Source organism: Roseibium sp. (assembly GCF_048260565.1).
In the GTDB taxonomy this organism is placed as follows: Bacteria; Pseudomonadota; Alphaproteobacteria; order Rhizobiales; family Stappiaceae; genus Roseibium.
Window position 1 is genome coordinate 114,166 of the sequence record NZ_JBLXGP010000007.1, and the last position, 54,864, is coordinate 169,029.

At 61.7% G+C, this 54,864-nt stretch carries 56 protein-coding genes and 1 pseudogene (2 of these 57 cut by a window edge); 30 read left to right on the plus strand and 27 right to left on the minus strand.

What is annotated here, in order from left to right; genetic code table 11:
- The 4 genes from ACN0SO_RS16235 to ACN0SO_RS16250 form a co-directional block, all read left to right on the plus strand.
- Nucleotides 1-102, plus strand: the final stretch of a protein-coding gene (locus ACN0SO_RS16235; protein WP_417679578.1) for an AraC family transcriptional regulator. Its footprint begins 783 nt before the window's first position; 102 of the gene's 885 nt are visible here — the last part of the coding sequence; the start codon falls outside the window, past its left edge; its stop codon occupies nt 100-102.
- A 140-nt stretch (nt 103-242) separates the two neighbouring features.
- The gene (locus tag ACN0SO_RS16240; RefSeq protein WP_417679580.1) at nt 243-1,772 is read left to right on the plus strand and encodes a hypothetical protein; all 1,530 of its coding nucleotides are present in this window, start codon (nt 243-245) and stop codon (nt 1,770-1,772) included.
- Nucleotides 1,773-1,795: 23 nt separating this feature from the next.
- Nucleotides 1,796-2,467 (plus strand): discoidin domain-containing protein, encoded by a 672-nt coding sequence (locus ACN0SO_RS16245; RefSeq protein WP_417679582.1) that lies wholly within the window; start codon nt 1,796-1,798, stop codon nt 2,465-2,467.
- A 168-nt stretch (nt 2,468-2,635) separates the two neighbouring features.
- Nucleotides 2,636-3,313 carry an SH3 domain-containing protein gene (locus ACN0SO_RS16250; RefSeq protein WP_417679584.1) on the plus strand — a complete coding sequence of 226 codons (678 nt, stop codon included), beginning with the start codon at nt 2,636-2,638 and terminating at the stop codon, nt 3,311-3,313.
- 125 nt (nt 3,314-3,438) lie between these two features.
- Here ACN0SO_RS16250 and ACN0SO_RS16255 read toward each other — a convergent pair whose 3' ends face one another.
- Nucleotides 3,439-4,005 carry a rhodanese-like domain-containing protein gene (locus tag ACN0SO_RS16255; protein ID WP_417679586.1) on the minus strand — a complete coding sequence of 189 codons (567 nt, stop codon included), beginning with the start codon at nt 4,003-4,005 and terminating at the stop codon, nt 3,439-3,441.
- A gap of 134 nt (nt 4,006-4,139) precedes the next feature.
- Complete coding sequence (locus ACN0SO_RS16260) at nt 4,140-4,793, minus strand: cupin domain-containing protein (protein ID WP_417679588.1); 654 nt, start codon at nt 4,791-4,793, stop codon at nt 4,140-4,142.
- Between the two features lie 247 nt (nt 4,794-5,040).
- Between ACN0SO_RS16260 and ACN0SO_RS16265 the strand changes: the two genes are divergently transcribed.
- Nucleotides 5,041-6,510, plus strand: coding sequence for a helicase HerA domain-containing protein (locus ACN0SO_RS16265; RefSeq protein WP_417679590.1), 1,470 nt, complete (start codon nt 5,041-5,043; stop codon nt 6,508-6,510).
- A gap of 330 nt (nt 6,511-6,840) precedes the next feature.
- Here the strand turns inward: ACN0SO_RS16265 and ACN0SO_RS16270 are convergent, their stop codons facing one another.
- Nucleotides 6,841-7,200 carry a hypothetical protein gene (locus ACN0SO_RS16270; protein ID WP_417679592.1) on the minus strand — a complete coding sequence of 120 codons (360 nt, stop codon included), beginning with the start codon at nt 7,198-7,200 and terminating at the stop codon, nt 6,841-6,843.
- A 296-nt stretch (nt 7,201-7,496) separates the two neighbouring features.
- Here ACN0SO_RS16270 and hmgA point away from each other — a divergent pair, with 296 nt between their 5' ends.
- The 4 genes from hmgA (at nt 7,497) to ACN0SO_RS16290 (ending at nt 11,487) form a co-directional block, all read left to right on the plus strand.
- On the plus strand, nt 7,497-8,798 hold the full coding sequence (gene hmgA / locus ACN0SO_RS16275) for a homogentisate 1,2-dioxygenase (protein ID WP_417679791.1): 1,302 nt from the start codon (nt 7,497-7,499) through the stop codon (nt 8,796-8,798).
- A 112-nt stretch (nt 8,799-8,910) separates the two neighbouring features.
- Entirely contained in the window at nt 8,911-10,179 is a 1,269-nt protein-coding gene (gene fahA / locus ACN0SO_RS16280; RefSeq protein ID WP_417679594.1) for a fumarylacetoacetase, read from the plus strand.
- Between the two features lie 133 nt (nt 10,180-10,312).
- Entirely contained in the window at nt 10,313-10,516 is a 204-nt protein-coding gene (locus ACN0SO_RS16285; protein WP_417679596.1) for a hypothetical protein, read from the plus strand.
- 11 nt (nt 10,517-10,527) lie between these two features.
- Nucleotides 10,528-11,487, plus strand: a complete 960-nt coding sequence (locus tag ACN0SO_RS16290) for an MBL fold metallo-hydrolase (RefSeq protein WP_417679598.1) — start codon at nt 10,528-10,530, stop codon at nt 11,485-11,487.
- Between the two features lie 6 nt (nt 11,488-11,493).
- On the opposite strand, the gene ACN0SO_RS16295 is transcribed toward ACN0SO_RS16290, so the two are convergent.
- A complete protein-coding gene (locus ACN0SO_RS16295; protein ID WP_417679600.1) occupies nt 11,494-11,736 on the minus strand; it encodes a hypothetical protein in 243 nt (80 codons plus the stop codon).
- 232 nt (nt 11,737-11,968) lie between these two features.
- Between ACN0SO_RS16295 and ACN0SO_RS16300 the strand changes: the two genes are divergently transcribed.
- From ACN0SO_RS16300 to ACN0SO_RS16315, 4 genes are all read left to right on the plus strand, one after another.
- A complete protein-coding gene (locus tag ACN0SO_RS16300; RefSeq protein ID WP_417679602.1) occupies nt 11,969-13,579 on the plus strand; it encodes an FAD-dependent oxidoreductase in 1,611 nt (536 codons plus the stop codon).
- Between the two features lie 11 nt (nt 13,580-13,590).
- Nucleotides 13,591-13,800: a DUF2783 domain-containing protein gene (locus ACN0SO_RS16305; RefSeq protein WP_417679604.1), complete on the plus strand. Its 210-nt coding sequence runs from the start codon at nt 13,591-13,593 to the stop codon at nt 13,798-13,800.
- A 39-nt stretch (nt 13,801-13,839) separates the two neighbouring features.
- Nucleotides 13,840-14,382, plus strand: a complete 543-nt coding sequence (locus tag ACN0SO_RS16310) for a VOC family protein (protein ID WP_417679606.1) — start codon at nt 13,840-13,842, stop codon at nt 14,380-14,382.
- A 237-nt stretch (nt 14,383-14,619) separates the two neighbouring features.
- Nucleotides 14,620-17,094: a methyl-accepting chemotaxis protein gene (locus ACN0SO_RS16315; protein ID WP_417679608.1), complete on the plus strand. Its 2,475-nt coding sequence runs from the start codon at nt 14,620-14,622 to the stop codon at nt 17,092-17,094.
- Between the two features lie 146 nt (nt 17,095-17,240).
- Here the strand turns inward: ACN0SO_RS16315 and ACN0SO_RS16320 are convergent, their stop codons facing one another.
- The 5 genes from ACN0SO_RS16320 to ACN0SO_RS16340 form a co-directional block, all read right to left on the minus strand.
- The gene (locus tag ACN0SO_RS16320; protein ID WP_417679610.1) at nt 17,241-17,726 is read right to left on the minus strand and encodes a GFA family protein; all 486 of its coding nucleotides are present in this window, start codon (nt 17,724-17,726) and stop codon (nt 17,241-17,243) included.
- Between the two features lie 149 nt (nt 17,727-17,875).
- Nucleotides 17,876-18,814 (minus strand): 3-keto-5-aminohexanoate cleavage protein, encoded by a 939-nt coding sequence (locus tag ACN0SO_RS16325; protein ID WP_417679612.1) that lies wholly within the window; start codon nt 18,812-18,814, stop codon nt 17,876-17,878.
- A complete protein-coding gene (locus ACN0SO_RS16330) occupies nt 18,811-19,758 on the minus strand; it encodes a 3-hydroxyacyl-CoA dehydrogenase (RefSeq protein ID WP_417679614.1) in 948 nt (315 codons plus the stop codon). Before ACN0SO_RS16330 ends, ACN0SO_RS16325 begins: the two co-directional genes overlap by 4 nt.
- Before the next feature lie 181 nt (nt 19,759-19,939).
- On the minus strand, nt 19,940-20,443 hold the full coding sequence (locus ACN0SO_RS16335) for a hypothetical protein (protein ID WP_417679616.1): 504 nt from the start codon (nt 20,441-20,443) through the stop codon (nt 19,940-19,942).
- 111 nt (nt 20,444-20,554) lie between these two features.
- The gene (locus ACN0SO_RS16340) at nt 20,555-20,941 is read right to left on the minus strand and encodes a DUF302 domain-containing protein (RefSeq protein ID WP_417679618.1); all 387 of its coding nucleotides are present in this window, start codon (nt 20,939-20,941) and stop codon (nt 20,555-20,557) included.
- 352 nt (nt 20,942-21,293) lie between these two features.
- Here ACN0SO_RS16340 and pdhA point away from each other — a divergent pair, with 352 nt between their 5' ends.
- Genes pdhA through ACN0SO_RS16360 form a run of 4 tightly spaced genes read left to right on the plus strand, consistent with a single transcriptional unit; the run spans nt 21,294 to nt 25,592 of the window.
- Nucleotides 21,294-22,379: a pyruvate dehydrogenase (acetyl-transferring) E1 component subunit alpha gene (gene pdhA, locus ACN0SO_RS16345; protein ID WP_417679620.1), complete on the plus strand. Its 1,086-nt coding sequence runs from the start codon at nt 21,294-21,296 to the stop codon at nt 22,377-22,379.
- A 1-nt stretch (nt 22,380) separates the two neighbouring features.
- Entirely contained in the window at nt 22,381-23,361 is a 981-nt protein-coding gene (locus ACN0SO_RS16350) for an alpha-ketoacid dehydrogenase subunit beta (RefSeq protein ID WP_417679622.1), read from the plus strand.
- On the plus strand, nt 23,352-24,476 hold the full coding sequence (locus ACN0SO_RS16355; protein ID WP_417679624.1) for a dihydrolipoamide acetyltransferase family protein: 1,125 nt from the start codon (nt 23,352-23,354) through the stop codon (nt 24,474-24,476). Before ACN0SO_RS16350 ends, ACN0SO_RS16355 begins: the two co-directional genes overlap by 10 nt.
- 15 nt (nt 24,477-24,491) lie before the next feature.
- On the plus strand, nt 24,492-25,592 hold the full coding sequence (locus ACN0SO_RS16360; RefSeq protein WP_417679626.1) for a Glu/Leu/Phe/Val family dehydrogenase: 1,101 nt from the start codon (nt 24,492-24,494) through the stop codon (nt 25,590-25,592).
- A 6-nt stretch (nt 25,593-25,598) separates the two neighbouring features.
- Here the strand turns inward: ACN0SO_RS16360 and ACN0SO_RS16365 are convergent, their stop codons facing one another.
- From ACN0SO_RS16365 to ACN0SO_RS16380, 4 genes are all read right to left on the minus strand, one after another.
- Nucleotides 25,599-26,834 carry a cytochrome P450 gene (locus ACN0SO_RS16365; RefSeq protein WP_417679628.1) on the minus strand — a complete coding sequence of 412 codons (1,236 nt, stop codon included), beginning with the start codon at nt 26,832-26,834 and terminating at the stop codon, nt 25,599-25,601.
- Nucleotides 26,831-28,105, minus strand: a complete 1,275-nt coding sequence (locus ACN0SO_RS16370) for a cytochrome P450 (protein WP_417679630.1) — start codon at nt 28,103-28,105, stop codon at nt 26,831-26,833. The genes ACN0SO_RS16365 and ACN0SO_RS16370 overlap by 4 nt, the downstream gene beginning before the upstream one ends.
- A gap of 75 nt (nt 28,106-28,180) precedes the next feature.
- Nucleotides 28,181-29,479: a cytochrome P450 gene (locus tag ACN0SO_RS16375; RefSeq protein WP_417679632.1), complete on the minus strand. Its 1,299-nt coding sequence runs from the start codon at nt 29,477-29,479 to the stop codon at nt 28,181-28,183.
- Nucleotides 29,480-29,666: 187 nt separating this feature from the next.
- Nucleotides 29,667-30,503, minus strand: a complete 837-nt coding sequence (locus ACN0SO_RS16380; protein WP_417679634.1) for an FkbM family methyltransferase — start codon at nt 30,501-30,503, stop codon at nt 29,667-29,669.
- Between the two features lie 221 nt (nt 30,504-30,724).
- Here ACN0SO_RS16380 and ACN0SO_RS16385 point away from each other — a divergent pair, with 221 nt between their 5' ends.
- Both ACN0SO_RS16385 and ACN0SO_RS16390 read left to right on the plus strand, forming a co-directional pair.
- Nucleotides 30,725-31,132 (plus strand): group II truncated hemoglobin, encoded by a 408-nt coding sequence (locus ACN0SO_RS16385; protein WP_417679636.1) that lies wholly within the window; start codon nt 30,725-30,727, stop codon nt 31,130-31,132.
- Nucleotides 31,133-31,138: 6 nt separating this feature from the next.
- On the plus strand, nt 31,139-31,450 hold the full coding sequence (locus tag ACN0SO_RS16390) for a hypothetical protein (protein ID WP_417679638.1): 312 nt from the start codon (nt 31,139-31,141) through the stop codon (nt 31,448-31,450).
- A gap of 46 nt (nt 31,451-31,496) precedes the next feature.
- Here ACN0SO_RS16390 and ACN0SO_RS16395 read toward each other — a convergent pair whose 3' ends face one another.
- Entirely contained in the window at nt 31,497-32,291 is a 795-nt protein-coding gene (locus tag ACN0SO_RS16395) for a YdcF family protein (RefSeq protein ID WP_417679640.1), read from the minus strand.
- A gap of 161 nt (nt 32,292-32,452) precedes the next feature.
- Nucleotides 32,453-33,733, minus strand: coding sequence for a Rieske 2Fe-2S domain-containing protein (locus tag ACN0SO_RS16400; protein WP_417679642.1), 1,281 nt, complete (start codon nt 33,731-33,733; stop codon nt 32,453-32,455).
- Between the two features lie 152 nt (nt 33,734-33,885).
- On the opposite strand from ACN0SO_RS16400, the gene ACN0SO_RS16405 reads away from it, so the two are divergent.
- Genes ACN0SO_RS16405 through ACN0SO_RS16420 form a run of 4 tightly spaced genes read left to right on the plus strand, consistent with a single transcriptional unit; the run spans nt 33,886 to nt 37,492 of the window.
- Nucleotides 33,886-34,836, plus strand: coding sequence for a PDR/VanB family oxidoreductase (locus ACN0SO_RS16405; RefSeq protein WP_417679644.1), 951 nt, complete (start codon nt 33,886-33,888; stop codon nt 34,834-34,836).
- Nucleotides 34,826-36,022, plus strand: a complete 1,197-nt coding sequence (locus ACN0SO_RS16410) for a Gfo/Idh/MocA family oxidoreductase (protein WP_417679646.1) — start codon at nt 34,826-34,828, stop codon at nt 36,020-36,022. The genes ACN0SO_RS16405 and ACN0SO_RS16410 overlap by 11 nt, the downstream gene beginning before the upstream one ends.
- Entirely contained in the window at nt 36,019-37,011 is a 993-nt protein-coding gene (locus ACN0SO_RS16415; RefSeq protein ID WP_417679648.1) for an ABC transporter substrate-binding protein, read from the plus strand. The genes ACN0SO_RS16410 and ACN0SO_RS16415 overlap by 4 nt, the downstream gene beginning before the upstream one ends.
- Before the next feature lie 52 nt (nt 37,012-37,063).
- Nucleotides 37,064-37,492 (plus strand): hypothetical protein, encoded by a 429-nt coding sequence (locus tag ACN0SO_RS16420; RefSeq protein ID WP_417679650.1) that lies wholly within the window; start codon nt 37,064-37,066, stop codon nt 37,490-37,492.
- On the opposite strand, the gene ACN0SO_RS16425 is transcribed toward ACN0SO_RS16420, so the two are convergent.
- The 3 genes from ACN0SO_RS16425 to ACN0SO_RS16435 form a co-directional block, all read right to left on the minus strand.
- Entirely contained in the window at nt 37,473-37,997 is a 525-nt protein-coding gene (locus ACN0SO_RS16425) for a MarR family winged helix-turn-helix transcriptional regulator (RefSeq protein WP_417679652.1), read from the minus strand. The genes ACN0SO_RS16420 and ACN0SO_RS16425 overlap by 20 nt on opposite strands.
- A gap of 154 nt (nt 37,998-38,151) precedes the next feature.
- The gene (locus ACN0SO_RS16430; RefSeq protein WP_417679654.1) at nt 38,152-40,101 is read right to left on the minus strand and encodes a TRAP transporter permease; all 1,950 of its coding nucleotides are present in this window, start codon (nt 40,099-40,101) and stop codon (nt 38,152-38,154) included.
- Between the two features lie 86 nt (nt 40,102-40,187).
- The gene (locus ACN0SO_RS16435) at nt 40,188-41,177 is read right to left on the minus strand and encodes a TAXI family TRAP transporter solute-binding subunit (protein ID WP_417679656.1); all 990 of its coding nucleotides are present in this window, start codon (nt 41,175-41,177) and stop codon (nt 40,188-40,190) included.
- A 283-nt stretch (nt 41,178-41,460) separates the two neighbouring features.
- On the opposite strand from ACN0SO_RS16435, the gene ACN0SO_RS16440 reads away from it, so the two are divergent.
- The gene (locus ACN0SO_RS16440) at nt 41,461-42,378 is read left to right on the plus strand and encodes an EamA family transporter (protein WP_417679658.1); all 918 of its coding nucleotides are present in this window, start codon (nt 41,461-41,463) and stop codon (nt 42,376-42,378) included.
- 29 nt (nt 42,379-42,407) lie between these two features.
- Nucleotides 42,408-43,133 (plus strand): class II aldolase/adducin family protein, encoded by a 726-nt coding sequence (locus ACN0SO_RS16445; RefSeq protein ID WP_417679660.1) that lies wholly within the window; start codon nt 42,408-42,410, stop codon nt 43,131-43,133.
- A gap of 69 nt (nt 43,134-43,202) precedes the next feature.
- On the opposite strand, the gene ACN0SO_RS16450 is transcribed toward ACN0SO_RS16445, so the two are convergent.
- From ACN0SO_RS16450 to ACN0SO_RS16490, 9 genes and pseudogenes are all read right to left on the minus strand, one after another.
- Nucleotides 43,203-43,943 (minus strand): ABC transporter ATP-binding protein, encoded by a 741-nt coding sequence (locus ACN0SO_RS16450; protein WP_417679662.1) that lies wholly within the window; start codon nt 43,941-43,943, stop codon nt 43,203-43,205.
- A complete protein-coding gene (locus ACN0SO_RS16455; RefSeq protein ID WP_417679793.1) occupies nt 43,936-45,630 on the minus strand; it encodes an ABC transporter permease subunit in 1,695 nt (564 codons plus the stop codon). The genes ACN0SO_RS16450 and ACN0SO_RS16455 overlap by 8 nt, the downstream gene beginning before the upstream one ends.
- Nucleotides 45,631-45,736: 106 nt before the next feature.
- Complete coding sequence (locus ACN0SO_RS16460; protein ID WP_417679664.1) at nt 45,737-46,567, minus strand: branched-chain amino acid ABC transporter permease; 831 nt, start codon at nt 46,565-46,567, stop codon at nt 45,737-45,739.
- 63 nt (nt 46,568-46,630) lie between these two features.
- Nucleotides 46,631-47,787: pseudogene (locus ACN0SO_RS16465) on the minus strand (substrate-binding protein).
- Between the two features lie 32 nt (nt 47,788-47,819).
- Nucleotides 47,820-48,674 carry a nitrilase family protein gene (locus ACN0SO_RS16470; protein WP_417679666.1) on the minus strand — a complete coding sequence of 285 codons (855 nt, stop codon included), beginning with the start codon at nt 48,672-48,674 and terminating at the stop codon, nt 47,820-47,822.
- Nucleotides 48,675-48,863: 189 nt separating this feature from the next.
- Nucleotides 48,864-49,493, minus strand: a complete 630-nt coding sequence (locus tag ACN0SO_RS16475; protein WP_417679668.1) for an ANTAR domain-containing response regulator — start codon at nt 49,491-49,493, stop codon at nt 48,864-48,866.
- Nucleotides 49,493-50,656, minus strand: coding sequence for a transporter substrate-binding domain-containing protein (locus ACN0SO_RS16480; protein WP_417679670.1), 1,164 nt, complete (start codon nt 50,654-50,656; stop codon nt 49,493-49,495). Before ACN0SO_RS16480 ends, ACN0SO_RS16475 begins: the two co-directional genes overlap by 1 nt.
- A 67-nt stretch (nt 50,657-50,723) precedes the next feature.
- A complete protein-coding gene (locus tag ACN0SO_RS16485; RefSeq protein WP_417679672.1) occupies nt 50,724-51,539 on the minus strand; it encodes a formate/nitrite transporter family protein in 816 nt (271 codons plus the stop codon).
- Nucleotides 51,540-51,591: 52 nt separating this feature from the next.
- Nucleotides 51,592-51,849 carry a hypothetical protein gene (locus tag ACN0SO_RS16490; protein WP_417679674.1) on the minus strand — a complete coding sequence of 86 codons (258 nt, stop codon included), beginning with the start codon at nt 51,847-51,849 and terminating at the stop codon, nt 51,592-51,594.
- A 181-nt stretch (nt 51,850-52,030) separates the two neighbouring features.
- On the opposite strand from ACN0SO_RS16490, the gene ACN0SO_RS16495 reads away from it, so the two are divergent.
- The 5 genes from ACN0SO_RS16495 to ACN0SO_RS16515 all read left to right on the plus strand — a co-directional run.
- The gene (locus ACN0SO_RS16495; protein ID WP_417679676.1) at nt 52,031-52,222 is read left to right on the plus strand and encodes a PLDc N-terminal domain-containing protein; all 192 of its coding nucleotides are present in this window, start codon (nt 52,031-52,033) and stop codon (nt 52,220-52,222) included.
- A gap of 46 nt (nt 52,223-52,268) precedes the next feature.
- Nucleotides 52,269-52,451 (plus strand): hypothetical protein, encoded by a 183-nt coding sequence (locus ACN0SO_RS16500; RefSeq protein WP_417679678.1) that lies wholly within the window; start codon nt 52,269-52,271, stop codon nt 52,449-52,451.
- A 129-nt stretch (nt 52,452-52,580) separates the two neighbouring features.
- Complete coding sequence (locus ACN0SO_RS16505) at nt 52,581-52,778, plus strand: NepR family anti-sigma factor (protein WP_417679680.1); 198 nt, start codon at nt 52,581-52,583, stop codon at nt 52,776-52,778.
- Nucleotides 52,778-53,356 (plus strand): sigma-70 family RNA polymerase sigma factor, encoded by a 579-nt coding sequence (locus ACN0SO_RS16510; protein ID WP_417679682.1) that lies wholly within the window; start codon nt 52,778-52,780, stop codon nt 53,354-53,356. The genes ACN0SO_RS16505 and ACN0SO_RS16510 overlap by 1 nt, the downstream gene beginning before the upstream one ends.
- A protein-coding gene (locus ACN0SO_RS16515) for a sensor histidine kinase (protein WP_417679684.1) crosses the window boundary here: on the plus strand, nt 53,343-54,864 show its 5' portion. The gene runs 80 nt beyond the window's last position; the window shows 1,522 of its 1,602 coding nt (coding positions 1-1,522); the start codon lies at nt 53,343-53,345; its stop codon lies beyond the right edge, outside the window. The genes ACN0SO_RS16510 and ACN0SO_RS16515 overlap by 14 nt, the downstream gene beginning before the upstream one ends.

The window sequence follows — 54,864 nt, forward strand, 5'->3', positions numbered from 1 at the left end:
GACAGCACGGCCGCCTTCACCACCATGTTCAAACGCATGACCGGCATCGTTCCGAGCCGGTATCTGCGCGCAGGCGCACCGGCCCTGCAGGCGGCGGAATAGCAGGCGCGGGGCACCAAAAAGCCTTTGACCCAGGTCATTTCGCATCTGTGAAACCATCGATACCCTCTTGGCATTGCGCAGTGAGGGGTGTCATGCATTACCGGGTTTTTTTGAGCGTTTTGGTCCTATTGGCAGGCTTGTTGCCAGTATCGGCCCAGTCGATCGACCAGGGTGAGATCGGAGGACGCTGTCTTTCCGAAGACCGTTGCCTGACCGGTGTATGTAACGACCGGGGAATGTGCGTTGCCTGCGGACAGGTTGGTCAGCCGGCCTGTCTTGACGCGAACCAGCGGCCGGTCTGCACGTCCCTGTCGACCGATCCCGCACCGCTCGCCCGCGGCGGGTCCGTCTGTGTCAGCGATAGTGGCCGCGACTGCGGTCACATCGGTGAGCCGGCGTGTGCCTATGAGACCGGCCCCTTTTGCTACTATGGCGTCGCCAGTTCCCTGCGCGGGGGCGGCAGCATCTGTCTCGATTGCGGCGACTACGGCCAGCCTTGCTGTCCGGGAACGGACAAGCCCTGCGACTACGGGACCTGCCAGAACGGCAGCTGCCTTCCGAAGGTCGTATCGCTGAAATCCGAGATCCTGAAGGCGATTGCCGATTGCCAGGGCAAGGACGCGCGCGCTCTGATCGCCCGGTTGCCTCAAGGCAGCGTCCTGCAACAGGAAATGCAGGCGGCCTATGACAGGGCCGACCGGCGGGAGGACGAGGTGCGCGCCCTGTTCGAACAGGCGCGTAGCCTGTCGCGGGAAGCGCGGGCCGCCTTCAATCGGGGCGATGTCACCGGCGCCCGCCCGAAGCTTCTGCAGGCACGGCAACTGCTGGAGCAAGCCAGGGCGAAGACGGCCTGCCCGAAGACGCATTCGACGCTTGATGAAGGCATCGCTCTGGTAAACTCCAATCTGGACAAGACGCGGGCGGGTGATGCCGTGCGGAAGGTGGCTGACGCCATCAAGGCCTGTGATTTTACTGCAGCCAAAGAAGCGTTGGCACAGGTCAGTAAACAGGATCCGAACTATGCGGCCATCCGTAAACGGTACGAGGAGGCCCGGTCCTGGGAGGAACGCCTGCGCAAAAGCTATGACGAGGGCTACGACCTCTATAAACGCGGCAACCAGCTCTTGAAGGCCAACAGGGATCAGGAGGCGTTACGGTCCTTCAAGCGGGCGCATGAGCTGTTTACGAGGGTGCGCAAGGAAACCGAGTGCCAACGCGCGCGCGACGTTGCGACCGCTGCCCTGCATGAGGTCAGTGCGCGCATCGAGATGGCGGAGGCATTCCTCAAGGCTGCCGGAAAGGGGAAGACGGGCCAGCCAAAGAACAGCGGTGCCATGCCCGGGCGCTACCAGCCGGTCGCAGGACCTCATCCGTGCCTCGATCCGTCCGTGAAGCCGACGCATACGGCGGCGGGTTATACCCCTTTGGGCGGTGGTCAGAGCACCATCTACATCAAGGGGAATTTCATCTGCGACTACGAAGGCAGTTTCAGCATTCTGAGCGGGTCCGAACTGATCAACTACTACTGCAAACGCGACGGCAACCGCTTCGTTGAGTGCAAGGAGACCGATCGGGATCGGCTGACCAAGACAATCCGGCATAAAGGTTTCACGACCTACGAGTTCGATAACAAGAAGTTCTGGCTGGATGTCTATCCGGCCAAGAAGTGACAGCAGGCGGGGAATGATTTGGTATGAAACGGAAACTCGCAGGAATTCTGGTCTCTGCAACATTCAGCCTGTCGGTCATGTTGGGAACCGGCATTGTATCCGCGGCGGAGGTCTGCGCCACGCTTGGCGCGACCCAATTCGTCGACGGAATGCGCTACTGCGTGACCTCCGCGCTTCGCGGGCAGGGCCGGAACAGCTACACACCGGACAACCTTTTCGACGGCGATCCGGCGACGGCTTGGTGCGAGGGCGTTCGCGGCGACGGCACGGGTGAGAGCGTGACCGTTACCATTCAGGGCGGCGGCCCGTTCCGCCGGATGATCGTTCGCAATGGATATGGAAAATCGGAAGCGGCCTACCTCGACAATTCCCGCCCCCGAACGGTGGAAATCGCCACCGATACCGGGGAGCGCTTCCAGGAGGTTCTGCCCGACAACCCGTCCGACCACTACCTGATACTGCCTGGACCGGCTACCTACGGGCAGGTTCGTGTGACCATCCTGGATGTCTATCCTGGCCGAAAATATGCCGACACCTGCATCGGTGACATCATCCCCGACTTTGAGTTCGAGGAACTCCTGCTGCAGCGGAAGCAGTTGAACCAACCCGAAACATCGGCGCAAGGGCCGAAGCCGGACACGGGCAATGGTGGCCTGGAAGAGCTACCGGAGTTTCCGTCACTGGACAGCTTCTAGAAAGGCCGCGGTTCAAGTTTCGAAATCCGGGACATTAAGGGCTGTCTCCGCCCTTCCTTTGCTGTGCCGTCCGTCACAGGTCGTCGGTGCTGATTTCTCCTATGCCACTGTGGTGCGCTTCTTTTGTTCGGGACGCGTCACGGTCAAACAGACGGAAGGAGAGAAATCATGAAACCTGTCTTCTCGAAAATGCGGACGATAGTAGCCGCCGCGGTCACCGCACTGCCGTTGGTCGGATTGTTCGGTCTGTCGTCGGCAAACGCGTCAACGATCGCTGAAACGGTCACGGACCTGAACATGAGGGCAGGCCCGGCCGCGTCCTATCCCATCGTCACGACACTGCCGGCCAATGCGGGCGTTACGCTTCACGGCTGCAATGCGGGCACGACCTGGTGCGATGTCAGCTGGGGCGCGGACCGCGGCTGGGTCTCGGCCAGCTATATCACCATTGCCTATAACGGCGGCTACACGGTGGTGAGCCCCTGGGTTGCACCGGCTGCCGGAGTGGCGGTTGTCGCCTACAGTCAGGTCTATTGGAACACCCATTATGCCGGCCGGTCCTGGTACAAGCAGTGGAATAGCTTTCATGCCGGACACAGCGGTCCGAAGGGCGCCTATGGCGTTGCAGGCGGCAAGGGTCCCAACGGCGGGGCAGTCGGCGCGGGAGGCGTGAAAGGCCCCAACGGCAACGGTGTCGCCGTCATCGGCGGCAAAGGTCCGAACGGTGGCAAAGCCGTTGGCGCGGTGGTGTGCGGTCCCGATAAGTGCGGGCATTTTGCCACCGGCGGCAAGCGACTGAGCGGAGGTGCGTTCGGCAAATCGGCTGGCGGCTTCCGTAACCGTTGAGATGAACTTGGAACCTGAACGGCCACTGCACGGCCGGAACTGACCGACCTTCCGTTACCGGCCCGCGCTCTTGCAGGCGCCGGCCGGTACGCGGATGCTACGGCTTCATCATTCGAAACAGAGGCTCAGAACATGTCTTCCGCCACGGTGAGCCCCAGGACGGCCCAGTCCTGCATGCCGCCGCGATAGTAGAAGATCTTTTCCACCGGATAGCCTTCACGGGCCATGGCCTTGATCGCGGTCGGGCTCTGCGGACAGGCCGGACCGTTGCAGAAGGCGATCATGTTGTCGGCATTGGCGCAGTCCCAGGACCCCTGGCCGCCCGTGCAGCCCAGTTCGTTCAGCCGCATGGCGACTTCCGTGTAAGGGATGTGGATGCTGCCGGGAATGGTGGACTTGGTACGCCATTCCAGCGTGCGCATATCGACCACCTTGGCGCTTTTGGTCTTCAGTGCGTCGAGGACTTCAAGTTCGCCGACCGGGGTGACGCCTGGAACCGGAACCATCGGCTGCAACACGCCCCCGATCAGGGCCGCCTCCGTTTTCTGGCGGGTGATGTCGACGGCGCCGTCATCGGTTTCGATGGTGATCACGGTCTCGTCGCCCGCGATCTTCAGGTCGCCGTCGGCGGCCACCGCCGGTATTGTCAGGGTCATCCCAAGAGCAAGAAGTCCGAAAAATCCGTATCGCATGAAGTCCTCCCTTTGCAGCCTTCATGGACGATTGCCCTGGCCGCATTCTTCGAATTCAAAGATTCATATCATTGAATATGACGCAGGCGGACAAGTCCGGCAAGATACGGATATCATGCGGGAAGGGGCGGCCGTTACGCCAGATGGCCCGTCTTTCGATAGACGCGGGCGCCGGTTTTGCTGGTGATCGTCTGCGTGGAACCGGCCGGTAGCCGCAGCCAGCTGCCCTCCCCATAGGTCCCGTTTTCATCGGAAAAGCTTCCAGAAAGGACGAAATACTCCGCGCCGCCGGGAAGGGGAACGGTGTCGAAGGCAGCCCCTTTCTCCCAGTCCAGCATTACGACGTCTTCATGGGCATCGGAAAAAAGCGGCAACAGTTTCTCGCCCTGGCGGCCTGCTTGCCAGGCGGACCCGTCATTTGTGTCGATGCGCACGAATCTGCGGTCCGCCGGATCCATCTGGCGGAGCTTGACGAGGATCGTGGCGCCGGGCGCACTGGAGGGCACGTGGCTGGAGCCGGGAGGATTGCGCACATACATGCCCTTGGCGAAATCGCCGGTTTCGTCGGAAAAGACCCCGTCGAGTACCAGGAATTCCTCGCCCAGATCATGCTTATGGGCGGAAAAGGACGACCCCGGCGCATAGCGCACCAGCGATGTCGCCCGTGCGACTTCCTCCCCGTCGCGCTCCAGCATGCGGCGCTCGACGCCCGCCATGGGCGAGGGTATCCAATCCAGTGAGTTGCTGTCGACGGCGGCGCGCTTTTTCAGATCGGCATGGACCTGCATGGTTCTCTCCCTCACCCTGTTATCGGTTTGAGATAGGACTGCCGGAAAAGGAGGAAAAGCCCGAAAGGGACATGAAGCTGTTGACTTGTTCGTGAGGATTGGGGAAATCGGCGTCAGGACGCCCCCACGGTTTTGCACGGCGCCGGGAATCATGCTGATTTCGGTCAGTGTCTGAAAAACAGGTTCCGGAGTTCCAGCGATTTGAGCGCCGTCAGGCCGGAGAAGCGGCTCGACGCCAGGAAGACGTATGACAGTTAGCATCGATATCGGGGAAATGACCAACGGCCAGCAGGCCGGAATGGATCTTGAGGAATTGCTGGCAACGCGCCTGCTGGTTCAGGGCAATTCCGGCTCGGGCAAGTCGCATCTGCTGCGACGGCTCCTGGAACAGTCCGCCGGCTGGGTGCAGCAGGCCATCATCGACCCGGAAGGCGATTTCGTCTCGCTGGCCGACAAATACGGTCATGTGGTCGTCGATGCGGTCGGAACCGAAAAAGACCTGCAGATGATCGCCGGCCGGGTGCGGGCGCACCGGGTGTCGGTCATCCTCAATCTGGAAGGGCTCGATGCCGATCGCCAGATGAAGGCCGCCGCCACCTTCCTGGACGGGCTGTTCGATGCGGACCGGGACCTCTGGTATCCGATGCTGGTGGTGGTCGACGAGGCGCAGCTGTTCGCGCCCGCCGCTGCCGGCGAAGTCTCCGAGGAAGCCCGCCGCCGCTCGCTCGGCGCCATGACCAACCTCATGTGCCGCGGCCGAAAGCGCGGGCTCGCCGGGGTCATCGCCACCCAGCGTCTTGCAAAGCTCGCCAAGAACGTGGCCGCGGAAGCCTCCAACTTCCTGATGGGACGGACTTTTCTCGATATCGATATGGCCCGTGCCGCCGATCTGCTCGGCATGGAGCGGCGCCAGGCGGAGACCTTCCGCAATCTCGACCGCGGCCACTTCGTTGCCCTCGGTCCGGCCCTGTCGCGCCGGCCCATTCCGGTGAAGATCGGTCCGGTGGAAACCGCCGGCCGAGGTGGTAGCCCGAAGCTGATGCCGCTGCCCGATCAGCCGCCGGAAGATGCCAAGGACCTGATCTTCACCCCGTCTCCCGGCGAGGCGGTGCCGGTACGCGTGCGCCAGCCGGAACCGGTCGCCACGACCTCCGATGTGCTCGATCAACTGACGAGCGCCGACAGGGCAGGGGAGGCGGAACCGGCGGCGAATCTTCTTGATTACGGTGCGCGGGAGGAGGGGATTGCCGAGATCATCGGCGAGATCCTGTCCGAACCGGATGCCGCCTTCCAGCCGATCGCGACCCTTTACCAGGATTTCCAGGTCCGCTGCCGGATCGCCAAGCTGCCGGGCGGCATTCCCGATCTGCAGGTGTTCCGCGAAAAGCTCTCGGTCGCACGAGCCGGCGTCGATAAAGGCGAGGTGGACGACAGCGCCTGGGCCCAGGCGGAACTGGTCGCAGCCGAATTGCCTGAAGACATGCGCGGGGTCTACCTGCTGCTCGCCAAGGCGGCCAACGCCAAGGCGCCGTGCCCCGGGAACATCGAGATCGCGACCGCCTACGGCACCCGCTCTCCGGGCCGGGCACGCTGGCTTTTGAGCCACATGGAAGAGCGCGGCTTTATCCTTTGCGCGACCGATCTCAGAGGCAACCGCATCGTCACGTTGACGGACCTCGGCTGGCAGACGGCGCCGGGCGACGAGGCCGCCGCTTAGCCTGCCATTCGCCTCGGCTTGATCAGCAGGACAAGTACAAGGGCCAATGGCCAGATACCGGCACAGCCAAGTGTTGCCAGGACGACCGCAGGCCTGAGACGGTGATGTCTGCCAAGTTCGTAAAGGCTTAAAAGAAAAAAGACGGTTGCCCCGATGGCATAACCCGTCAAAAGCGGGACCCCGACCGCTGACGTAAACATGTTTCTACCCCGATTTCTGCAGTTAATAACTGCTTGCCCTAGAATTAGGCTATCAAAGGTTGCGGGCTTCTGGTGGAAAACCTGACGATTAAGCTCCGGAAATTTAACTGTTGGTTAACCCTGCGGGGGGTCACATCGCCGGCTGCATGCGTCCGGCTGAGGCAGTGGATCCGGATACGAAAAGACCCGCGAGTCCCGGCGGCACGGGATAGTCCGGGTGGGCCAGGAGATAGCGAAGCTGCGCCATTTCCACCGCGATGCTTTCCATGGTCTTTGCCAGCACCTTGTCCAGATAGCTGCCTGCGGTCGTGCGCTCGCGGATCTGTTCCGCCTTGGACAGGGTCTTTTGAAGATAGGCCAGCATGGTTTCCACGTCTGTTGCCGTGACGTCGACAATGCGGACCTCTGCCGGCCCGGTTTCCGGCTTTCCGGCGTTGTGTGCCGCGTATCCGGTTGCAAAAACCTCTTCGGTGACGGGATCGGCCAACATGAGGATCTCCATTAATGTTCCTGTTTTGTTCTAATAGCAGATGAGTCCGGGGAAGACAAGATGCGGGAGGTTGCGGCGCTCATGCGAAACGGCCTCCGGGCGGCTTTGTGATCGGGTGCCAATGGAGACCGCTCGCATTCTCCCTTGACCCTCGAAATCAAAATGGTTACAAGTGAAACTAAATTATGTCAGCCCCATTCGGGGCCCCTTTCAGGGAGGATATCGACATGGACCAGATCGACAGCGACATCGTCGGAAAAGGTGCTGCGCAGCACGGCCAGAACGAGTTGCAGTACATGCCGGGCTTCGGCAATGACTTCGAGACCGAGGCGCTGCCCGGTGCTCTGCCCCAGGGCATGAACAGCCCGCAGAAATGTGCCTACGGCCTTTATGGCGAGCAGCTGTCCGGCACCGCCTTCACCGCGCCGTCCCATCAGAACGAGCGGACCTGGTGTTACCGCATCCGCCCGTCGGTGAAGCATTCCAGCCGCTACACGAAGATCGATCTGCCCTACTGGAAGTCGGCGCCCAATGTCGTCGACGACGTGGTGTCGCTCGGCCAGTACCGCTGGGATCCGGTGCCACACACGGATGAGAAGCTCACCTGGCTGACCGGCATGCGCACCATGACCACCGCCGGTGACGTCAACACCCAGGTCGGCATGGCAAGCCACATCTATCTCGTCACGCAATCCATGGTGGACGAATATTTCTACTCCGCCGATTCCGAACTCCTGATCGTGCCCCAGGAAGGCAAGCTGCGGTTTTCGACCGAACTCGGCATCATCGACCTGGAGCCGAAGGAAATTGCCATCATTCCGCGCGGCCTCGTCTACCGGGTCGAGCTGCTGGAAGGGCCAGCGCGCGGTTTCGTCTGTGAAAACTACGGCCAGAAATTCGAGCTGCCCGGACGCGGTCCGATCGGCGCCAACTGCATGGCCAACCGGCGCGACTTCAAGACGCCCGTCGCCGCTTACGAGGACCGCGAGGTCCCCTCGACCCTGACCATCAAGTGGTGCGGTCAGTTCCACACCTGCAAGATCGGCCATTCGCCGCTCGACGTGGTCGCCTGGCACGGCAACTACGCACCGGTGAAATACGACCTCAGGACCTATTGCCCGGTCGGCTCGATCCTGTTCGACCATCCGGATCCGTCGATCTTCACGGTGCTGACCGCGCCTTCCGGCGTGCCCGGTACGGCGAACATCGACTTCGTGCTCTTTCGTGAGCGCTGGATGGTGGCGGAAAACACCTTCCGTCCGCCGTGGTACCACAAGAACATCATGTCGGAGCTGATGGGCAACATCTACGGCCAGTACGATGCCAAGCCGAAGGGCTTCATCCCCGGCGGCATGAGCCTGCACAACATGATGCTGCCCCACGGGCCGGACAACAACGCCTTCGAAGGCGCGTCCAACGCCGATCTCAAGGCGGAAAAGCTCGACAACACCATGTCGTTCATGTTCGAGACCCGCTTCCCGCAGCACCTGACGGCGTTTGCCGGCAAGGAAGCCCCGTTGCAGGACGATTATGTCGACTGCTGGGACGGCATCGAGAAGAAGTTCGACGGCACCCCGGAAGGCACCTGGGACAAATAAGAACGCATGCCTGTGGTTCACCATGCCGGTCCGTTGATTTAAGACGGGCCGGCCTGATCCGGTTCGGGCCGGTTCGCACCGCAGAAGACGAAATGAATTTGAGAGGTCACACATGCCCCTGATGCGCAGCTGGGTCGCCAGCGCCAATTCCGCGGAGACCGAATTTCCGCTGAACAACCTGCCTTACGGCGTTTTCACCACCGGTGACGAGGCCCCCCGCTGCGGTGTAGCGCTCGGCGACCGGATCGTCGACGTGGCCGGCATGGAAGCAGCCGGTCTTATCAAGCCGGGCGGAGACGCCAGGGTGCTGAACGTTCCTTACTGGAACGACTTCATGGCGCTGGGCCAGTCGGTCTGGGCCACCTTCCGTGCGGAGCTGACCGCGCTTCTGGCCGAAGGCTCGGCCAGGCAGCCGGAAGTGGAACCGTTCCTGGTGGCGATGGCCGATGCCACGCTTTACCTGCCGTTCAAGGTTGCCGAATACACCGACTTCTATGCCGGCAGGAACCATGCCTTCAACGTCGGCACCATGTTCCGCGGCCCGGAAAATGCGCTGCCGCCGAACTGGCTGCATATTCCGATCGGCTATAACGGCCGCGCGTCCTCAGTCGTCGTCTCCGGCACCGACATCCGCCGCCCCTGGGGCCAGCTGAAGTCGCCGGACAAGGATATGCCTGCCTTCATGCCCTCGCGCCGGTTCGACATCGAACTGGAAATGGGCGCCATCGTCGGTCAGCGTTCCGAAGGCCCGGTCACCGTCCAGGAAGCCGACGACATGATCTTCGGCTATGTGCTCCTGAACGACTGGTCCGCGCGCGACATCCAGGCCTGGGAATACCAGCCACTCGGTCCGTTCCAGGCCAAGGCGACGGCCAACACCATCAGCCCCTGGATCATCACCAAGGCAGCACTCGAGCCGTTCCGCACCTCCACGCCGCCGCGCGAAAAGGAGCTTCTGCCCTATCTCGCCGAGCCGGGCCCGATGCTCTACGACATTCCGCTGTCGGTCTCCATCCAGCCGGAAGGGGCGAAAGAGGCTTACGTGCTTTCGCGGACGAACTACAAGGAAATGTACTATTCCGCGGCCCAGCAGCTGGCGCATCACACCACCGCCGGTTCGCCGATGAATGTTGGCGATCTGCTCGGCTCCGGCACCATTTCCGGTCCGACCAAGCCGGAGCGCGGCTCGCTTCTGGAGCTGAGCTGGGGCGGCAAGGAGCCGATTGAACTGCCGGACGGCTCGACCCGGACCTTTATCGAGGATGGCGACACGCTGACCCTGTCGGGCGCGGCCGAAGGCGACGGCTACCGCATCGGCTTCGGCGATTGCGCCGGCAAGCTTCTGCCGGCACTGGAAGACCCGTACGCCCGGAACAAGTAAGGTTTGAGCCGGTCATTCCATCTTCGGAGCTATCAAATAGGCGGTTGAAAAAGACGACCTACCTAAAAACCTTTCCCCGCAGACCGGTCTGACTAATCTGAGTGGTCTGCGTTCTTCAAAGGGGGTGGCGAAAATGGATACGAGCGAAAGGCTGCCTGATCAAATTGACATCGATGGCTTGGAAAACGTGACCCGCTTGGAGGTCATTGGAGAGTATCGGGAGCTGGTTCGCTACGGCATAAGCATCCGCTTTATGTTGCTCCAGGACGAGGGGCGGACGCTCAAGATCTTCATCGAGCAATCGAATTCCGGAACTGACGACACAGCAGACAGATAGAAAGTACCGAGATGAGCAAGAAATTCGCATCCCAGGGCGACATGGCGGAAAAGAAGATCTCCTTCACCGAGATCGGCAAGGACCTGTGGGCGTTCACCGCCGAGGGCGATCCGAACACGGGCGTCATCATCGGCGACGACAGCGTCATGATCGTCGAGGCGCAGGCAACCCCTGAACTCGCCAACAAGGTGATCGAGAAGGTACGCTCCGTCACCGACAAGCCGATCAGCCACCTGGTGCTGACCCATTACCATGCCGTGCGCGTGCTGGGGGCTGCCGCCTACCAGGCGCCGACCATCATCATGAGCCAGAAGGCCCGCTCCATGGTGGTCGAACGCGGCGCGGAAGACCGCGAGTCTGAATTCATGCGCTTCCCGCGTCTGTTCATGGGCTATGACGACATTGCCAAGGTGCCGCCGCTCACCTGGCCGACCACCACCTTCAACGACCGCATGACCGTCTATCTCGGCAAGCGCCGCGTCGACCTGCGCTTCCTCGGCCGGGCACATACGGCGGGTGACATCGTCATCCACGTGCCGGATGCGAACGTCATGTTCACCGGCGACATCGTCGAGTACCACTCCGCCTGCTACTGCGGCGACGGCCACTTCAACGACTGGCCGGGAACGCTGGAAGCGATCCGCTCCTTCGACGTTGAAGCAATCGCACCGGGCCGCGGCGACGCCCTCGTCGGCAAGGACATGGTCAACAAGGCGCTGACCGCCACCGCCGACTTCGTCAGCTCCACCTATCGTCCGGTGGCGCGTATCGCCCAGGGCGGCGGCTCGCTCAAGGAAGCCTGGGACGCCTGCCGTGCGGAATGCGATCCCAAGTTCGCCGATTACGCGATCTATGAGCACTGCCTGCCGTTCAATGTGGCACGCGCCTATGACGAAGCACTGGGCATCGACACGCCGCGCATCTGGACCGCGCAGCGCGATGCCGACATGTGGGCCGACCTGCAGGGCTGAAGCTGATCAGCGCCGCGCCTGACCGCGCGGCGCGATCGTCAGCATGGCAAGCCAGCCGAGACCGACGGCCAGAACCAGGAACTCGATGGCCACGACACTGATGCCGATCAGGCTGTGGTTGTCGTCCATCACGGTGACGGGGCCGAACAGCATGACGGCAAGGGTCAGAACAGACAGGCTGCCGGCCAGGATACGAAACGTCCACCGGCGGCCTGAGGTCAAAAGCGTGCGACGATTGAAGAAGGTCATGATGATGTCCTCTTGCAGTTGTCTCCGATTGATTAACGTTTGAGGATCGGTTTGGTTCGACCGGATCCGTTGAATTTTGGCTCCTCGTCTGTCCTTGGCCGATAGGCCACACCTGTGGCCAGGAGCAGTTACCGACAAAATTACGCAGTATTCCGGATCAGAAAACGCTTGCATCAAATTAGTTACGAACGTAACTAATTACCCGGAACACAGGGAGGCCACGGGAGGCCATATGTCAAAAATCTTCGAAACGCCGCTCTATCCCTATCAGCGGTCCGCCGACCAGGACACGAGCCAGCCTGTCCGTCATCCGGTCATTGTCATCGGTGCCGGTCCGATCGGCCTGGGGGCCGCGATCGACCTGGCCCAGCAGGACGTGCCGGTTCTCGTCCTCGACGACAACGACAAGGTGAGCTGGGGCTCGCGCGCCATCTGCTTTGCCAAGCGCCCGCTGGAAATCCTCGACCGCCTCGGCTGCGGCGATCCCATGGTCGACAAGGGCGTCGTCTGGAACACCGGCAAGGTCTTCTTCGACGAGCGCCAGGTCTACGGCTTCAACCTGCTGCCCGAAGAGGGCCACCGCCGCCCGGCCTTCATCAACCTGCAGCAGTATTATTTCGAGCTTTATCTCTACGAGCGCCTTAGGGAACTGGAAGCAGAGGGCAAGCCGGTCCAGATCCGCGGCGGCAACAAGGTCGTCAGCGTCACGCCCAGGGACGACTACGTCGCGCTCACCATCGATACCCCGGACGGACCGTACCAGCTCGAGACCGACTGGCTGATCGCCTGCGACGGCGCCGGTTCGCCGACCCGCGCCATGATGGGCCTCGACTTCGTCGGCCGGGTGTTCGAGGACAACTTCCTGATTGCCGACGTGGTGATGAAGGCGGACTTCCCGACCGAACGCTGGTTCTGGTTCGATCCGCCCTTCAACCGCAACCAGTCCGCACTGCTGCACAAGCAGCCGGACGACGTCTGGCGCATCGACCTGCAGCTCGGCTGGGACATCGACAAGGAAGAAGAAAAAAAGCCGGAAAACGTCATTCCGCGCCTGAAGGCCATGCTCGGCCCCGACGTGGAATTCGACCTGGAATGGGTGTCGATCTACACCTTCCAGTGCCGGCGCATGGAAAAGTTCCGCCACGGCCGGGTGATCTTTGCCGGCGATGCGGCGCACCAGGTCTCCCCCTTCGGCGCCCGCGGGGCCAACTCCGGCCTGCAGGACACCGACAACCTGATCTGGAAGCTGAAGCTGGTCATGGACGGCAAGGCGCCGGAAAGCCTGCTCGACACCTATGACTGGGAGCGGGTCCACGGTGCTGACGAGAACATCCTGAACTCGTCGCGCTCGACCGACTTCATCACGCCGAAGTCGGACGTCAGCCGCCAGTTCCGCGATGCGGTTCTGGATCTGTCGGAAACCTATGAATTCGCCCGTCCCTTCGTGAACTCCGGCCGCCTGTCGGTGCCCTGCACCTATGACGGCTCGCCGCTCAACGGTCCGGATGCGGAAGGTTTGCCCGCGCGCACCCGGCCCGGCTCTCCGGCCGTGGATGCACCGGTCTCCGGCGGCTGGCTGCTCGACCGCCTGGGCGACCGGTTCCAGCTTCTGGCCATCAACGCGGACGTTCCGGCGTCGCTGGAAGAAGGCGGCATCGCGGTCGAAGGCCTGTCGCTATCCACCAGCGACGATCCAAGCGGCGCGCTCAAGGATCGCTATCTCGGCGAAGCGGCATCCGCCGTCTACCTGATGCGCCCGGACCAGCATGTGACCGCGCGCTGGGTCGAATACGACGAAAAAGCCGTTCGGGCCGCACTCAACACCGCCACCGGCCGCGCCTGAGGAGAAAGATCATGGCACATCTGAACACCAGCGCGAACATCGCCGGCGCGGACGATTTCTACGCCGAACTGCTTGCCACCCACGAGGGCCTTTCCAAGGCGGAAAGCGATGCCCTCAACGCCCGGCTGATCCTGATCCTCGCCAATCACATCGGCGACCGGGCGGTACTGTCTGAAGCGCTTGCCGCGGCGGCGCATGCGCCCGGAGGGGACAAGGCCTGACCGGCTCAATCAAGCCGGATTCACTGGAGGAGAATTCCCATGAAGATCGAGAAAATTCACCACGTCGCCTATCGCTGCAAGGATGCGAAGGAAACGGTCGAATGGTACGGCAAGAACCTGAACATGGACTTCATTCTGGCGATTGCCGAGAACCATGTTCCCTCAACCCACGAGCCGGACCCTTACATGCACATCTTCCTCGACGCGGGGAACGGCAACGTGCTTGCCTTCTTTGAGCTGCCGACCAAGCCGGAAATGGGCCGCGACCCGAACACCCCGGCCTGGGTCCAGCACATCGCGTTCAAGGTCAAGGACCGCGACGAGTTGGTGGCATTCAAGGAGAACCTGGAAAAGAACGGTATCGAGGTGCTCGGTGTCACCGACCACTCCATCTTCCATTCCATCTACTTCTTTGACCCGAACGGCCATCGCATCGAGCTGGCCTGCCCGGATCCGGAAGAAGAAAAGATGCTGAAGAAGCTCGACGCGGTGAAATGGGACATGCTGGAGGAATGGTCGAAGACCAAAAAGGCCCCCAAGCACGCCGCCTGGATGCACGAAAAGGAACTGTCCGAAGTCTGACGATCCGTTTTCGTTCAAATGACACAGCCCGGATAGCGCATCCGGGCTGTTTTGCTTCGGCCCCACCAAACGGAAGTTGCGCGGAAATTTTGTGCACTGCAACGGCTAGAGGCCTGATCCCGTTGCGTCAGCTGACTGCACAATTTTTCAACTGTCTGAAATGACAGTGTTTTTTCACCATTTGTTTAAGGCTACCGCCCTGTATTGCCCTCGATTTTCCGTTCTGGAGGGGTAGTCGTGAACTGGTTGTTGAAGCCACTTGGTCATCTGCGATTTTCCATCAAGGTCGGCGGCGGTTTCGCCGCAACCACCATTCTGACCGCGGCCGTCGGGCTGGTCGGAACGCTGGCCATCGTCCAGTTGCGCGATCAGTCAGCCATGAATGCGAAGGCCACCGCGGTCATGGCAAGCCTCCAGGAAGCTTCCGCGGATCAGAAGGCTTATCTGACCGACAGGACACCGGAACGGGCCGACGCCGCACTGGCCCAGATTGACCGGCTGCGCGCAGATCTTGCTGCCGTCGGCGATGGCTTAGACGACAGGTCTCCGGAAAAGGCGATGGTCAACGCCGCTGTCTCCAGGGTCGGCAATCTGACGGCGGAGTTTCGGAAACTGGTCGGCAGCAGCACGGCGCAGTCGGACCAGGCAGACCGGTTGACGCAGTCCGCGAGCCGCTTGGAAGCGATTGCCAAACAGATCGTCGATGAGATGGACAAGGCAAAGACCGCGGCCTCCGACAAGGAAGCGGCCGCCCTTGCCAACCTGACCGCTGCCGATGAACTCGGCCGCACGATGTCCTCGATCCGTGAGGGGGCAATCCTGCTCGAAGGGATGTTCCTGAGCGCGGCGGCTCAGGCGGCGTCTGACGAAGCGGTGACTGCGCAAGCAACCATGGCGCGGAAAACCCTCTACAAGGATGCGTTGAAAAAGGTCGAGGAGCTGACGGAAGAGGTCCGCTGGGCGGCCGGAATGACGGTAGAGGGCGTGAATGCCAGCATGTTGGACGGATTGGCGAAAATGCTGGGCGATTTTGAAGGCGCCCTGAAGGACGCGATCGCCAAGGCCAACCCCTTTACCGTCGGGAAGCCTGACGGCAGCCTTGCTGACAAGGCCAAGACGGTCAACAACCGGGCGAACATGGTCCGCGGCCTGATCTACGGCGTCATCGATTCCGCTCAAGGAGCCTCGGTTTCCGCCCGGAACCAGCTGGCCCGCGTCGAAGCGGTTGCAAAAAGCGGCAACAGCCTGTTGCAGACAACGCTGGAGACACGCTCGGCGACCATGGAGCTGCTGTCCGGTTTCGGCCAGACGACCCCGGACGCCGTGAACGCCAATATCGAGAAACTGCGCGCAACCCTGGCGACACTTGAAAAGAAAGCCAAGGGCTTCAGCCAGATGCGGGACATCCTGGGCCAGATCGGAACCGAGGTGGACGGATATGAGGCCGAATTCGCCGCCATGCAGACGGCGCGCGATCATTTTCAGGCCGCTTCGAACGAGCTGACCGCCCTGTCCGATCAGGTGCGCGCGCAGATTACGGAAATGGCCGCAAACCAGTCTGCCGCTTCCTCGCGGCAGGCCGATACGGCCCTCATCATGATCGGGGTCGCGGTTCTGGCGGCCATTGCCGTCGGGGTGCTGCTGGCGGTCGCGCTGTCCCTGGTGGTGACCCGTCCGATCCGCCGCCTGACCGATGTCATGGCACGGCTCGCCGGCGGTGAGACGGACGTGGAGATCCCCTCGACTGGTCAGCGCGACGAAATCGGCGCCATGAGCCGGACCGTCCAGGTGTTCCGCGACAACGACCTGGAGCGCAAGCGCCTCGAGGCGCAGACGGAAGAGGCCCAGGCTCTCCAGGCCGACCGTCAGGCCCAGGTGGATGCGCTCATCGTCGGGTTCCGCGACAGTGTTCAGGGACTGCTCGGTTCGCTCGACGAAACCGCGCAAGACATGGACACGACCGCGAAGGCCCTGAGTGACATTGCCGCGCGCAGCGCCGAACAGGCTTCCAGCACCGCAAGCGCAAGCGAAGGCGCCAGCATGAGCGTGGAAAACGTGGCCGGCGCCGCCGAAGAGTTGTCCGCCTCCATTGGCGAGATCGGCAGCCAGGTGCAGCGGACGACGGATATCGTCTCGTCCGCGACCGAGGCGGTGCGCGACACCAACGGCAAGGTGCAGGATCTGGCGCAGGCCGCCAACCGGATCGGCGAAGTCGTCACCCTGATCCAGGCGATTGCCGAGCAGACCAATCTCCTGGCCCTGAACGCGACCATCGAGGCGGCGCGCGCCGGCGAAGCAGGCAGGGGCTTTGCGGTCGTGGCCGCGGAAGTAAAGGAACTGGCGACCCAGACCTCGAAGGCGACGGAGGAAATTTCCTCGCAGATCGCCGCGATCCAGGGCTCGACCACCGACGCCGTCAATGCGATTTCCGCCATTTCCAGCACCATGGAAGAGGTGGACGGCTATACCCAGTCGATCGCCTCGGCCGTCACCCAGCAGGGCGCCGCCACCAGCGAGATCTCCGGCAACGTCCAGCGCGCGTCGGAGGGAACCCGCGCCGTCCAGGACAACATGCACGATCTCGCCGAAACGGTGGAGCAGACCCAGGCGGCCTCAGGCACCGTCCTGACCGCGGCCGGACATTTGGGCGAACGCAGCGAGGCGCTCAAGGGCGAAATCGAAACCTTCCTGGAACGGGTCGCCGCCGCCTGACGGCGACGTCCCGCTTACTCGGACTTCAAACGGCGGCAATCATCCTTCGAAACTCAGCGGAATATCCAATTTCCAACAGGATACCGTAAAACCGAGTCAATCCGGGAAAACGGCGTTGGCGGCCATGCAGCCCGCCAACGCCGTTTCTAGGATTCAATCTTGCGATGTGTTTCGAAGACCGTCGCTTCCTGCGCCATTCCGTCATTCGTGGTCGCGTGCTCGACGAAGGTGGGCAGGCCCGCGGGGATGACAGTATCCGAACGCGCCACGCCCAAAAAAATGTGCTTGGACAAGGCTGGGTCGATCGCAAACCAGCACGGGTCGTCAAAAGTTCCAGCATAGATGCCAATCGCATCGGGAAATCGCTCGAAACTCAGCCAGAGCTTGGTGCCGCAGTCGCCGCAGAAATGGACATGAACCGTCTTTCCGGATCCCGTCGACGTCTGATCATAGATTTTGGGCGAGCCCTTTAGCAGGCAGAAATCCTCTTTGCCGAAGATCGGTTCGACCATATAGGCCGAACCTGTCGCCTTTTGACAGAAGCGGCAATGACAGACCGTCACCCGACCGGGCTTCGCGAGGGTCGCATAGCGAATACGACCACAAAGACATCCTCCTTCGTTTCTCGTCATAGCCTGGCTTCCCTTCGGTTTGTTGCAAACGCAAAGCAAACGCCATCCGTAGGGGAATGCCAAGCACAAACACTGGACCTATCGTTGCCCGGACCATACCGCCGATCCAGGGGAATGCGGCCGGCAGTCGTATGGAACCGGCCGGGAGCCTAAAACGCAACCTTGTCGCCGCCTTTCAGGGACAGGATCTCGCGCGCCTCGTCCGGCGTAGCGACTTCCAGGCCGAGGCCTTCGATGATCTTCTTCGCCATCTTCACCTGATCCGCGTTGGATTCGGCGAGCTTGCCCCGTCCGGCCCAGAGGCTGTCTTCCAGCCCGACACGGACGTTGCCGCCGAGAGCGGCCGCCTGGGCCGCGATCCGGAGCTGGCTGGATCCTGCGCCCAGCACCGACCAGCGGTAGTCGGAACCGAACAGCCGGTCGGCTGTGCGCTTCATGTGCTGGACGTCTTCCGGATGGGTGCCGATGCCGCCGAGCAGGCCGAACACGGACTGCACGAAGAACGGCGGCTTGACCAGGCCGCGGTCCACGAAATGCGCCAGGTTATAGAGGTGTGAGATGTCGTAGCACTCGAACTCGAACCGGGTTTCGTTCTCGTAGCAGGTCGAAAGAATATACTCGATGTCCTTGAAGGAGTTGCGGAACACCAGGTCCTTCGAGCCTTCCAGATAGGGCTTTTCCCAGTCGTATTTGAAGGTCTCGAATTTCTCCGCCATGTGGTAGAGGCCGAAATTCATCGAGCCCATGTTGAGCGAGGCGACTTCCGGCTTGAAGGTCGCCGCCGGCAGGGCGCGCTCCTCCACCTTCATGAACGGGCTGCCGCCGGTGGTGATGTTCAGCGCGGCGTTACACGACTGCTTGATGCGCGGCAGGAAGCGGGCAAAGCCTTCCGGGCTCTGGTCCGGCTTGCCGTTTTCCGGGTCGCGCGCATGCAGATGCAGGATCGCAGCACCGGCCTCGGCCGCGGCGAGGGCTTCCGACACGATCTCGTCGGGCGTGATCGGCAGGTGAGGCGACATGGTCGGCGTATGGATCGACCCGGTGATGGCGCAGGTGATGATGACCTTGCCTTTGTTCGCATTACTCATTTGCCGATATCCTCCTCAGCCTTGCGTTTGTGGGCTGCGAGCGCCATCAGACGGCGGTCGCGCCATTTCTGTCTGTCGACGAGGCCCTCGGCGGGCAGATGTTGCCGCCGCTCGGTCTCGATTGCGTCGAGGACCGGCCCGGCCCAGTCGACGCGGTATTTCATCTGTTCGAACATGTTCGCGAACATGCCCTGGTAACGGGTGGCGTAGTCACGGACGCCTGCCGGTGCATTCAGGTCGATGGTCTCGAACGGGCCCATGAAGGCCCATCTGGCGGCAAGGCCCTCGCGGATGCCGATATCGACGTCTTCCGCGCTGGCATAGCCGTTTGCCACCAGCCGGAACGCCTCTTCCAGAAGCGCCCCCTGCATGCGGTTCATGATGAAGCCGTCGATCTCCTGCTTCATCATGATCGGCGACTGGCCCGCATCGCGCATGAGGTCGCGCGTCTTCTCCATCGCCTCCGGCGAGGTCCAGGGCGCCGGGACGACTTCCACAGCCTTGATCAGGTAAGGCGGATTGATCGGATGGGCGACGAGGCACCGGACCCGGTGTTTGAGATGGGCGGTAAAGGTCGACGGCAGAAGGGCTGAGGTGGAACTGGCGAGGATAGCGTCGGGAGGCGCCAGTTCGTCGAGGCGGGTGAAAATTTCCTGTTTCACCTCGACCTGTTCCGGCGTGTTTTCCTGGACGTAATCGACGCCCTCGAGGCACCGTGCCAGATTGTCTTCCGCGCTGATGCGGGCCAGGACCTCATCCGGGATCTGGCCGTTCAGAAGCTCATGGGCCTGAAGGTCTTCCAGCACATCGGCGATATAGGCGATCGCTTTTTCCGGCTGGTGCGTTTCCTTGTCCCACAGCACCACGTCGTGCCGCGCGCGCGCAAAACTGATGGCCCAGGCCCGGCCGATAAAGCCCGAGCCCACGATCGCGATTTTCGCCAAGTTAAGTCCTCCCGACCCGACCGGATTTCAGGGCGACATCATCCGCCGGAATCCGCTTTGAAGCGCCAGCAAAGCAAACCGAAGGCCGGAAGAAAAGCCATCAAAAAGACAAATCGGTTCGCTGTCTGCTTTTTGATTTACGGAAACACCGCAAGGTCGCCGGAACAGGAGCTTCCGCCAGTCACCCCGCCTGCAAATCCAAGCCTTTACCGGACATTTCCGTTCCCGGTGCCCCGCAGTTTCTGAGTTGCAGCAGAATGTCGGTCACGGTTGCGCCGATCTGTTTGATGGCGGCGTCGGCAACCGCCGGCTGGGCATTGCCGAGTTTGACGACGGCGGCTTTCAATTCGCTCAACGTATTGTCGAGATCCACGATCTGTGTCCGCAGCGGGCCGTCGTCATTCTGTCTTGCCTCGGCGAGACCGGTTTTCAGGCTCTCCATCTTCTCTTCCATGGAAGTGAGTTTTGATCTCAGGGCTTCCGGTGTCACGCCGAGCTGGCTGACGGCCTTTGCGGTCAGATCCGCAGCGAGATTTGCTCCAGCGGTTTCGAACCGGTTGAAGGCGATGATCGCCAGAACCGCGGCGACAATCACCAGGATCGCCGTCGCATTGACAAGGGCGAGCAGAAATTGTCCGGGAAGCCGCATGATCCGGCGGCCAAGTGTCTGATCCTGCGCGCTCATCCAACAGCTCCTGCATATTCACGGGATGTCGAAACCTTCGCACAGCTCGGCGAGTCGAAAAACCGGAATTTGCAGGAGAGGCCGGATGAGCGCGCTGGTTGCTCGACAGGCTCAGGCCGCGTCCACGGCTTCCTTGAGCATGTCGCGGACCTGGGTCGCGACGGACTTCAGGTCCGCATTGTCGATCGCGGCCATGGAGGCTTCCGGATCGATCGCGCTGACTTCCACGCCACCGTCGACCGCCCGCAGGATCACATTGCACGGCAGCATGGCGCCGACCCGCGGTTCCATTCCGATCGCCTTGTGGGCCATCATGGGATTGCAGGCGCCGAGGATGAGGTAGTGCTCCATATCCACGTCGAGCTTCTTCTTCATGGTTGCCTTGACGTCGATCTCCGTCAGCACGCCGAAGCCTTTATCGGCCAGGGCCGCACGGACCCTCTTGTCGGCATCCTCGAAACGCACGCCGGTAAGAGTGCGGTTATAGGTGTAGCTCATGTTCAGCCTCTATTTGCTCAGGTATTTGATCAGTGCCAGGACCGCCAGCACGACGAGTACGATCAGAAGCAGCATCCAGATGCCGCCGAACCCGAAACCCATCATCTCGTATTCCTCATAGTTTCTGTTTCCCGAAAATGGCCACAACGAGACAATAGGATCGTTCGGTCTTCACTTTCGGTTGCCCACCCTGCTCGTAAAGTACGGGTTCCTGCTGCAGGAAGGTCAAGCGCAGCCGCCGCTATACGGAATGACGACACTGTCGGTTTTTGCGTTGATCGACGTCAATGGCATCAGGTTGCATCGGTGGGAGGATGTAACCATGCCGCTCCAAGGCCGGGAGTTGATCGGTATGGCTGACGACAGAATCCAGGCTGCGGTGGACGCAGCCGAATTCAGGATCCAATTCAAACGTTATCTGTCTGCCGACGGAACGCTGGCGGATGGCGCACCGGGCTTTGCATCCGACAGATCCGAACTGGTTCGGCTCTACGAGGGCATGCTCAAAACGCGCGCCTTCGATACGGAGGCGATTGCTCTGCAGAGAACCGGGCGGCTCGGCACATATGCATCGTCCCTCGGTCAGGAGGCGGTCGCCATCGGCGTCGCCGCTGCCATGCGTACCGACGATGTGCTGGTGCCTTCCTTCCGCGAGCACGGCGCCCAGATCTGGCGCGGTGTGCGCATGGAAGAGCTGTTTCTCTACTGGGGCGGCGACGAGCGCGGTTCCGATTTTTCCGGGCCTAGGGAAGACTTCCCGGTCTGCGTGCCGGTCGGCACCCAATATTGCCATGGCGTTGGTGTCGGCCTGGCCTTTTCCCTCAGGCAGGAGGACCGTTGCTCGGTCGTTGTCGGCGGCGACGGGTCCACGTCGCGGGGCGACTTCTACGAAGCGATGAACATGGCGGGTGTCTGGAAAGTGCCTGCCGTTTTTGTGGTCAACAACAACCAGTGGGCCATCTCGGTGCCTCGGGCCGCGCAGACGGCGGCAAAGACGCTGGCACAGAAGGCCATCGGCGCCGGCATTCCCGGCGAACAGGTCGACGGCTGCGACGTGATCGTGGTGCGCGACGCGGTCGAACGCGCGCTTCAGCGCGGCCGCGCCGGCGAGGGGCCGACGCTGATCGAATGTCTGAGCTATCGCCTCTCCGATCACACCACCTCCGATGACGCCACCCGCTACCGGGAAGACGCGGAAGTCAGCAGCCATTGGCCGGAGGAACCGACGCTGCGCCTGCGCACGCACCTGACCGAGGCGCATGGCTGGAGCCGGGACGAAGAAGAGAGCTTGCGCAAGGAGATCAATGGCGCGGTCAAGGCGGCCTCGGAGGCCTATCTTCAGATCGCCCCCCAGCCCGCCACGGCCATTGTCGACTACACCTATTCCGAACTGCCCGCGGACCTGAAGACCGCGCGCGACCTGCTGGCGGACCGCTGACATGGCCGAGCTTAATCTTGTCGAAGCGGTCAGATCCGCACTCTCCAAAGCCCTGGAGGAAGACCCGACCGTCGTCGTCCTCGGCGAGGATGTCGGTATCGATGGCGGCGTGTTCCGGGCAACGGACGGTCTGTGGCAGCATTTCGGATCCGGCCGGGTGCTGGATACGCCTCTTTCGGAAGCGGCCATTGCCGGGGTCTCGGTGGGGCTCGCAGCCCAGGGCATGAAACCGGTCGTCGAAATCCAGTTCCAGGGCTTCATTCATGCAACCCTGGACCAGATGGCCAATCATGCCGCCCGGTTGCGCAACCGCACCAGGGGGCGGCTGACCTGTCCCATGGTCTTGCGCGCACCCTATGGCGGCGGCGTCCACGCGCCCGAGCATCATTCGGAAAGCATCGAGGCGCTCTTCGCCCATATCCCCGGTCTGCGGGTGGTCATTCCCTCATCGCCGGCTCGTGCCTACGGCCTGCTGCTGTCTGCCATCCGCGATCCCGATCCGGTGGTGTTTTTCGAACCGAAGCGGATCTACCGGGCCTTCAAGGAAGACGTGGCGCCCGACGGCGCCGGTCTGCCGCTGGACAAGGCGTTCGTCCTGCGCGAGGGCGGGGACGTCAGCGTGATCTCATGGGGTGCTGCTACTCGCGACTGCCTGGAGGCGGCGGACGTGGCGGCAGGCGAAGGTGTTGATGTCGAGGTTATCGATGTAGCGACCCTGAAGCCCTATGATGCGGCAACGTTGCTGGCCTCTGTCAGGAAGACCGGGCGCTGTGTGATCGTCCATGAAGCGCCGAGAACCGCAGGCTTTGGCGCCGAAATCGCAGCGCGGGTCGCCGAAGAAGCACTCGACGCGCTGGTCGCGCCGGTTCGCCGGGTGACGCCGCCGGACATCGTTCCGCCGCTGCCGCGTCAGGAACAGCTTTACTTGCCGTCGAAAGACGACGTCTGTGCTGCAATTCGGGAGGTGATGACATGGCAGTGATCCCGTTCAACCTGCCGGATCTCGGCGAGGGGCTGACCGAAGCCGAGATCGTCGAATGGCATGTTTCGCCGGGTGACCGGGTGGTCTCGGGCCAGCCGCTGGTGTCGGTGGAAACCGACAAGGCGGTGGTCGAAATCCCGTCCCCCTGGTCCGGAACGGTGAAGGCGCTGAAAGCCGATACCGGCGCACAGATTGCCGTCGGAGCCCCGCTCGTCGATCTGGAAACCGATCAGCGCGTCGATCAGGGTCAGATCGTCGGAGACCTGGGGGGAAGCAAACCCAGGGAGCCGGAAACAGTCGAAAGCAAAGAGGCGAAGGCCCCCGCCGGAAAGGCAACCGGACAAGTCCGGGCAGCCCCGGCGGCCAGGGCCTTGGCGCGCGAGAAGGGCATCGATCTGGAAACGGTTACCGGAACCGGGCCGGACGGAACCATTACGCGTGCAGATGTCGAGGCCGTGACCGAAACGGAAATGCGATCCGGGTGGGAGCCTTTCTCCGCATCGCGCAAGGCAATGGCGCGCAATATGGCCGAGGCCGGAGCTCATGTCGTGCCCGCGACGGTCCAGGACTGGGCCGATGTCACCTCGTGGATCGGCGGGCAAGCGGATGTGCTGGTGCGTCTGATCCGGGCCATCGCTGCCGCGATCTCGGCGGAGCCGGCCCTGAATGCCTGGTTCGATCAGGACACGATGGCCCGCATGCTGCACGAGAAAATCAACCTTGGGATAGCCGTGGACACGGAGACGGGCCTCTATGTGCCGGTCCTGAAGGACGTCGGGGCGCAGGATGCCCAACAGATCCGAACCGAACTGGACCGCCTGATTGCGGCCGCGCGGGCGCAGAAACTGGGGCGGCAGGACCAGCTCGGGGCGACGGTCAGCCTGTCCGATTTCGGTCCCCTTGGAGGTGTCTTCGCCTCGCTGGTAATCCGTCCGCCGCAGGTGGCGATCCTCGGCGCCGGCCGGGTGAGCGACAAGGTGGTCTGGGGAGCAAAAGGCCCGGAACCGCGCCGCTATTTGCCTCTATCGCTCACCTTCGATCATCGCGCCGTCACCGGCGGCGAGGCGGCGCGTTTTCTGAATGCGGTGATGCAAGACCTGGAACAACCGGGTTGAGAGAGAGGGATTTCAATGTCAGGCAGATTTGAATTCGCGGATACCCTGGGACCGGAAAAAGTCATTGAAATCACCGATCCGAAGCGCGGATTGCGCGGGCTCCTGGTGGTCGACAACACCGCCGCCGGACCGGCAATCGGCGGCTGCCGCATTTCTCCCGACGCGACGGCCCAGGAATGCTTTCGCCTTGCCCGCGCCATGACGTTGAAAAACGCGTCAGCAGGCCTGCCCCATGGCGGCGGCAAGTCGATCATTCTCGAAGACCCGAAAATGCCGATCGATGCAAAAGAGGATCTCCTGCGCGCCTTTGCCCGGGCCATCGGCGAGATCAAGAGCTACATCGTCGGGCCGGACATGGGCACCAACGAGACCGCCATGGCCTGGATGCGCGACGAGATCGGCCGCGCTGTCGGCTTGCCGAGGGAGATCGGCGGCATCCCGCTCGACCAGATCGGCGCGACCGGTCTAGGGCTGGCGGCGGCGGCCCAGGCCGCGGAGGAGGTTCTGGGGATCCGGGTCGAAGGAGCGAGGGTGGCGGTGCAGGGCTTCGGCGCCGTCGGCCGCTGGGCGGCGCGCCATTTGTCGGACCGTGGAGCCGTCATCGTCGCAGCTTCTGACTCTCATGGCGGGATATACAATTCGCACGGGCTGGACGTGGATCACCTGCTGGCCATCAAGGCGGAAGGCAAGAGCGTTTCCTCTTATGTGGGGGGCACCGTCATCGGGCCGGAAGGACCGATTACCTGCGATTGCGACATCATGATCCCTGCGGCGCGGCCGGACGTCATCCGCGTGGACAACGTCGATCTGATCAAGGCGCGCCTTGTCCTCCAAGGCGCCAATATCCCTGCGGCGGCGGGAACCGAGGAGCACCTGCATGCCCGCGGCGTGCATGTGGTTCCCGATTTTATCGCCAATGCCGGTGGTGTGATCTGCGCCGCCGTCGAATATCGCGGCGGATCGCAAAGCGATGCCCTGACGTCGATCAGGGATCTGGTCTATGGCAACACCATGGAAGTCCTGAAACGGTCCGAGGCCGAACAGACTTTACCGCGGACTGTCGCCCTTGCCATTGCCGAGGAGCGGGTGCGCAAGGCGATGGCGTTCCGACGGTAAGTCACGCTATTGGATGAGCCGCACGGGGAGGGACTGCAGGCCGCGCTGATTGGTGCGGTCCGTCCACCAGACGGGCTCGCCCGCAAGCTCGATCCGGGAAAACCGGTCCAGAAGGGCGGTGAAGGCGGCCTGGACTTCAAGGCGCGCCAGGGGCGCACCGATACACACATGGGGACCGCCGCCGAAGATATACTGGGCATTGGGCCGGCGCGTGATGTCGAACGCATCCGCATCGTCGAACCGCGCCGGGTCCCGGTTGATCGCGCCGATCAGGCCGAGGACCAGCGATCCGGCGGGAATGACCACATCGCCGTAGCGGAAATCCTCGATGGCCACCCGGAGAATGAAGTTGATGCTGGGCTCGAAGCGCAGCATTTCCTCGATGGCGGTGCGCATGTGCTCGGGCTTGGAACGGAGCTTTTCGAATTGCTCCGGATTACGGAGCATCGACAGCAACCCGTTGCCGAGTACGTTGACCGTCGTCTCGTTGCCGGAGATCAGACCCTTCATGTTGTTCAGGGTCTCGTCCTCGTCCATCGTGCCGTTGTCCAGCGCTTCCAGCGTCGCGTCGACAAAGCCGTTTCCGGGATGGTTCCGGCGGTCCGCCAGATGGCCGCGCAGGTAGGCCTTGTAGGCGCGCAAGGAATCCAGTGCTTCCTGCTTCTGATCCTGGGTCATCATGATGTCCCCGATCTTGATCAGCGCCTGGTTCCAGCGGGCCATTTCGGCATCCATTTCCGCCGGAATGTCGAAAAGGTTCCGTGACACCCGCAGCGGCAGGTGATTGGCGAAACCGGTCATGAAATCCACTGGCTCGCCGACCGGCAGCGCATCAAAGAGTTGCGCGCATTCGCGCTCGATCATGGGAAGCAGCGGCGGGATCTCGGCCGGGCGGAACGCCTTCTCGTAGACATCCCGCATGCGGCGGTGGTCGGGCGGATTCGAGTTGACCATCTGGCGCTGGAACTCGCTGAAAAGTTCATAGCTCAGCGGATCCCGGTCCTTGCTTTCCGGCCGGCTCCAGCCGTCGGTCCAAAGCCGCGTGTCGCGCCCCATTTCCGAGGCGCGGACCATGGCATTGAACGCATCATAACCGAGAACGAAATAGATGCCGGACGCCGGGTCCAGATGGATCGGCGCCATCTCGCGGATCCGTTTCAGGTGCGGATGAGGGTTGGTTAGATAGTCCGGATCGGTGAGCAGGGTCCACCAATCGATTTCCGCAGATGTCGCTGTGTTCATGTCCCGTTTCCCAGCCGCAGGGGTAAAGAGTGAAGTCCGTGCTGATCGCTGCGATGCGTCCACCAGACCGGCTCGCCCGCAAGCTCGATCCGGCCGAACCGGTCCATGAGGGCGGTAAAAGCGGCGCTGGCGGTCATGCGCACCAGCGCCTTGCCGATACAGATATGCGGGCCGACTCCGAAAACCATATGAGGATTAGGCTGTCGGGCGATGTCGAACACATCGGGGTCGGCAAAGCATTCCGGATCGCGGCTTGTGGCCGCCACAAGGCCGACGGCCAGGGAGCCTGCCGGGATGAGCGTGTCACCGCATTGAAAATCGCGGATAGCGACACGGATGATGAAACTTCCGCCCGGCTCGTAACGCAGCATTTCCTCTATGGCCGGCCGGAGCAAGCTCCGGTTGGAGCGCAGCTTCTCGAACTGTGCCGGATGACGAAGGAGGGTGAGTATGCCGTTTCCGACAAGGGTCGCAATCGCCGTTCCACCTGCCATCAGGGTCACCAGGTTGTTGAGGCTTTCCTCTTCATCCATGGTGCCGCCGGCAAATGCGGCAAGCGCCAGGCCGACGAAGCCTTCCCGGGGCCTGTCGATGCCGGACGCAATCCGGTCGCGCAGGTAGGCCTTGAAGGCGCGCAGCGCGGTTAGCGCATTCTGCTTTTCTGCCGGCGACATCATGATGTTGCCGATCAGGCTCAGGGCTGCGACCCACTCTGCGACCTGTTCCTCCATCTCCGGCGGAACCTGGAAGACGATACGCGCGATACTGCGGGCCAGCGGATTGGCGAAAGCCTCCATGAAGTCCACCGGTGCGTCCGTCGGCAAGCCATCGAGAAGGCGTTCGCATTCCGCCTCGATCATCGGCATGTAGGCTTCGAGATCGGCTTGCCGGAATGCCTTTTCATAAACGTCCCGCATCCGGCGGTGATCCGGCGGGTTCGCATTGGTCATCTGCGGCTGGAACGCGCTGAACAGTTCGTAGCTCAGCGGATCCTGCTCTTTGTTTTTCGGGTTGTTCCAGCCATCGGTCCACAGTCGTGTGTCGCGCCCCATTTCCGGGGCCATCGCCATGCGGCGGAACGCATCATGGCTGAGGACGAAATAGACGCCGGAAACGTCATCGTAATGGACAGGCGCCAGGTCGCGGATGCGCTTCAGTTCTTGGTAGGGGCTTGTCAGAAAGGTCGGATCGGCGAACAGCGCCCACCAATCGACCGGCGAAGCAGGGCTGCTCTCGCCGGTTCCCGCTTGTTTCGTGACAGCATCTGGCATGACGGACGGCCTCCTGTGCGTGCCGGATTTCAGGCCGTTCCGGGACATGGGGTCCCGGCAATGACCCGCTCTCCCTCAGGCTGCCGTCAGCTTCAAGGGCAGGGACCAGAGACCCCGCTGATCGCTTCGGTCCGTCCACCATTCGGCTTCGCCGGCCAGCTCGATCTTCTCGAACCGGTCCATCAGCGCATTGAAGGCCACCTCAGTGGTCATGCGAGCGAGCGCCTTGCCGATGCAGATATGCGCCCCGCCGCCGAAGGAGGAGTGATGGTTCGGCTTGCGGGTGATGTCGAACCTGTCCGGATCCTCGAACCGGGCCGGATCCCGATTGATCGAGCCGACCAGACCGATGGCGAGCGCGCCGGCCGGAATGACGACGTCGCCCAGCTGGAAGTCCTCGACACCAGCGCGCGGAATGATGCTGCTGCCCGGTTCGTAACGCAGCATTTCCTCGATGGCTCTCGGCATCAGGCTGCGGTCGGCGCGAAGCTTTTCGAATTCCTCCGGGTTCTTGAGCAGGGTCACCAGACCGTTGCCCAGAAGGGTCAGCGTCGTCTTGCTGCCGGAAATCAGCATCACCACGTTGTTGAGGGTTTCCTCCTCATCCATGGTGCCGTCCTCGGCAGCGGCCAGCGCCAGGCTGATCAGGCCGTCGCCGGGATTTTTCCGCAAGCGGTCCAGATGTCCGCGAACGTATTCCTTGAATTCGTGGTTGGACTTCTTGACGTTGCGCTTCTGCTCCGGGGTCATGACGATATTGCCGAGCCAGCTCAGGTCGGAAATCCAGCCGGCAATCGTTTCTTCCATGTCTTCGGGAATTTCGAACAGCTTCAGCGATATGCGATGCGGCAGCGGGTTGCCGAAGGCGGCCATGAAGTCGAAGGGGTCACCGACCGGCAACGTTTCGAGAAGCTTGTCGCACTCCGCCTGGATCATCGGCAGATACCGCGCCATGTCCTTTGGGCGGAATGCCCGGTCATAGACGCCGCGCATGCGCCGGTGATCGGGCGGATTGGCGTTGATCATCTGGGGCTGGAAATCGACGAACAGCTCGTAGGTTTCAGGGTCGTTCTTCCGATTTTCCGGGCTGTTCCAGCCGTTGGCCCAATAGAGCGTGTCGCGCCCCATCGCCTCCGTCTTGGCCATCGAGGCGAATTCCTTGTGGCCCATGACGAAATAGATGCCGGAAGCCGCGTCGTAGTGGATCGGCGCAAGATCCCGGATCCGCTTCAGCTCAGGATAGGGGTTCTTGAGGTATTCAGGATCCGTCAGCATCGTCCACCAGTCGATGTCGAAGGACGGCGGCAGTGCAGAGCCTGCGGCTTGAACGGGTTCCTGGGTTCCTTGCTGGGTACTGGGCTGGGTACTGGGCATAGAGGCGCTCCGAAGCCGAATTGAAGAAAATAAAACGGCTTACGACACACTGCCGCTCGTATGCGCCGTCACTGCAGACCACTTCGGATCAGATATTGCCCACCCGTTGGCCGCTGCGCAAGCCCGGTACCTGACGCTTGGTCAACTCAATCCAGATATTTTTTCAGGTCGACCCGAAAACGGGAGGTTACAACCTGTGATATTTGGCTGACTCCGGGCGATGGGCATAAATGTGGAAGACCGGAGCGCCACCCTGGGCCATGGGATGGTCTTCGATGACGGTGTTGTAACCGTGTTCCTCGAGTTCGGCGCGGATTTCCTGCAGTTCTTCCGGCCCCCGGTGCACCTCTACCAGGAGTTGCCGGATACGCGGCCAGAGGGTTGGGCTGATCCCGTCCAGCACCGCGCGCTCCTGTCCCTCCGTGTCGATCTTCAAGAGATCGATGGTGTCGATGCCGAAACGCTCCACCAAATTGTCGAGCGTGTCCACATCCGCGGTCACTTCTTCGCTTTTGAACAGGTGCTCGATGAACTCTTCGTCGCCGAGCCGCTCATAGGTGCCGGTGCTGTCGATCACCGCGCGGATATCCGCGCTCGCATCGCCCTGGCCGAACAGAAGTTTCTTCAGTCCGTCGGCGAGCGTCTTGCCCACGTCCGAATCGCCGGTGGAGAGCGCGGAAAGCGCCGGATAGTGGTCGAATTTCGCCTGGCCGGGGGCCGATCCAAGCGCCAGGCGGTTGGCCTTGACCTTGTCGCCCATGGCGGCGGCATTGTCCTTCAGGGCCTCGAAGGCGGCCGGCATCGGCTCAAAAGCAAAGATCCGCCCGTCCGGGCAGAGATCGTGCAGCCTCAGGCAGAACAGGCCGATATTGGCGCCGACGTCGAAATAGGTGCCGTCGGCCGGCAGGTCCAGCCCGCGTTCCGTCAGGTCGTCGGAAACGACTTCATGCCAGCCGTAGCCCACTTCATAGGCGTTCACACAATGCACGGTCCGCCCGTCCGGCAGCGTCGTCGTCTGGCTCATTGTCTAAAGCTCTCCCTGCAATGAGCCTGACGGCTCCCGTCCATCCGATTGGAACTGTCTAGCATGATCCCGGTGGCACGGGAACCGATCCGGAGCACTTGTCCCGGTCCAAAGTCAGGCCTAATCCGATGCTGTGATTTCAACGCATCGGAGCGTTATAGTTACCGCGCCGCAGCAGGGGTGCGGCGGCGGACACTCGACACGGCAACAGCGGAGACGACATGAACGACGTCGGGCAAAAAGACACTCTGTTCGACCGGATCGGCGGGGCGGCCGCGATCGACCGGTTGGTGGATCTGTTCTACGAGCGCATGGACACGATGGACGCGGCCAAGGGCATCCGCGCCCTGCACGCGGCCGATCTCGGCCCGACCAGGAACGATCTGAAACGATATCTCACCGAATGGACCGGCGGGCCGAGGCTCTACACGCCCGAGAAGGGCCATCCCCGGATGCGTCAGCGGCACATGCATGTCGCCATCGGCGAACAGGAACGGGACGCCTGGCTCCTATGTATGCGCGGGGCTTTGGAGCAGGTTGTCAGCGATGCGCAAGCCCGCGCCGTGCTTTACGAAAACATGGCCAAGCTCGCCGACTGGATGCGCAACCAGCCGGAAACCGGAATGTAGAAGGATATGACCGCCGGTTCGCGTTTCCTCCGCACCGTTCGACCTGTCGCCGTGGAAGAGCTTCAGCACATGCCTACGCGGGCCTTGCTGAAGCGCCTGGAAGACCTGCGCCGCCTGCATGAAACCTGTGAGAATACCGATTGGGACGAAGCCGAGCGCGACGCGGTAAATGCCTCGGGCCTGATCGCCTTTAAGGATACGGCGATCTGGAAACAGGCCTATGCGGATCTGAAAGCCGTGCTGCAAACGCGTGACCACGTTGATCGGGGAGGCAAACAGGCCCGGCGCAGAGACCAGCAGGAAAAGCAGCGGAAATAGGGGCCGCGGATCTCGGCGACCTGAGAAAGCGGTCGCGTAGGCGGTTTCAAGGTGCGGGAAAGAAAGCCTTACTACGTCCGGTCAGCCGGTAGGCCGCGAGCCCGACCCATTCCCTGAAAGCGATATCGAACCGTTTCAGCCCTTCGGAAGCTCCTGAAAAGCCGAGATATTTTCCCTCCGGCCCCCGTGTCCGGTAGTCCACTGGCCAGGCGGTCAGGCCACTCCATCCGGCCTCGCGAAACACGCTGATGGCGCGCGGCATGTGATAGGCGGAGGTCACCAGCAGCCAGGTCTGGCCGGGTTCGGGTTTGACCAGCTCCCGGGTGAGAACTGCGTTTTCCCAGGTGTTCCGCGATTTGTCCTCCAGCACGATCCGTTCCGGGTCGATGCCGAAATCGGTGAAAAGCCCGACTGCCACGGCTGATTCCGTGGTCTGACCTGGAACGAGAAGGCCTTGACCGCCGGTATGGATAATCTTCGCGGTGGGAAGTTTTCGCGCGAGCCCGCCGACAGTCGTCAGCCGTTCGGCCGATGTCGTCAGTGCAGGCACGCCCCGCGCGCCGGAGGTCACCGTGTCCACCGCTCCGCCGAGAACGATGATCCCGTCGACCGGGGGCGGGGTGTCTGGTCGCGGGAAGCGATCCTCAAGCGGCTGAAGCAGAAGATTGGCCGCAGGAGAAAACCCGAGCACCACGAACCCGAAAAACGCGGCAACGATCGCGGTCATGCCGGTTCGCCGCCATCGGGTCAGCCTCAACAGCAGACCCAGGCCCAAAAGGATGATCAGGAAATTCGTCGGCCGGATCAGGAAAAACAGGATCTTGGAAAGATAGAAAAACATGCACGGGTCCGGGAATCAGGGTTTCCGCGAATTAAACCACATCATTTGGCGACTTCATGTCCGGAGGATCGAAGGCCGGCCCCTATCAAGCGAAAGCCCCGGCTGTGAACCGGGGCTTTCATCATCTTTTGGAGCGTCTGGCAGTGTCGCCGAAGGGCTCGTTATTCGGCCGCGACCGTTTCGCCGGCCTCTCCAAGGGTCCGCCAGTCGACGGTCTTGGGGTAGACGCCCTCGCGAGAGTTGATCGTGGACTGGCGCACACGCGGGTCTTCCGTTCCGATCGCCTTGCCGCCCTCGGCGACCTTTCTGGCCGCATCGACCATCAGGCGGCGGAATTCGACGATCGCCAGATCCGACGCCCCGAGCACATCCACCGAGCGGTCGGCGATCGGGCCCTGGGTTACCCACATGGCGATATCCTGATTGGGAATGCCCTGGATGCCGGAGAAATTGCCCAGCTTCATCGCCTGACGGTCCTGAAGGAAATTGTTTTCGATCGTGCGGACCGGTTCCCAGCGCTCGTTCACGTCGATGCCTTTGCGCGCGTGGGCGAATTTCCGCCATTCCTCGGTGGAGGGAACTTCCTCCGTACCCCAGGCAATGAAATGGAAGGCGGTCGTCACATCGTCGATCGGCACGATGACGCTGGCGACGTTGTACATGTTGTTCGGCGGGATCAGCGAATAGTAAGGCGCCACGAATTCGGTGATGCGCAGATAGTTGTGCGTGTCCGCATTCTTGATCGGACGCCGGATCGCCGCATAGTGAAAACCGTAGCTGGTCGTCTGGGTCTGCATGCGCGGCGACTTGTCCGTCGACGGCCGGTACCAGGACTTGTTGTCGGCCGAAGCGCGCTCGACGCGTGCGGGAACCATGTCCGACGAATGCAGGCTCGACGAATGCGCGCTGTCGATCTGGCCTTCGTGGATCTGTGCCCAGTTGCACGGGATCCGGATCTTCAGGATCGAAACCGGCGTGTCTTCGGTCGGAGCGAAGGCGGGCGGATCGAATTCCGGCGCGTCTTCCTTCTCGCCGAACCAGGCCCAGACGAAGCCGCCCCATTCCCTGACCGGATAGGAACGGTGCTTGACCTTGTCCATCAGCGGGCTGCCTTCCGGTTCCGACGACATGGCGACGATGTTGCCGTCCACGTCCATCTTCCAGCCGTGATAGAGGCAGCGCAGACCGCATTCCTCGTTGCGCCCGAGCACGAGCGAAGCCCGGCGATGCGGGCACAACTCGTCCAGAAGGCCCAGCCGTCCGTCCGTGTCGCGGAAGGCGACGTAGCGTTCGCCCAGAACTTCCACCAGTAACGGCGTGCCGTCGCGTTCGGCGACTTCCTCGATCAGGCAAACCGGCGTCCAGTGTTGGCGCATCAGTTGGCCCATCGGCGTTCCGGGGCCGACGCGGGTCAGAACTTCGTTTTCTTCCGGCGTGAGCATGAAACCTCCCTCAATTTAATTGATTAGAAATCTAAGGGAAACTATCCCAAAGTTTTTCGTCCGTCCAGACGTTGACAGAAAAATATTAGATTTCTAAGTATATTGCCTGAGAACAAGGCGCGAGCCGATTTTTTGGGACGGAAAAGACACTCATGACGACAGAAACCGGGGGAATCCGCACGACCGTGGCGCGGCGGCGGGAGCTGACGCCTGACATCGCGGAGTTCACGCTCGTGGCCGCCGACGGCAGGGCTTTGCCTGACTTTACGCCCGGCGCCCATATCACCGTTCAGACACCCTCGGGCGCCATGCGGCGCTACTCGCTCGTCGGCACCGGGGAGGAGCCGGAATCTTACGTGATCGCGGTAAAGCGTGAGCCGGAGTCGCGCGGCGGATCGCGCTCGATGCATGAGCAGGTCCAGGAGGGAACCGAGCTGACCGTCGAGCCTCCCGAAAACGAGTTTCCGCTGAAAGACGCCCAAAAGTACCTGCTGATTGCCGGCGGCATCGGTATCACGCCGATCTATTCCATGGCGCAAAAGCTCGCGGAGGACGGCAAGGCTTTTTCCATTATCTACTGCACCCGATCGCCCGGGCAGACCGCCTATCGCGAAGAACTGCAGGCGGCCTTTCCCGGCAAGGTCAAGCTGCATCACGACAATGGCGATCCGGCGAAAGCCTATGATTTCTGGGACCATTTTGCCGAGCCTCAGACCATGAACGTCTATTGCTGCGGTCCGAAACCTCTGATGGAGGAGATCAAGGCGGTCTCCGGGCACTGGCCGGAAGGCCGGGTGAATTTCGAGGACTTCAAGCCCGTGGAGGTCGTCCGCGCCGACGATCACGCATTCAAGGTGGAACTGGCCCGCGCCGGCCGGACCGTCACCGTTCCGGCGGACAAGTCGATCCTGGAAGCCCTGCGCGAGAACGGCTTTAAGACGCCGAGCTCCTGCGAGAGCGGTACTTGCGGCACCTGCAAGACGCGTCTGCTGTCAGGCGAGCCCGACCACCGGGACATGGTCCTGATGGACGAGGAAAAGGCCGACACCATCATGATCTGCGTGTCGCGGGCAAAGAGCGGAGATCTGGTCCTTGACCTCTGAGAACGGACCGGTCCGCGTCGGCGTCATCGGGCTGGGCAGGGGCTTCGTCCTCATGCTTCCCGCCTTCCGCAATGACGACCGGGTGCGCCTGGTTGCGGCCTGCGCGCCGCGCGAAGAATCCCGGCAGGCTTTCGTCGATGAATTCGGCGGCAGGGCCTATGACGATCTCGAGGCCTTCTGTGCCGATTCCGATATCGAGGCGATCTATGTGGCGACACCGCATCAGTTGCACCGCGAACATGTGATCGCAGCCGCGAAGGCCGGCAAACACGTGCTGGTCGACAAGCCGCTGACGATTACGCTCCAGGACGGGGTGCGCATGGTGGAGGCCTGCGAAGCGGCGGGCGTACACCTCATCGTCGGGCCGAGCCACAGTTTCGATGCACCGGTTGCGACCGCCAGGCGGCTGATCGAAAGTGGCGAGTTCGGTCAGGCGCGAATGATCCACGCCTTCAACTATACGGATTTCCTTTATCGTCCGCGCCGTCCGGAAGAGCTGCGCACGGACCTCGGTGGCGGCGTGATCTTTTCCCAAGGGGTCCATCAGATCGATATGGTTCGCCTGCTGGCCGGCGGTCGGGGCGACAGCGTCTTCGCCATGACCGGAAAATGGGATCCGGCCCGGCCGACCGAGGGCGCCTATTCCGCGCTGATTTCCTTCGAAAACGGGGTATTCGCCTCGATGACCTATTCAGGCTTCGCCCATTTCGACAGCGATGAATGGATGGGCTGGACCGGCGAACTGGGCAATCGCAAGGACCCGGAAGCTTACGGCGGCGCGCGCAGGGCGCTGGCCGATGTCGCATCGCCGGAAGAAGAGGCGAAGTTGAAATCCACACGGACCTACGGATCCGGCGACATGCCGAAGCCGGCCGCGTCCTACGAGCACTTCGGGCCCATCGTCGTTTCCTGCGACCGGGCCGACCTGCGCCTGACCCCGGAAGGGGTTCAGGTCTATGGCGATACGCAAAAACAATTTGTCCCGGCGCCGGACTTCCGGCATCCGCGGCTGGAGGTCGTCGACGCGCTGGTGTCGGCCGTCAGAAAAAACGTGCCTCCGGCTCAGAACGGCGCATGGGGGCTTGCGAGCCTTGAGGTTTGCCTCGCGATTCTGGAGGCGGCGGAAAGCCGCCAGCCGGTACGGCTGAAATATCAAACGGGTTTGGAGGAGGGTGTTCGCCGATGAGCGATCTCAGACTGTCACTGGCCATGGGCGACTACGATCGGACCCGCGCCATCTATGATGGACGTGTCAAGATCGACGGCGTCGATCCGATCTGCATGCTTCAGTCGCCGGAGGAAATGTTCTTCCGCGCCTTCCGGCACCAGGCATGCGACATCAGCGAGTTGTCCCTGTCGTCCTATTCCATTTCGGTCGCCCGCGGCGAGCCTCATTATATCGCGATCCCGGTGTTCCTGTCGCGCGCGTTCCGGCACACCTCGGGCTACATCCGCACCGATCGCGGCATCGCCAAGCCGACGGACCTGATCGGCCGGCGGATCGGCATTGCCGAATACCAGCTCTCGGCCAATGTCTGGTTCCGCGGCATCCTGGAGGAGGAATACGGGGTCAAGCCCTCGGACATCGAGTGGGTGCGCGGCGGCATGGATTCGCCCGGCCGCCCGGAGAAGATCAAGGTACAGTTGCCCCCGGATATCCGCGTGTCGGAAGCCCCGGAAGGGGCGACGCTCAACCAGATGCTGATCGACGGCGACATCGACGGCTTCGTCGGTCCGCGTTCGCCGCGCTGCTTCGACGAAGGCGTGCCCAATATCGGCCGGCTGTTTCCCGATACCATCGGTGAGGCGGAGAGCTACTACAAAAAGACCAGGATCTTCCCGATCATGCATGTGCTGGGCGTGCGCCGGTCGCTGGCAGACCAGCATCCCTGGCTTCCCGGTGCGCTCTTCAAGGCCTTCACCCAGGCCAAGGCGATCGCCCAGAAGGCCCTGGCCGACACCTCGGCCACCAAGGTCACCATGCCGTTCGTCGAGGACAATCTCGCCCGGGCACGTGCGCTCATGGGGCCGGATATCTGGAGTTACGGCCTCCAGCCGAACGTCAAGACCCTCGACACCTTCCTGGGCTATCACCACGCGCAGGGACTTTCGCCAAGACGCGTTTCGGTGGACGAGCTGTTTCATCCGGCAACGCTCGAAAGCTTCAGCCTGTGAGCGCGGTTGCTCGCGCCCGCCGATGCCTGTTCCGTCGAAGAGGAGCCGAATGATGAAACTGTCTCCGGGAGACATCGTCGAGATCGAGACCGATGGCGGTCTTGCCTACGTCCAGGTCACGCACAACCATGTATCCTATCCGGAGGTCGTGCGGGGTCTGCCCGGGCTGCAGGCGACGCGGCCCGAACTGGCACTTCTGGCGCGGGCTCCGACGGCTTTTACCGCCTTGTTTCCGCTCGGAGGCGCCCTGGAGCAGGGGCGTATAACGGGCAGCAAGGTCGCAAATCATCCTGTACCGGAAACGGACAGAGCCTTCCCGACCTTCAGGATGCCGGTCCGCGGCCGGCAGGGCAACGTAGTCTACTGGTGGCTTTGGGACGGGGAGGGGTTGCGGTTCGAAACCGATCTCGAACCGGCAAACGACAAGCTGCCGATGCGCGAGGTCATGGCCCTCGACAGTTTCATGGCGCGGTTGGGTTGACGTCGGTGGCGGTGTCGCCTTCGATCCGTCCGGTCAGATTGTTCTGAATGGCAGCCAGGAACTCGAGGAACACCGCCCGTTCCCTGTCGGAAAATCCTTCGACGGCGTCGTCGACGACTTCCTTGGCAAGCGGGATCAGCTCATCCCGAAGCGCGCTGCCCTGTTCCGTGAGATAGATATTGATCTTGCGCCGATCGGTTCCGTTCTTCACGCGTCGGACCAGACCCTTTCGCTCCATGGATTTGATCGCGGTCAGGGTGGTCGGTTCCATCGTTCCGACGATATGGGACAATTCGCGCTGCGTCAGGCCATCCTGACGCCAGAGCACCCGCAGGAAATACCACATTCCGATCGTGACGCCGTGGGGCGTAATCTTCTGCTGCAGGTACCGTGTCATCAGACGGTTGGTCGTGCGGATCTGGTAGCCGATGCTCTTTTCGAACGGCAGCAGTTCGTCGTCGTGACCTTCCGGTTCGTTTTGGCTCCCGGTCTTCGGATCAGTCATAGGAACCTTTTTCAGTAATGTGTTGCGACTGCTTTTCCTTTCATTTGTCAGGGGGCAGGTCAAGCGCGCCTTTGGTTCCGCCAGCCAAGGGACAAAAAATGGCGCCCCTGCGCCGACCGGGGCGCAGGGGCGGTTTTCTGTCTTGGGCGGAAGTCTAGCGGTCTTTCTCTGCCGATCCGAGCACAGTCCTTGCCGCCACCGCTGCCGTTGCTGTCTGTTCGCCGGATGCGTTGACATAGCGGTGCCACGCATAAGCGGCCACAAGACACGCCACAGCGATTGCGCTGACCAGATAGCCGCCGAACAGAATCATTGTCCCGCCGGCGAAGAACAGCAGCCTCGGGATCCGTGTCACGGCCGCATCGAGATAGCCTTCGACTGCGACAGCGATGAAGACGAGCCCGACGATGGCATTCGCGATCGCGAAGCCGATCTCCCAGACCGACCCTTCGAGCAGCAGCGCCGGGTTCGAGATGAAGGCGAAGGGGATCAGGAAGGCTCCGATCGCGATCTTCACCGATTGGGCGGCAATCGCGAGCGGGTTCTCGTCCGCGATCGCACTGGCCGCATAGGCCGCCACCGCGACCGGTGGCGTCAGCGCGGACATGACCGCGAAATACAGGATGAACAGATGGCCGGCCATCTGATCGATCCCCAGGCTGTGCATCACCGGTGAAATCAGCACCGCCGCCAGGATGTAGGCGCTGGGCGTCGGCATGCCCATGCCCAGCAGTGTGGTCAGAAGGGCGGCGATCACCAGGGAAAAAAGGATGTTGGTTCCCGAGATCAGGAAAACCACCGTCGAGAACTTCGACGCCAGTCCCGTCATGGTGATGCCTCCGATCACCAGGCCGGCTGCCGCGCAGGCACCGGCGACCGCGACCATCCGGATGCTGGTTTCCGACAGGATGTCGTAGAGGGCGAATGGTGACAGCCGGGTGGACTTGCGGAACATGGAGACCACCAGGACGGCGGTGACACCATAGACGGCGCTGTAGGTCGGGGTGTAGCCGTCAAGCAGCGCCCAACTGATGACGATCAGCGGGATGAAGAACAGGCCGCCCTCGCGGAAGATCTCTTTCAGAGACGGGATCTGCGACCGGTCGACGCCGGCAAGGCCTTCCTTCTTGGCGCGCAAATGGACCTGGACGTAAATCGGCAGGTAGTAAAGCAGCGCCGGAATGACGGCCGCGATAGCGATGTCGACATAATCGATGCCGGTGTATTCGGCCATGATGAAGGCGGCTGCGCCCATGACCGGCGGCAACAGGCTGCCACCGGTGGAAGACGCGACTTCGACGGCCGCGGCGAAGGTGCCGCGGTATCCCATTTTCTTCATCATCGGGATGGTCACGCTTCCCGTCGTCACCACGTCGGAAGTCGGGCTTCCCGAAATCGTGCCGTAAAGGCCGGAGGAGATGACGGCGATTTTTGCCGGGCCGCCCGGGGTCTGACCTGTCAGATAGGCTGCCAGATCGTAGAAGAACTGCGCGCCGCCCGCCTTGGACAGGGCCGTGCCGAACAGCACGAACAGGAAGGCGTAGGTCGCCGCAACTCTCAGCGGCACGCCGAACAGGCCGTCGGTCGTGAACACGGTGATGTCGAGGAAGTGCTCGTAGGAGATTTCCCCGTGACCGAGTACGCCGCCGAGCCGGTCGCCGAAAAGATTATAGGCCAGGAACACGATCACGATTGCTGTCAGACCCATCCCGACGGTTCTTCGCACTGCTTCGATGGCGAGGAACAGGATGATCGAGGCAAAGGCGACGTCATAGGTGCTGAGCGGATCGAGAAGCGTGATCCGTTGGGCGATCATGTCCGCCTGGGACACGAAATAGGCTCCCGTCAGGATCGACAGACCGGCGAACAGCCAGTCGGGAAGGGAGACGCGCTTTTTGTCGGAGTCCGGTGACGGACCGATCAGCAGGAAGGTCAGGACCAGCATCAGCGCGAAAAACGTCATGATCAGTGTCAGAGCATCTTCGCGCGAAAAGGCGGCTGCATAGATCACCCATGCTGAGGTTGCCGCGGCATAGGCCTTGATGATTTTCCCGAGCCAGCCGTCAGGTCTGCGCCGCGCTCCGGTGCTAAAAAAGAAATTCAACACTGACTTTGACCGTCCTTGTTTGATGTCACAGCGCATGAAGGCGCGGGTGCCGCCCGCGCCTTCCGTTTGAACCTGAAATCAGGTCACTGACCGGCGTTCTTGTAGATTTCAACGGCTGCCGGGTGATATGGAACGGCCTTTGCTGCGGACATCAGCTTCACGTCGAGCGGAGCCATCGCCTTGTGCACGCCCTGGAGTTCGGCGGAATTGTCGGTCAGCGCCTTGGTGATATCCGCCACCAATTTCTCATCCGCATCCTTGCGCACGAACAGCTGGGCCGACACCGTGACGGTCAGCGTATCCTCGTCGTTCCAGTCATAGGCAGACGCCGGAATGATAAACGGCTGGATATCCCATTCGTCGACCACCTTCTTGGCGGTTTCATCCGTGATCGGCAGCAGAACCACGTCGATCGCGGAGGCCAGTTCGCGGATGGAACTGTGATTGACGAACAGGGAGTTGATCAGGATGTCGGCGCGCCGGTCACGCATCAGGTCGCCCTGTTCGCTGGAAGCGGCATATTGCACATCCCCGCCCCAGGACTTCACGTTTTCCGGGGTCGCGCCGATCGCGTTGAGCATGGATTCGCCGATGGCGCTCACGATGTTGCCGCGACGGTTGAGCACGATCTGCGCGGGCAGCTTTTGCGTGGCGATGTCCTCGAGCTTCGTCAGCCCGTGTTCCTTGGCGTAGCCGGCATTGACGATCACCTGCATCGGCGCCCAGGTGTAGAGCTGCGCGATTGTCGACATGCTGTCGATCGGCGCCTTGAACGGCGGACGGCCGGTGATGGCGGCCTTGGCTTCCGCGTCGTGGATGATCGCCAGGTCGCACTTCTTCTGGTCGAGAAGGGCGACATTGGCCAGTCCGCCGCCGGACGTCTGATAGGTGATGGTGGAGCCGGGGAACGACTTCTTGACCGCGGCATCGATGCCGGCGCCGAGAAGGCTCCACAGGCCGCCCGGGCTCGCACCGCAAAGCGTAAGGTTATAGGTCTGTGCCGTCGCTGCAGATGTGGCGCCGAGCACGAGCATTGTCGCGGCCGCCAGGCCGCGTGCAAATGAAGATCGCATTGATTTCCTCCCAATTAAGCAATGTTTAGATTGCTAATCTAATAACCATATGGCCTGTGAAAGGCCGTTGTCAATTCGATATTTTCGTTTGAAACAAGGGCTGTTGGAACCCTCGACACGAGGGGGAAACTGGGTTAGTGAAATTTTCCTTAGTATTCTAATGATAAATGGAGAGGGCAGACCCTGCGGTTGCCGAAGGCAAGCAAGCCGGGTTTTCGCCGATCGAACCGGCTTCGGGGAGTGACATGAAGATAGCGGGTTGCCTAACGTCGGTTGTCTGCCCTTGACCGGAGAAATCCTCGCTCTTTTTTCTGCGCTGGCTTTCAGTTTCGCCAGCGTCGCCATCGCCCGGGGTGCCCGGTCGGGCAGTGGCGAAAGCGGCGTCTTTCTGTCGGCGGTGATGACCGCCGCACTGTCCGTAGTCGCCTGGTCGGTGTCTGACCAGTCGTTCGGCCCGGCAGGAAATCAGGGTCCGCTGTGGATAGCTGCCGGCTGGTTCGCCATTTCCGGACTGCTGGCGACGATTGGCGGCCGGACGACCCTGTTCAAGTCGATCGAATATGCAGGTGTGGTTCGGGCGTCGACGACGCGCCGGCTGATGCCTTTTCTGGCGCTGTTGCTGGCCTGGGTGATTCTGGGCGAAGGGATTTCCACATGGGCCGGGGCTGGCATGGGCTTGATCGCAGCAAGTTTTGTCTTCCTCTATATGGAAAATCGCCGGGCCATCAGTTCCTCTGCCGATGCCGGTCTCGACAGTGCGGGTATTTCGCGCGGACTGGCTTTCGGTATCCTGTCGGCAGCCCTATATGCCGCCAGCTTCATCGCCCGGAAATTGGGTCTCGAAGACGTTCCCAACCCATTCTTCGGCGCCCTCGTCGGGTCGCTCGTCGCATTGCTGCATTATGCCGGCGGATGCATTGTGAGCAATCGCTTCCGGCTGCTGGTGTGGCGGTCCTTTTCGAGGCCGGATCCCTGGCAGCTTCTGGCCGCTTTCTGCATGTCGGTCGGCCAGATTTCCCAGTTCGCGGCCTTTTTACGTACGGATGTAAGCCGCGTCGCCTTCATCAATTCGGTCGAAGTTTATCTGTCGGCCGCTCTCGCCGTTCTGGTTTTCAAAACGGAAACCCTGCCATCCAGGCCGATTCTGGCCGCAATGGCCCTTGCGACCGGCGGCGTCGTCCTGATTGCCGCAGGTGCCTGACCCCAATGCCAAATACCCAAGGAGGAAACATGACCGATCAGAGACTTGTCGAGAACGCGATCCGCGACCTCGTTCTGGCCAACCGCATTCTCGCGCGTGAGGACGTCATCGACGATTTCGGCCACGTCAGTGTGCGCCATCCCACCAACCCGGACCGTTTCCTGCTGTCGCGTTCGCGCAGCCCCGAGGTGGTCACCCGCGACGACATCATGGAGTTCGAACTCGACGGAACCCTGGTCTCCGACGACAACCGTCGTCCCTACGCCGAGCGCTTCATCCACGGCGCGATCTATATGGCGCGGCCCGACGTCAATTCCGTCTCTCATCACCATGCGCGCTCGGTCATTCCGTTCTCCGTCACCGATACGCCGCTCCGCCCGGTGTTCCACATGGCTTCGGTCATGGGTACGGACATTCCGGTATGGGACAGCCAGCCGGAATTCGGCGACACCAACATGCTGGTCGACAGCCTGGATATGGGCCATTCCCTGGCCAAGACGCTTGGAAACGGCCGCGCGGCCCTGCTGCGCGGACACGGCGCCATCTGTGCCGCTCCCGACCTCAAGGCGATCTGCATGATCTCCATCTATATGAAGGATAATGCCGAGCTGATCCTCAAGACCTTGCCGCTCGGTGAGCCGAAATACCTGGCGCCCGGCGAAATCGAAAAGGCGGGGTCGATGCTCCTGAGCGACATGCCGCTGGCACGCGCCTGGGACTACTGGACGGCCCGCGCCGGGTTTTCGGGCATCTAACGCCTGTCCGGACGGGAAAGGCCAAAACGCTTTTGATACCGGCGCGAAACGGCTCCGTTCCGCACCGGTTCAGATCTTCAGATGTTCGAGGATCCGCGCCCGCGTTCCGTCCTCGATCGCGCCCGCATCGTCGATGCTGCCGCGTTTGAGGACGGCCCAGTGGTCCGCCAGCCCGAGGGCAAAATCGAGGTTCTGCTCCACCAGCAGGATTGTGGTGCCTTGCTCGTCCCGTTCCTGCTTCAGGGCAGACGAGATGCGTTGAACGACGCTCGGCTGCAGCCCTTCGGAGATTTCATCGATCAGAAGCAGGCTTGGCCGCAGCATCAGAGCCCGGGCGAGGATGAACATCTTCTGTTCGCCGCCCGACAGGGTTCCCGCTTTCTGGTTTCGTCGTTCCGCCAGGAACGGGAAGTAGGAAAAGGCCCGCTCGAAGCCGTCCTTCATGTCCCGGTCCGACTTCAGCGCCAGACGCAGATTGTCGCGAATGCTGAGATCCTGAAACAGCGGCTGCTCCTGCGGCGCATACCCGATGCCGCCGGCAATGAGACGCGCGGGTCCGATACCGGTGACCGGCACCCCATCAAGCTCGATACTTCCCCGACGGGTCGGAACCAGTCCGAGGATCGTCTTCAGGAGGGTCGTCTTGCCCATGCCGTTCTTGCCCATCAGGGCGAATATCTCGGCGGAGCGGATGGAGAAGGAAACATCCTGCAGGACGTCGATGGCGCCGTAACCGCTCGAGAGGCCCTTGAGCTCCAGTTTCGTTACCGTCGCAGGTGAGGTTTCGAATGATGCAGAAGCCTCAGTCATGCCCGCCTCCCGAATAGATTTCCTTCACGGTCTGCGAATGGACCACGTCTTCCACGCTGCCGTCGAGGACCAGCTTGCCCTGGTGCAGGACGACGATGCGGCTGGAGATGTCGCGGACGAATTCCAGGTCATGTTCCACCAGGATCGCCGCAAGCCCCAGGTCGCCCGTCAGCCGCTGCAGGACAGTGCCGATGGTTGTGCGCTCGGTCTTGGTCAGCCCGGCCGTCGGCTCGTCGAGGAGAATGAGCCTGGGTTCAAGAGCAACCACCATGGCCAGTTCAAGCGCCTGCTTCTGGCCGTGCGACAGCAGCGACACTTTTCGACCCATGAGGGAGGACAGGCCGGTCAGGGACAGGATTTCCACTGCAGGTTCCGGCAGGGCGAGGTCCGGAGAGCGACCGTGCCAGTTCAGGCGATCCAGCGAGGCGCGTGCCATGCGCAGGCATTCCGCCACGGTCAGGCTGTCGAACACGCTGGCCACCTGGAACTTGCGCCCGACGCCGAGCGCGACGATCCGGTTGGGAACAAGACCTGCAATTTCCTGTCCGGCCACTGAAATATGTCCCTCGATCGGCTCCCGGCCATCGCTGAGACACCGCATCAGCGTTGTCTTGCCGGCCCCGTTCGGACCGACGAGGCTCACCAGTTCGCCAGGGCGGATTTCGACGTCGATCCCCTGCAGAACCACCTGGCTGCCGTAGGACTTCTTCAGACCTTCGATTTTCAGAAGCGGTGGCACTCCGGAGGTATCGGTCTTGAGACTGGTGCCCGGAAGCGCCTTCAGTTGAGGGGCGTCCGAATGATCGTCCTCGCCACCCCGCATGCGGGAAAAGGCAGCCGTTGCGATGGCGGCAAGCCCGTTGGGCAGGAAAATGATCATCACGACGAAGAGGGCGCCGATGACCAACTGGTACAGGAACGGCAGCTGGCCGGACAGATTGGCGCTGAGGAAGTCGATGCCGACGGTTCCAATGATGGGGCCGATGATCGTTCCTCGTCCGCCGAGCGCGGTCCAGACCACGAGTTCTGTGCCGAAGACGAAACCGGTGTTCTCGGGCGCCACGACGCCGGAAGCGTTGGCGAACAGGAAACCGGCAAGACCGGCGACGCCCGCCAGCGCGGCTGTCAGCAGGATGCGGATCTTCTGGGTGTTCAGGCCCAGATAGGCGCAGCGGGTGTCGTTGTCGCGAATGGCGATGAGGATCTTGCCCGCATCGGAGCGCACGAAAATCCAGGCGGCAACGGCGGCCGCCACAAGACACAGTCCACTGAGCCGGAAGAAGCCGGAAAGTCCGAAGGGAAGTCCCCAATAGCCGACGAGGCCGCTGCTCGACCCCGTCCAGGTACCGCCGGAATAAACCAATTGCGTGATGACGATGGGGACAACCAGCGAGATCACTGTCGCATAGAGCGGTGTCGAGCCGTAATAGAACGACAACCAGCCCACCAGCAGTCCGAGCAGGACCGGAACAACGATGGCCAGTGCGAAGGAAAGGGCGATCAGGGCAGGGGATCCGCCGATATGGGAGAGGACCATGGCCGAGGCATAGGCGCCGACGCCGAAGAACGCCGCCTGGCCGAAGGTGAGGATGCCGGTGTAGCCCCACAGGAGATCGACCGTGATGGCCAGGAGGGCGTAGATCATGGAGCGCGTCAGGACGTTCAGGCTGAAGCGGTCCAGAAACATCGGTCCGAAAACCACCAGAAGAAAGGCAACGATTGCCAGGCCGGCGAGAAGGTAGCTGCGGATCACCAGAGGGCGGCGCAGGCGCGGGGCGGCAACGGTGTTTGCGTCAGGCACGGGCGAAACCTTTCGGACTGATGCGCAGCACCAGTGCGGACAGAACCGCAACGGTGATGCCGCCGAGAATAGGGCTGATGTAGGTGCTCACGATGACCTGGGCACCGCCGAAAACGAGACAGGCGACAGCGAGCGCTCCAAAGGACGACCCGGCGACCATGACCAGCATGAAGGCGCCGATCAGCCAGGCGACCCCCATCGTGGGATCGACGCTCGTCAGCGGGGTCAGCAGCACACCGGCGAGTGCCGCCAGTCCGGTGCCGATGATGAAGGTTGCCAGCCGAACCTTGTCCGTATCGATGCCGAGACCCTTGGCGAGCATTTCATTCATGATGACGGCCTGCGCCGTAAGGCCGAGCCGGGTGCCTTCCAGCAGAAAGGCGAAGCCGAGGCCGATGACGATGGCGGCGCCAAGAGCGAACAGCCGGTAGAGGGAGTAGCTGATGCCGAAGATATCGACCGTTCCACCCACAAGGCCGGGGGTGAACTGTACGTCCCGCCCGAACCAGAGCGTGATCAGCTGTCCGATCACGATGCCAAGGCCCCAGGTCGCCAGGATGGCATCGAGCGGCCTCTGGTAAAGGGGGCGGACGATGAAATGCTCGGTGATACCCCCGAGAAAACCACCGACGACGAAGGCAAGCGGGAGAGCGAACCACGGATTGAGCCCGAGGCCAGCAGTTACGACGGCGCAATAGGCGCCGATGGTCAGCCAGGCGCCATGAGCGAAGTTGATGATCTTCAACACGCCGAAAATCGCGAGGAGACCGGCGGAAACGATGAATAGCACGGCCGCGGTGGTGACGATGTCCAGTATCAGCATGACGCCGTTCTCCGGTTGGGGCGGCGGGAGACAGGATACCCGTCTCCCGCCGGTGTTATCGGTTTAGAGGTTCGGGCACTGTTCGCCCGGGTCGACGTTTTCGAAGGTGTTGACCACGGAAACAGACCCGTCCGCCTGGACCTGGCCGAGATACATGTTGAGCGGCGCGTGATGCTGCTTGTTCATGGTGATCGTTCCGCGCGGGCCGGTAAAGGACACTTCGCCTAATGCGGCCAGAACGGCGTCCGGATCGGTGGAGCCTGCCTTTTCGACGGCGGCCTTGTAGAGGTAGACACCTTCATATTCCGGTACGGACAGGTCGTTCGGGGTCCGCAGGTCTTCGCCGAATTTCGCCTTCATGGCCTCCAGGAACGCCTTGTTTTCCGGGCTGTCGATGCCGGTGACATAGGAGGCGGAAATGTAGATGCCGGTGGCATCGGCGCCCATGGTCTTGGCCGTGCCTTCATCAACGGCAAGGTTGCCGTAGGGAAGATCGACACCTGCGCCGCGCAGCTGCTTGGTCAGCGTCACGTTCGGCGCACCGCCGGCGGTGGAGGTAATCAGCGCGTCCGCACCCGAGCTCTTCAGGTTGGAAATGATCGCGGTCCAGTCACTGCCATCCATGGGCAGGTATTCCTCGCCGACGACCTTGCCGCCCTTTTCCTCGATGTATTTGCGGGCAAACTCGAGCATGCCGCGGCCGAAGGCGTAGTCGCTGCCGACCAGGAAGAAGTTCTTTGCTCCGTCCTTGGTCATGAACTGGTCGACAACCGGCGGAACCTGCTGTTCCGGCACCCAGGCATTCACATAGAGGTAGGGGCTGCAGGACCGGCCTTCATAGAAGGAGGTATAGATGTAAGGCACGCCGCCCCGGGTGACGATGGGCAGGCCGGCGTTGCGGGCCGCACTGGTTTCCATGGAGATGATCACGTCGACCTCGTGCTGGTAGACCAGCGAGTCGAAGGCTTTCTGGGCGCCTGCGGCACCCGAGGCGTCATCGGCGATTTCCAGGGCGACCGGCCGGCCGAGGATGCGCCCGTCGCGTTGATTTCCTCCACGGCGAGTTCGGCGGCCTGGACGACCGAGGGCGCCACCACGGAGTTTGCACCGGAGAGGCCGACGGGCACGCCAATCTTGATCGGATCGCCATCCTGGGCCTGTGCCACAGTGGCAAGGGCCACCAGGGCCGTTGCCGTTGCCAATGTCTTGATCAGTTTCATGCTGTTTCCTTTCGTTTACTGGAAGGCGGCATTTATTTGCCGATTATTGGGTTGCCGTAGACGTCCGGTCGCCGGTCGCCAATGATGTTGTTGTGTTCGTTCAGAGCCCGGCTGGTCTGGATTTTCGAGAGATCGATCTCGGCGATCAGAGTTTCCTCCCGGTCCTTGGAGGCCGGACCCGCGAGCGCCCAGCCTTTGGGGCCGATGATGAGGCTCTGGCCGATGAAAGGCTGGCCCCGCTCGATGCCCACGCGATCCGCGCAGGCAATGAAGAAGCCGTTCGAATGGGCCGCCGCTCTGTGCAGGGTGTTCGACATGGCCTCGGTGCCGTCCGGCTGCGCCGGCATGGGCACCCAGTTGGTCGGAATGCACACCAGTTCTGCGCCGGCAAGCGCCAGCGAACGGAAGAGCTCGGGGAACCAGCCATCGTAGCAGATCGCAAGTCCGATCTTGCCGAGCGCGGTGTCGAACACCGGCAGGCCGAGATTGCCGGGATCGAAGATCGGATTTTCCATGTCCCACAGATGCAGCTTGCGATAGCGGCCGATATATCCGTCCGGTCCGCAGAAGATCGCCGAATTGTAGAAGGCGTCTCCCTCCTTTTCTGCCAGCCCCGAGACGATATAAATGCCGAGTTCTTTTGCGAGTTCGATAAGGACCTGCGCCGAGCGCCCTTCGGGGATCGGCTGGGCGAGAGAGGCGAGCTCCTGCCGGTCTGCAAAGACATAGCCGCTGTCCGCCAGCTCCGGGAGGACGACAACCGAGGCCCCGGCCGCGCAGGCTTCCCGCGTGTGCTTTTCCATTGCCTGCAAATTGTCTTCGATACGCCCGATGGCGGGTTCGAACTGGATGCAAGCGAGCTTGAAGGGCTCCCGCTGTACTTTCAAAACAGTCTCCAAAACGCAAAAAGCCCCTGGTTCGGACGTTAATCCGAAAACCAAGGGCTGAACCTAGCCGTGATGTAAGAGCGGCACCCCTGCCGCACGAGCTTTCCAGCTCTGAGAGAAAGGCTCACACAGTCCGATGCCTATCGTCAAGGCAAAAAAAGATGGCGGCTAATATTTGGTCAGTCCGACCTATTTTTGAGGCACCGAGCTGAGTGTCAGGTTGCTTCCGCCCAGTATTTCGTGAGCGGATACAATGGTTTGCGCTACCTGTGTCATGGGCAGTCGACGAGCCGTCGCCTGTTCCCGCAGGCGCTGATAGGCGATGTCTTCGTCCAGTTCGTTCATCCGCATCAGAAGTTTGACCGCCTTGTCGACCAGACGTCGACCTTTCAGGGTTTCCTCCAGTTTGCTCACTTTCGCTGTCAGGCGTTTTTCAAACCCGTGCCGGTATCGGGCCAGGGCAAACTGGTTGAGAACACCGGCAAGCCGCAGCGGCTTGCTCAGGACACCGTGGGCGTTCAGGTCGACGATGGCCTTCAGCGACGTCGGGCTCTCGTAAGTCACGATTGCGATGATCGCCGGATCGCGCCCGTCAAGAACTGTCGCAATCTGTTCGAAGGGAATGTCCTCGACCTGAATGAAAATCGTATCCACATCCGGAGGCAATGCCGCGGGCAGGGGCCAGACGGCACTTACGGTGCAACCGAGGCGCTTGAGATGATCGACCAGTGTCTGGCGATCCTCGTCTGGCGTATGGATGACAAGGGCGCGGGCGCTGCGCAGATCGGCCAGTATTCTTTGGGCTCCGCCTTTCTTCATCACGCGCTCATCCAGGTTTCTTCAAAGCGGGTCATGACGAGATAGGGATCGGGGCGCACAGGGCTGGACGCCTGCCACTCGATGTCGAACAGGCCGTCCTTGCGCGCAACGCCGAGGCGCGGGGTCAGAAAGACATGGCGGGTTTCCCCATCGAACGAGACCGTGTCACCGGGGCCGACGAGCTTCTCGCTCAAGACCGCTTTCGAGATCTTGGCGGGATCCGTTGTGCCGGTGCGGGCAAGGGCCTGGGCGAACAGCAGGACCTGGATATAGGCAGGCTGGGACCAGATGCTGGTCGTCGCATCAGGGCCGAAGTGCTGTCGGAATGCCGAGACGAACCGCTTGTTGGGTTCGTCCTGCAGGGTGTGGAAGTAAGTTGCAGCAAGGATATGCCCGTCGCATTTATCGGCGCCGATCACCCCGATTTCCGTTTCTGCCATGGTCAGGCTGGCGATGGGTTGGCGATGTCGATCGAAGCCGGCAGCGTCATAAAGGGTATAAAAATTGCGGGCGGCGCGTCCGATCATCGTTGAGAACACCGCGTCCGGTTCGACCCGCCGGATATCCTCCACCAGGTCGGAAAGGCTTCTCGAGTCGGCATCGAGCGGCAAATAGGTCTCTGAGACGACCTCTCCGCCCTTGGCCTCGATCAGGTCGCGCATCACCCGGTTGGATTCGCGCGGATAGATATAGTCCGATCCCACGAAATAGATCTTTTTGCCGTGGGTCTGCAGCAGGTAGTCGGCAAGCGCGAACGTGTTCTGATTGAGGGTCGCCCCGGTGTAGAGCACGTTCTCGGAATACTCGAAGCCCTCATACATGGACGGGTAGAAGAGAAGTCCGTTGTGGCGCTCGATGATCGGCAAAACGGCCTTGCGGCTGGCGGACATGGAGCAGCCGAAAATGACGTTGACTTCCTCTTCCGCCAGCAGGTCGCGGGCCATGCGACGGTATGTGGCGCTGTCCGCTTGCGGGTCGTAGATCACAGCTTCGATCGGACGGCCTTCGACGCCGCCGGCAGCATTGATCTCCTCGATCGCCAGCAGGGTGCCCCGCAAATGCTCCGTCTCGGTAATCTCCGTCACGCCGCTTCTGGAAAAAAGGACGCCAACGCGCCATGGATGGTTGTTTTGATGTTGTGTCACGACCGGATGAAGCTCCATTTTGCCATGCACAATAGCACCATTCCGGGACAGGCGGCAAAACCGGTGCGTACCCTGAGTTCATACCCTAGATCTCTTCTCTGACCTGGGCATAGGTAAGAGCCGCGAAGATCCCGGTTCCGCCGACCACGTTTCCGGCCAAGGCCGGAAGAATGCCGCCGAAGACCGCGGGCCCCAAGCCGATTTCGCCATGGGCGACAAGTATGAAGAGTTCCGTTGATCCGGCCACCACGTGGGACATGCCGCCGACACCGATGACATAAGTCACGATGATGATGATCAACACTTCCCCGGCGCTTTCCATACGGGGAAGGATCCAGACCAGGGCCGCAATGAGAAACCCGGCGGGAATTCCCCATAGAAAGTGGTTCAGCGCATCCGCCTTTGCATAATGGCGCGACACTTCGAGGATTCCCTCGAACTGGGCATCCGGTATGATGCCGGCGAAGGCCAGCACGGCAGCCGCAGCGGCACACCCCACAAGGTTTGCCGCAAAGACCGTGCCCCAGAGCCTGCCGATCCGGGCCAGCGATTCGATGGACGGGTTCAGAAACAGCGGCAGGATCGGGGTGATCGTGTTCTCGGTAAAAAGCTGCATGCGCCCGAGGATCACGATCAGAAATCCGACCGTGTATCCCAGATTTGAAATGGCGGGCGTCCAGTCTGCGTGCGGCAGAACCGCGACCAGGAACCCCTTGCTCAGAACCGATGTGCTGATCGCAAGTCCGGCAGCGATACCGGACCACCACAGGGCGCTGATGGGGCGGGCGAGTTCATGCTCGCCCTCGCGCCGGATAACCTCGAAAATGACCGACGTCGGGACGTCCTCGAATTCGTCGGCAATTTCCATTTCCTGATGGCTGAGCCTGACTTCGTCGCTCATTGCCCCGGATCCGCGGGGTTTTCCGTTCGGAACGGGCTCCCCCGGGCGCACGTCAGGCTCCCGAGACATTGGCTTCCAGGTGTCGAATTGCCTTTTGTACGTCGTCCAACATGGTCTGTTCACCACCGGTCATGGGTGCTTCCGAACCCGCACGGACAAGGGCACGTTCGTCCTGTTCCCAGCGGCGCAGCAGTATGAGGCGATCGTACTTCGTCAACTCCAGCGCGTCCAGAACGTCTGCCGGTGTGGTGAAATGAGCGCGCGGGTCCTTCAGGATCTCATCATAGGAAACGTTTGACAGATTCGGCATGAATGGCTCCTTTGGGCTTGTTTCCATAGGTAACGGTCATCGGATCAAATGGTTCCGTACCCTAGACCTGTCGCAGCATTCTTTGGCCCATCAGGGAACCAATTCAGCAATCGCGCGTTGATGATGCGAACGCCGGTTCTGCCGGCACCTTTATCAGCAACCAGCCGAAAGGAATTGGAACATGGGTGTTGAGTTTGGTGGCCTTCTGGGCCTCGTGGTTCTCATTCTCGATGTTTATGCCATCGTGAAAATCGTCGGCTCCGGATCTTCGACCGGGAGCAAAGTGCTGTGGGTTGTGCTGATCCTGGTGCTGCCGGTCCTGGGCTTCCTGCTGTGGCTGTTTGCCGGCCCGTCAAAGCCGTCCCTCGCCTGATACGGCCCTCCTTCGTTCGATATCAACGGATGAAAAATATCAACGGATGAAAAAGCCGGACGGCGCCGGGGAAATGCCCGTGTGCCGTCCGGATCCGCAACGGGCCTCCGGACACAGGCCCATGATCGTGAAAAAAAATCGTCAATTCGATGGAACCAAATCCATTCTGCTGCGTTTTGACGATAGCAGACAGCTTCGCAAGACCGGTTTTACGCGCTTCGAAATCTGATCCTCAATCGGTGAAGCAGACCATGCGGGAGTACCGGACATATGAGGCCCCATCGATCTGAATACGAATGCCGGCGCAGGAAACAAGAGCCGGCCACATGACGCGCTGTAGAAAAAGGAAACGCCAACAATGGCTGATATGACCGAGACAGATGTCCGGACGGGAAAGCGAAAAAGCTCCGATGACGAAGTGCATTCCCACATCGGCAGCCGGCTGAAGGCTTACTACGACCGGGTCCTGACCGAGCCCGTACCGGACCGTTTTGAAAACCTGCTGCGACAGTTGGATGCACAAAGCGCTTCCCAAAATGGACAGGAGCAAGGCTAATGGCCACCATGTCAGTGGAGATTCGCGACGAGGTTGTGGCTTGCATTCCGAGCCTGCGAGCCTTTGCCGCCTCTTTGGTGGGTGTCGGCGACCGCGCCGACGATCTTGTCCAGGAAGCGCTGGTGAAGGCCTGGGCCAATATCGGGTCGTTCAAGCAAGGCACCAACATGAAGGCCTGGCTGTTCACCATCCTGCGCAACACATTCTATTCGGCCTACCGGAAAGGAAAGCGAGAGGTTCAGGATGTGGACGGTCAGTATTCGAATGCTCTGGCCGTACATCCGGCCCAGATGGGTCATCTCGATTTCGAGGATTTCCGCATGGCGCTCGACGAACTGCCGGAAGACCAGCGTGAAGCGGTGGTCCTGGTCTGTGCCTCCGGCTTTTCCTATGAGGAAGCCGCTGAAATCTGTGACTGCGCGATCGGCACGATGAAAAGCCGGGTGAACCGTGCCAGAAACAGGCTGTCGGAGATCCTAGGAGTGACTTCCGCGGACGAGTTCGGTCCCGACCACACCGTTAATGCAGCCCTGACGTCGTCCTCATTACCAGCGGTCAAGTTAAGTGCCATGGACTAAGCTCCCTCCGACGAGCACCCGGCTCGATCGTCGGCTCTTCGGTTATGTGGCGGCGGCACTCGTGCCGCTCGCCGCTTTGGCGTTTCTGTTTTCCTATTCCGACCATTTGCGAAGGGCGGCCGAAGAACCTTCCCAATTCATCGATTACGCCCGTCTGATCGGCCAGTCGAGCGCGAAGATCATGGCACGGACCGAAGGCTACGCCGCGGCTCTGGCCGCTCGCCCCGAGTCCGCCTTCGGAGACTGCATTGCCCTTTTTGAAGAGGTGCATCAGGAGCTGCGCCCTTCGATCGAATTGAGCGTCTCGGCTGGCGACCGGCCTCTGTGCTCGGTGGCGTTGCGCCGCAACGTGCCGGTGCTGAAGCAGCAAGGCAGCGGCCAAAACCGGAGTGATTCCGTCCTCCCCGTATCGCGCAGCAACAAGGCAACCGGCATCCGTGTCGAGATAGGCCTGACACCCGAAGCCCTGCTGAGTGCGCCGATCGCGGCGACCGTTTCCAGTGACATCGGTTTCGCCCTGCTCGACGAAGACGGCAAGATCATTGCCTCGCATACCGTTGACATTCAGGAAAAAGAGGCTTTCCTCGAATTCGTTCGCGGTCTGGATCTCGAAAGCCATCCCAATCAGGCATTTTTCGAAAAGGACGGGAACTGGCTGATCGCAGCTGTGACACTGCCCGGTGCAAATTTCCGGGTGCTGACTGGAACGCGGCCCACGGAGAGGTTACTCGAACCCTGGCTCAGCATCGCCAAGGCTCTTCTGCCGCCACTCATTCTGCTCGCCGTCGTCTTCGTTGTTCTGCGTTTCGGCATCCAGCGGTTCCTGCTCCGCTATCTGAGGCATATTTACGTGACTTTCCGCAGATATGGTTCCGGTGAAACGAGTGCGCGTGTCGGGCCGCTCGAAAAAGCGCCGCCGGAGATCAACATCCTCGGTCTGACCTTCGACATGATGGCCGACCAGATCGATCACAGGACGCATGATCTGGAAGCTTCGCTCGCAGAACAGCAGCGTCTGACCCGTGAGCTGCACCATCGCATCAAGAACACCCTGCAGATGATCGCCAGCCTGCTCGCCATGCAGCGGCGGGATGCGCCCCTCCCGCATGAACAGGCCGTCTTGCGTGTTGCGCTGGAGAGGGTGTTGTCGATCTCGGCCGCATACCGCATTTCCTACGCCACGAACGAAGGAACGGGCGTTGCCGTAGAGGCGCTGGTGCGGGAAGTGGTGGAGACCCTGCGCGAGCCGGCGATGGTATCGAGAAATGCGGTGCGGATCCACGTGGACGGGGATTCGGAAACGACCATCGACCTGGACCGCGCCATCCCGCTCTCCTTCATCCTGGCCGAATTGCTGCCGCACCGGTTCGACCGACTGCAGCCCGGGGAGGCGATCGACATTCATATCGGTGGGGGAAAATCCATTCTCATCCGGATTTCAGGCGGCGACGCTGACGAAGCCGTCCTGGACGAGGCGGATGGCAATACGATGTTGCGGTCGCGCCTGG

Bases quoted from the DNA above. Each gene is read 5' to 3' on its own strand.
- ACN0SO_RS16245 (WP_417679582.1), top strand. From the start codon at position 1,796: ATGAAACGGAAACTCGCAGGAATTCTGGTCTCTGCAACATTCAGCCTG.
- ACN0SO_RS16250 (WP_417679584.1), top strand. From the start codon at position 2,636: ATGAAACCTGTCTTCTCGAAAATGCGGACGATAGTAGCCGCCGCGGTC.
- ACN0SO_RS16255 (WP_417679586.1), bottom strand. From the start codon at position 4,005: ATGCGATACGGATTTTTCGGACTTCTTGCTCTTGGGATGACCCTGACA.
- ACN0SO_RS16260 (WP_417679588.1), bottom strand. From the start codon at position 4,793: ATGCAGGTCCATGCCGATCTGAAAAAGCGCGCCGCCGTCGACAGCAAC.
- ACN0SO_RS16265 (WP_417679590.1), top strand. From the start codon at position 5,041: ATGACAGTTAGCATCGATATCGGGGAAATGACCAACGGCCAGCAGGCC.
- ACN0SO_RS16270 (WP_417679592.1), bottom strand. From the start codon at position 7,200: ATGTTGGCCGATCCCGTCACCGAAGAGGTTTTTGCAACCGGATACGCG.
- hmgA (WP_417679791.1), top strand. From the start codon at position 7,497: ATGCCGGGCTTCGGCAATGACTTCGAGACCGAGGCGCTGCCCGGTGCT.
- fahA (WP_417679594.1), top strand. From the start codon at position 8,911: ATGCCCCTGATGCGCAGCTGGGTCGCCAGCGCCAATTCCGCGGAGACC.
- ACN0SO_RS16285 (WP_417679596.1), top strand. From the start codon at position 10,313: ATGGATACGAGCGAAAGGCTGCCTGATCAAATTGACATCGATGGCTTG.
- ACN0SO_RS16290 (WP_417679598.1), top strand. From the start codon at position 10,528: ATGAGCAAGAAATTCGCATCCCAGGGCGACATGGCGGAAAAGAAGATC.
- ACN0SO_RS16295 (WP_417679600.1), bottom strand. From the start codon at position 11,736: ATGACCTTCTTCAATCGTCGCACGCTTTTGACCTCAGGCCGCCGGTGG.
- ACN0SO_RS16300 (WP_417679602.1), top strand. From the start codon at position 11,969: ATGTCAAAAATCTTCGAAACGCCGCTCTATCCCTATCAGCGGTCCGCC.
- ACN0SO_RS16305 (WP_417679604.1), top strand. From the start codon at position 13,591: ATGGCACATCTGAACACCAGCGCGAACATCGCCGGCGCGGACGATTTC.
- ACN0SO_RS16310 (WP_417679606.1), top strand. From the start codon at position 13,840: ATGAAGATCGAGAAAATTCACCACGTCGCCTATCGCTGCAAGGATGCG.
- ACN0SO_RS16320 (WP_417679610.1), bottom strand. From the start codon at position 17,726: ATGACGAGAAACGAAGGAGGATGTCTTTGTGGTCGTATTCGCTATGCG.
- ACN0SO_RS16325 (WP_417679612.1), bottom strand. From the start codon at position 18,814: ATGAGTAATGCGAACAAAGGCAAGGTCATCATCACCTGCGCCATCACC.
- ACN0SO_RS16335 (WP_417679616.1), bottom strand. From the start codon at position 20,443: ATGAGCGCGCAGGATCAGACACTTGGCCGCCGGATCATGCGGCTTCCC.
- ACN0SO_RS16340 (WP_417679618.1), bottom strand. From the start codon at position 20,941: ATGAGCTACACCTATAACCGCACTCTTACCGGCGTGCGTTTCGAGGAT.
- pdhA (WP_417679620.1), top strand. From the start codon at position 21,294: ATGGCTGACGACAGAATCCAGGCTGCGGTGGACGCAGCCGAATTCAGG.
- ACN0SO_RS16350 (WP_417679622.1), top strand. From the start codon at position 22,381: ATGGCCGAGCTTAATCTTGTCGAAGCGGTCAGATCCGCACTCTCCAAA.
- ACN0SO_RS16355 (WP_417679624.1), top strand. From the start codon at position 23,352: ATGGCAGTGATCCCGTTCAACCTGCCGGATCTCGGCGAGGGGCTGACC.
- ACN0SO_RS16360 (WP_417679626.1), top strand. From the start codon at position 24,492: ATGTCAGGCAGATTTGAATTCGCGGATACCCTGGGACCGGAAAAAGTC.
- ACN0SO_RS16365 (WP_417679628.1), bottom strand. From the start codon at position 26,834: ATGAACACAGCGACATCTGCGGAAATCGATTGGTGGACCCTGCTCACC.
- ACN0SO_RS16370 (WP_417679630.1), bottom strand. From the start codon at position 28,105: ATGCCAGATGCTGTCACGAAACAAGCGGGAACCGGCGAGAGCAGCCCT.
- ACN0SO_RS16375 (WP_417679632.1), bottom strand. From the start codon at position 29,479: ATGCCCAGTACCCAGCCCAGTACCCAGCAAGGAACCCAGGAACCCGTT.
- ACN0SO_RS16380 (WP_417679634.1), bottom strand. From the start codon at position 30,503: ATGAGCCAGACGACGACGCTGCCGGACGGGCGGACCGTGCATTGTGTG.
- ACN0SO_RS16385 (WP_417679636.1), top strand. From the start codon at position 30,725: ATGAACGACGTCGGGCAAAAAGACACTCTGTTCGACCGGATCGGCGGG.
- ACN0SO_RS16390 (WP_417679638.1), top strand. From the start codon at position 31,139: ATGACCGCCGGTTCGCGTTTCCTCCGCACCGTTCGACCTGTCGCCGTG.
- ACN0SO_RS16395 (WP_417679640.1), bottom strand. From the start codon at position 32,291: ATGTTTTTCTATCTTTCCAAGATCCTGTTTTTCCTGATCCGGCCGACG.
- ACN0SO_RS16400 (WP_417679642.1), bottom strand. From the start codon at position 33,733: ATGCTCACGCCGGAAGAAAACGAAGTTCTGACCCGCGTCGGCCCCGGA.
- ACN0SO_RS16405 (WP_417679644.1), top strand. From the start codon at position 33,886: ATGACGACAGAAACCGGGGGAATCCGCACGACCGTGGCGCGGCGGCGG.
- ACN0SO_RS16415 (WP_417679648.1), top strand. From the start codon at position 36,019: ATGAGCGATCTCAGACTGTCACTGGCCATGGGCGACTACGATCGGACC.
- ACN0SO_RS16420 (WP_417679650.1), top strand. From the start codon at position 37,064: ATGAAACTGTCTCCGGGAGACATCGTCGAGATCGAGACCGATGGCGGT.
- ACN0SO_RS16425 (WP_417679652.1), bottom strand. From the start codon at position 37,997: ATGACTGATCCGAAGACCGGGAGCCAAAACGAACCGGAAGGTCACGAC.
- ACN0SO_RS16435 (WP_417679656.1), bottom strand. From the start codon at position 41,177: ATGCGATCTTCATTTGCACGCGGCCTGGCGGCCGCGACAATGCTCGTG.
- ACN0SO_RS16445 (WP_417679660.1), top strand. From the start codon at position 42,408: ATGACCGATCAGAGACTTGTCGAGAACGCGATCCGCGACCTCGTTCTG.
- ACN0SO_RS16450 (WP_417679662.1), bottom strand. From the start codon at position 43,943: ATGACTGAGGCTTCTGCATCATTCGAAACCTCACCTGCGACGGTAACG.
- ACN0SO_RS16455 (WP_417679793.1), bottom strand. From the start codon at position 45,630: ATGTTTCTGGACCGCTTCAGCCTGAACGTCCTGACGCGCTCCATGATC.
- ACN0SO_RS16460 (WP_417679664.1), bottom strand. From the start codon at position 46,567: ATGCTGATACTGGACATCGTCACCACCGCGGCCGTGCTATTCATCGTT.
- ACN0SO_RS16475 (WP_417679668.1), bottom strand. From the start codon at position 49,493: ATGAAGAAAGGCGGAGCCCAAAGAATACTGGCCGATCTGCGCAGCGCC.
- ACN0SO_RS16480 (WP_417679670.1), bottom strand. From the start codon at position 50,656: ATGGAGCTTCATCCGGTCGTGACACAACATCAAAACAACCATCCATGG.
- ACN0SO_RS16485 (WP_417679672.1), bottom strand. From the start codon at position 51,539: ATGAGCGACGAAGTCAGGCTCAGCCATCAGGAAATGGAAATTGCCGAC.
- ACN0SO_RS16490 (WP_417679674.1), bottom strand. From the start codon at position 51,849: ATGCCGAATCTGTCAAACGTTTCCTATGATGAGATCCTGAAGGACCCG.
- ACN0SO_RS16495 (WP_417679676.1), top strand. From the start codon at position 52,031: ATGGGTGTTGAGTTTGGTGGCCTTCTGGGCCTCGTGGTTCTCATTCTC.
- ACN0SO_RS16500 (WP_417679678.1), top strand. From the start codon at position 52,269: ATGAAAAAGCCGGACGGCGCCGGGGAAATGCCCGTGTGCCGTCCGGAT.
- ACN0SO_RS16505 (WP_417679680.1), top strand. From the start codon at position 52,581: ATGGCTGATATGACCGAGACAGATGTCCGGACGGGAAAGCGAAAAAGC.
- ACN0SO_RS16510 (WP_417679682.1), top strand. From the start codon at position 52,778: ATGGCCACCATGTCAGTGGAGATTCGCGACGAGGTTGTGGCTTGCATT.